We start from the raw sequence: 54,793 nt of genomic DNA, 5'->3' as shown, positions 1-54,793 counted from the left end.
AGGACGATCCGGTCGCGGCGGCCGGGCAGCAGCTCGGCGAGGAGGGTTTCGGTGACGCCCCCGACGTACGCGTTGGCGGTGTCCACGCCCGTCACCCCGGCGTCGAGCGCGGTGTCCAGCATCGCCGCGGCGCCCTCCCGGTCGACGGTGTCGCCGAAGGTCATGGTGCCCAGCACCAGCCGGGACAGCGGCACCGGGGCCCCGGGCACCGTCACCCCGCCGGGCGAGGCCTGGGAGGTGGTGTGGGTCTGCGCGTGCGGGTTCACTGCGTTCCTCCTGATTCCTGGTGAGGGTCCTGGCCATGACCATGGTCCCGGTCGGCCGCGATCGCGGACACCAGGGCCCGCGGCTTGCGTCCCCGCATCGTCGACGGGTCGAGCGCCGCGCGCCGCAGCGCCCTGGTGTACGGCTGGGTGGGCGCGGCGAGCACGTCCGCGGTCGGTCCCGATTCGACGATCCGCCCGCCGCGCATCACCACCACCTCGGAGCTGATCTCGCGGACCACTCCGAGGTTGTGGGAGATGACGAGGTAGGCGAGGTTCTGTTCGGCCTGGAGGTCGCGCAGCAGCTGGAGCACCTGGGCCTGTACGGAGACGTCCAGCGCGGACGTGGCCTCGTCGCAGACCAGCAGCTCGGGCCCGCCGGCCAGGGCGCGGGCGATGCCGATGCGCTGGCGCTGGCCACCGGAGAACTCGGCGGGGCGCCGCTGGAGGGCGCCGGCGGGCAGGCCCACCTGGTCGATCAGCTGGGCGGCCCGGCGGCCGCGTTCGGCGGCGGACCGCACCCCGGCCAGCCGCAGCGGCTCGGCCACGATCTCCTCGGCGGTCAGATGCGGGTCCAGTGAGCCGTACGGGTCCTGGAAGATCATCTGCACCCGGCGCCGCAGCGGCCGAAGCCGCCGCTCGGGCAGCGACGCGATGTCGGTGCCGTCGAGCAGGATGCGCCCCTCGGTGGGCCGCAGCAGCCGGACGAGGGAGCGGGCGACGGTGGACTTGCCGCAGCCGGACTCGCCGACGATGGCGAGCGCCCCGCCGGGCGCGACGGTGAAGCCGACGCCGTCCACCGCGCGGAACACGCCGCCCGGGACCGGGTATTCGACCACCAGGTCCTCGACGGCCAGCAGGGGTGTGGTCACAGCGCCTCCTCGGGGACAGCGGCGGATGTCTCGTCCCAGGGGCCCAGCGTGGGGACGGCCGCGAGCAGATCGCGGGTGTACGGCTCGGCGGGGTGCTCCACGATCTGTTCGACGGGGCCGGACTCCACGAAGCGGCCGCCGCGCATCACATGGATGCGGTCGGAGACCAGCCGGGCCACCCCCAGATCGTGGGTGATCATGAGGATGCCGATGCCGGTGCGTTCCTGGAGTTCCATCAGCAGGTCGAGGACGCCCGCCTGGATGGTGACATCGAGGGCGGAGGTCGGCTCGTCGGCGACCAGCAGCTCGGGTTCGGCGGCGAGTGCGATGGCGATGAGGACGCGCTGGAGCATGCCGCCGGAGAACTGGTGGGGGTAAGCGCCCCACCGGGTCTCGGGGCGGGGGATCCGTACCCGGCCGAGCAGTTCGATGCCCTTGGCGCGGGCGGCGGCGCGGGACAGCTCCGGGTGGCGGATGCGCAGCGCCTCGCCGAGCTGGCGGCCGACGGTGTGCACCGGGCTGAGCGCGGTCATCGGGTCCTGCGGGATGAGGGAGACGCCGCGGCCGCGGATCCGGCGGGCCGCCCCGGGGTCGGCGATGACGTCGACGCCCTGGATACGGGCGGTGCCGGACAGCACGGCCAGCCCCTCGGGCAGCAGCCGCAGCAGGCCCATCGCGGTGGTGGACTTGCCGGAGCCGGACTCGCCGATGAGGGTCACGGTCTCGCCCGCGGCGAGGGTGAAGCCGACGCCGTCGACCGCGCGGACCACGCCGCCGTCGGTGATCAGCTCGATCTGGAGGTCCTCGACCTCCAGCAGGGGGGTCGCGTCGCTCATCAGGAGCCCTCCGTCACACGTCGGCGGGTACGGTCGCGCAGCCCGTCGCCCAGCAGGTTGACCCCGACCACCAGCAGCGCGATGACGAGGCCGGGCAGGGTCACCAGCCACCAGGAGGTGGTGATGTAGTCCTGGCCGTCGGAGATGATGCGCCCCCAGGTGGCGAACGGCCGCTGGGGTCCGGCGCCGAGGTAGCTGAGCGCGCTCTCCAGCAGGACGGCCTGGGCGAGCAGCAGCAGGACGACGAGGGACGCCTGGCGGACGATGTTGGGGATGATGTGGCGGGCCAGGATGGCGATCTGGCGCAGCCCCAGCACCCGGGCGGCGGCCACGTACGGTTTCTCGCGTTCGACGAGCACCAGCGAGCGGGTCAGCCGGGCCACCTCGGGCCACTGGGCGATGGCGATCACGCAGGTGATGACGGTGACGGACGGGCCGAAGAGGGCGACGACGAGCAGCAGCATCATCAGCAGCGGCAGCGACATCTGCGCCTCCAGCAGCCGGGAGACGATCGCGTCCACCCAGCGGCCGAAGTATCCGGCGGCCGCGCCTGCGACGATGCCGATGAGGCCGGAGACGAGGACGGCGAGCACACCGACCGACAGGGACACCTGGCCGCCGTGCAGCACCCGGGAGAGCAGATCGCGGCCGAGCTGGTCGGTGCCGAAGAGATGGCCGTCGCTCAGCGGGGGAAGCCGGCGCAGGGAGAGGTCCTGGGCGTTCGCGCCGGGCAGCGGCAGCACCTGGGCGAGGGCGACGGGCACCACCACCAGCAGGGTGCACACCGCGCCCGCCCACAGCTTGAGGCTCGCGCCGCGGCGGCGCCGGGTGGCGGCCGCGCGGGCCAGGTCGCGGGCGGTGACCCGGCTGGGGCGCGCCGCGGGCGTGGCCTCGGCGGGGGCCGGGGGTTCGAGGGCGCCTTTCATGTCTCAGGCCGCCTTTCCCAGGCGCACCCGCGGGTCGAGCAGCGGGTAGGCCAGGTCGATGAGGAGTTGGACGAGGACCGCCAGCGCGGCGGTGACCAGGACGGTCGCCTGGATCAGCGGGTAGTCGCGGGTCTCCAGGGCGCGGATGACCAGGGAGCCGACGCCGGGCCAGCCGAAGACCACCTCGACCACCACGACGCCGTTGAGCATCGCGGCGAACCGGGTGCCGAGCGCGGTGAGCACCGGGATGGCGGAGTTGCCCATGGCGTAACGCCAGGTCAGGGCGTGTTCGGAAACGCCCCGGGAGCGGGCGGTGGTGACGTACGGCGAACCGAGCGCCGCGACCATCTCGCGCCGCACCAGCCGGGAGATGAGCGCCATCTGCAGGGTTGCCACGGTGACCGTGGGCAGCACCAGGCCGCTCCAGGTGGCGAAGCCGGAGGCGGGCAGCACCGGCGTCAGCACGGCGAAGACGGTCAGCAGCATGACGCCGATCCAGAAGTCCGGCATGGACTGTCCGGCGATGGTCAGCACATTGGCGCCGAGTTCGCGCTTGGTGTCGGCGCGGCGGGCCATCCACACCCCCAGCGGCACGGCGACCACCGTGGTGAGCACGATCGCGGAGAGGGCGAGGGTGATGGTGTAGGGGACCCGGTCGAACACCACGTCGAAGGCGGGGGCATGGAAGGAGTAGCTGGTCCCGAGGTCACCGGTGAACAGATCGCGCAGGAAGACGCCGTACTGGGTCAGCAGGCTCTGATCCAGCCCGAACTGTTCACGGATCCGGGCGAGGTCCGCGGTGCTGGGGTTGGGTCCGGCCAGGGCGGCGGCCGGGTCGCCGGGTGCCATGCGCACCAGGACGAAGACGGTGGACAGGGTCAGGAAGATGGTCAGGACGCTCTGGCCAAGGCGGCGTATCAGATAGCGCGGCACGGCTCAGCCCTCCAGGCGCACGGCGGCGAGGTCGTAGGAGTTGAGCTGGAGGAGCCGCACGTCCCGGACCCGGGAGCGGCGGGCCAGCACCACATCGGGGACGAAGGCCCACAGGCAGGGGCGGGTGTTCCAGATGTCCTTCTGGACGGCGGCGAGCTTGGCGTCACGGGTCTTCTCGTCCGTCTCGGCGGAGGCGTCGGCCAGCCGGTCGGCGATCTTCGGGAAGACGTAACCCTGATAGGTGTCGCGGGTCTTCTCCTTCTCCGGGGTGCCGCCGTACATGCCCTGGAGGCTAGTGCCGGCGTGCCCGGTGGGGACGGAGAAGCCGTTGCCGAGGACGTCCCAGTCGCCGCGGCGGCCCTGCCGCCACTGCTGGATGTCGCCGCCGGGCTCGAACTGCTGGAGTGTCGGACGGACTCCGACGGCGCGCAGCATCTCCAGGACGGCTTCCATCACCGAGGTGTCGCCGGGGAACTCCCCGGACTCCCAGATGATCTTCACCTTGAGGTCGCGGTGGCCGAGCGCGGCGAGCTGCTTGCGCGCCTTGCCGGGGTCGTGGACGTAGCCGCCGGTGCGTATCGCGCCCTTGAGGGCGAGCGGGACCACGCCCTCGGCCTGCTGGGCGGAGCCGGTGAGCACATCGTCGACGAGGGACTTGCCGTCGATGGCGTAGCTCAGCGCCTCGCGCACCCGCGGATCGGCGAGCGGATGGCCGCGGGGCTTGCGGAAGTTGAAGAACAGCTGGTTGACGCGGGTGCCGGTGGTGCGGTCCAGGCGCACCCCGGGCAGTCCGCGCAACTGCTCGGCCGAGTCGGGGGTGATGGTGTCGATGACGTCCAGCTCGCCGCTGCGGATGGCGACCACGCGGCTGGACTCCTCGGGGACGAAGCGGACCCGCACCCGTGGGGTGGCGGGGCGCCGCCCCCAGTAGTGCTCGTTGGCGGCGAGCGCGTATTCACCGGTGCCGGAGTTGGCCGAGGTGACCACATAAGGGCCGGAGCCGACGCCGCCGGACAGCTCCTCGGGCCGGTTCTTGGCGGCCGGGCTGATGAGGATGTTGGCCATCAGCTGGTCGAGGATGGGGACCGGGCGCTTGGTGTGCAGATGGAAGGTGCGCTCGTCCACCGGTTCGAGGGCGGGCCGCTCGGGGAAGAGCCCGACGATGAACGAGCCGTTGACGCCCCAGTACATCTTCAGCGCGGTCGCCACGTCCTTGACGGTGACCGGGCTGCCGTCGGAGTAGCGCACCCCGTCCCGCAGCCGCACCGTCCAGCGGGTGGGCTCGGTCATCTCGAAGCGGTCGGCGAGCACCAGCTCCGGCAGGAGCCCCTTGCCCATCCGGGTCAGGCCCTGCCGGACCGCGCGCTGCACCGTGACGGCGGCGTCGAACTGGTTGAGCTTGTTGTCGAGACTGACCAGGGAACGGTTCAGCCCCAGGCTGACGGCACCGGGGCCGGGGCCACCGGTCGGGCCCGCGCACCCGGCGAGGGGGGCGAGGGCGATACCTGCGGAGGCGCCCGCTCCGAGGCGGAGCACGGCCCGGCGGCTGATGTCCGGGCCACGGACGTCCGGACCACTGCTGGCCGGGTCTTGGGGGATAAGGGTCATCGGTGACCTCTCGGCGGTTCTGAGGCGAGCGACCGGCTCGCTCGACCCGCTCGGTCCGAGGGCCGTACGGGTCAAGGTGTCGCGGCGGTCACCGTGACATGACTGCGCGCTTTACGCAATACCTCTCGCGCGGTTCGCGCAACGTGTGTCATCATCGAGACCACGGAGACAGCGTGTCCGCCGTGTGATCACGTCCGACCACGTCTGATCACTCCCCCTGTCATGGCCATTCAAGGAGGTACCGGTGGAGATGCCGCCCTTCCGGAGCGTGCTGGCCATCGCGGACGACCTGTCCGGTGCCGCCGAGACGGCCGCCGGGCTGAGTTCGCGCACAACGCGCAGTCGTGTGCTGCTCCTCGGGCCTTCCGGGTGCAGCCCGGAGGAAATACCGCAGGAGATGTCCGCGGCGGACGCGCAAGCCGTGACCGTGCTGGACCTCGACTCGCGCTACAGCCCTGCCGGGGACGCGGCCGACGCGGTCCGCGACGCCCTGCGGCTGGCGCCCCCGGGCGACACCCTGGTCCTGAAGAAGATCGATTCACTGCTCCGGGGCAATGTCGCCGCCGAGGTCGCCGCGCTGGCCGCGGACGGGGCGGGCGTGGTTCTCGCCCCCGCCCTGCCCGTCGCCGGGCGCGTGGTGCGCGGGGGCGTGGTGCACATCGGCGGGGTGCCGCTGCACGACGCCGACGCCTGGCGCGCCGAGGCCACGGCCCCGCCGTCCTCGGTGGCCGACGCGCTGGGCGGGCTGCCCACCGCGCTCGTCCCCCTCGCGACCGTACGCGGCCCGCGGCACACCCTGCTGTCCGCCCTGCGGGCGGCGGTGGCGGCGGGCCGGGTGGCGGTCTGCGACGCGGAGACGGACGCCGACCTGGACGCGATCGTCGCGGCCTCGCTCGCCGAGGGCCCGCGTCCGCACCTGGTAGGCACCGGCGGGCTGGCCGTGGCCCTCGGCCGCCACCTGGCCGCGGACGCCGCGCCCGCCGCAGTGCGCGCCGGCGCGCGCCCGGACGCGGCAGCGCGTCCGTACGCCGCAGCGCGTCCGTACGCCGCAGCGCGTCCGTACGCCGCAGCGCGGGCGGAGGCGACGGCGCGGGCCCATACCGCGGTGTCCGCGGATACCGCGGCACCCACCGAGACCACCGCGCGGCGGGAGACCCCCGCGCGGGCGGACACGGAGACGCGGCCCGAGTCGGTTGAGACGGCGGCGCGGGCGGAGGCCGTGGAGACGGCCCACCGGCCGGTGCTGGTCGTCGTCGGTACGGCCGAGCCGGGCGCCGTCGAACAGGTGCGCCGGCTGGTGGCCGATGGCGCCGTACACGTCCGGCTCGACCTCGACGGCCTGCTGTCCGAGCCGCCCGCGACCGCCCTGCCTGCGCTGACGGCCCCGGTCACGGTCATCACCATCGCCCCGGCGACCGGTGCGCCGCGCAGTGCGGCACATCCCGCAACTGCCGCCGCCCCGGAGGCCGGTGGCACGGCCACCACCGCGCCCGGTGGCCCGACCACGGCCACGGCACCCGGTCCCGTGCCGGCCCGGCTGCTGGTGCACGGGCTGGCCCGTACCGTCGCCACCGCGCTCGCAGAGCGCACCGGCGCCGCCGACCTCGTCCTGACCGGCGGGGAGACGGCGCGCCGGGTCCTGGACGCGCTCGCGATCACCCGGCTCGCCCCTGTCGGGCAGGTGCACCACGGCGCCGTACATCTCCGCACTCCCGACGGGCGATCCGTCGTGACCCGCCCGGGCAGCTTCGGCGATCCCGATTCCCTGCGTCACATCGTCCGGGCGCTGCGCCCCCACACCCGAACGGAAGGTCCGTCCATGCCGCCCATGAATCCCTCCACGAACCAGGCGCCCACCGGGACCGCGGCCGACGCCGCCGGTCCGCTCCCGCTCATCGCGGTCACCATGGGCGACGGCGCGGGCATCGGTCCCGAGGTGATCACCCCCGCCCTGCTCGCCCCGGAGACCCTGCGGCGCTGCCGGCCGGTGGTCATCGGGGACGCGGAGCGGCTGCGGCAGGCGGCCCGGCTGCGCGGCACCGTGTGCGAGATCGTCCCGGTCGGAGCGCCCGCCGACGCCGAGTTCACCCCGGGCCGGATCAACGTCATCGACCTCGGGCTGCTCCCCGCCGAGCTGCCCTGGGGCGAGCTGTCCGCGGTCGCCGGGGACGCCGCGTACCAGTACGTACGGGCGGCCGCCCGGCTCGCCATGGACGGTGAGGTGCAGGGCATCTGCACCGCGCCGCTGAACAAGGAGGCCCTCCACGCGGGCGGCCACGTCTTCCCCGGCCACACCGAACTGCTGGCCCATCTCACCGGTGTCGAGGAGGTGTCGATGATGCTGGCCACCCCGACGGTCAAGGTCATCCACGTCACCACCCACATCGGGCTCATCGACGCCGTCAACAAGATCGAGCCCGGCCTGGTCGAGCGCACCGTGCGCCGCGGCCACGAGGCGATGGTCCGTGCCGGTACGCCGCAGCCGGTGATCGGGGTGTGCGGCATCAATCCGCACGCCGGGGAGAACGGGCTGTTCGGCTACGGCGAGGAGGAGGAGAAGATCGTGCCCGCGCTGGAGGTGCTGCGCGCGGACGGCATCGACGCCCGCGGACCGCTCCCCGCCGACACCGCCTTCTTCCTGGCCGGGCGCGGCGACTACGACCTGATCGTGGCCATGTACCACGACCAGGGGCACGGCCCGGTCAAGGTGCTGGGCCTGGAGGCCGGGGTCAACCTCACCGTCGGCCTCCCCGTCATCCGCACCTCCGTCGACCACGGCACCGCGTTCGACATCGCCGGTACCGGCAAGGCCGACGCCGGTAGCATGATCGAGGCGCTGCGGCAGGCCGCCGACATGTCGCCCTCGCCCGCCCGCTGAAGCCCACGATCGACGGACCGGGAAGGACGGGTGACATTGCCGGTACAGGGAGCACGAGCCCGCCGCGACCAGATCGTCCACCTCGCGACGACCACGGGCCTCGCCAGCGTGGAGGAGCTGTCCCGCACCTTCGGGGTCACCGCCTCCACGATTCGCCGCGACCTCGCCCAGCTGACCGCCGACGGTCGGCTGGCGCGGACCTACGGCGGGGCGATGGCCCTGGTCGCCCACCCCGAGGCGTCGCTGCGCCAGCGCACCGGCGAGGCGTTCGAGGCGAAGCGGGCCATCGCCCGCTGGGCGGCGTCGACCGTCCGTACCGGCGAGACCGTGCTGCTGGACGCGGGCTCGACCGTCGGCGCCCTCGCCCATGAGCTGCGCACGGCCGAGGGGCTGACGGTGGCCACGACCGGGCTCACCGCGCTCCAGGAGCTGGCCGACGTGGAGTCCGTGCGCGTCGAGTGCCTGGGCGGCACGCTCCGGCCGCTGAGCCAGAGCTTCCTGGGCCCGCTCGCCGAGGCGGCGCTGGAGCGCATGACGTTCGACCGGGTCTTCCTGGGCGCCGACGGGGTCACGGCCGAACACGGCATCTGCGAGGCGGATCTGCGCCAGACCCGGCTCAAGGAGCTGATGGCCCGGCGCGCCGAGAAGGTGTACGTGCTGGCGCACGCGGCCAAGGTCGGCCGGCGCCCGTTCCACACCTGGATACGGCTGCCGCCCGGCTGGACCCTGGTGACCGACAGCGGCGCCGACGAGGAGGAGATCCGGTCGCTGCGCGCCGTGGGCGTCGAGGTCACCATCGCGGACGCGGACTGACGGCGCGTATGGCGTCTCCCGGCGTACGGTGGGAGACGCCCGGGGATGCGTGGCCCCGGGGATATCGGGCACCCGCTACACCGGGCACCCGCTCCGCAGGCAGGACGTTGCCACCGTCTCACGAGCTTTTGGAGGACACCGTGGCACGGCATACCGACCCGCTTTCCACCGCCGACCCGACGCGGCCCGACGACCCCGTGCCGCCGAACCCGACCCCGTCGCCCGGGCCGGGCGGCCCCGAGCCGGGGCCCGCGCCGGGGCCCGTGCCCGGACCGCCGCCGGGGCCGCCACCGGATCCGGTGCCGTCGCCTCCGCCGGAGCCGCCGGGGCCCACCCCGGGGCCGCCTCCCGGCCCGTCCCCGGACCCCGTCCCGAATCCCCCGGGCCCCGATCCGGTGCCCGACCCCTCCCCGGCGCCGGGCCCCCTGACCTGATCCCCGGTGAGCGCTCCCCGCCGGGGCCAGACCTTGTCCGGCGGATCTTCGCGGGGCCACGACGCCGCTGGACCGCGCGGCCTGATCCACGAAGATCCGCCGGACAGGACCTCACCCTGGTGGCGTAAGCGGACGGGTGCGGGCGCGGTCGCGGTGAGAGGGTCGTAAATCCCCGGCCCCCTCGGAATCCCGGACCGCCAAGGAGCCGCAGATGCCGCGCACCGCACCGCCCCGCCCCGTTCTGGAGCCCGCAGCAGCCGCGTTCGCCGAGGCCACCGCGAAGCCGCCGTATCTGTATCAGATGTCGCCCTCGGAAGGGCGCAGGACGGTCGACGAGCTGCAGTCCGGGGAGGTCCCCAAGCCCGAGGTGGACGAGGAGTGGATCAGCGTCACCGGGATTCCGGTCGGTGGGGTGAAGGCGCGGATCGTCCGCCCGCCGAATGTCTCCGGGACCCTTCCGGTGATTCTCTACGTCCACGGCGCGGGCTGGGTGTTCGGCAATGCGCACACCCATGACCGGCTGGTCCGGGAGCTGGCGGTCGGGGTCGGCGCGGCCGTGGTGTTCCCCGAGTACGACCTCTCCCCCGAGGCCCGCTACCCGGTGGCGCTGGAGCAGTGTTACGCGGTCGGGCAGTGGATCGTGGCGCACGGCGAGGCCGCCGGGCTCGACCCGAACCGGCTCGCGGTGGCCGGGGACTCGGTGGGCGGCAACATGACCGCGGCGCTGACGCTGCTGGCCAAGGAGCGCGGCGACGTCTCCCCCATCCAGCAGGTGCTGTTCTACCCGGTGACCGACGCGACCTTCGACACCGGCTCGTACGAGCAGTTCGCCGATGGCTACTACCTGACCCGCGAGGGCATGAGGTGGTTCTGGGACCAGTACACCACCGACCCCGCGCAGCGGGCCGAGATCACCGCCTCCCCGCTGCGCGCGGACGCCGACCAGCTCAAGGGGCTGCCGCCCGCGCTGGTCATCACCGGTGAGGCCGATGTGCTGCGGGACGAGGGCGAGGCGTACGCGAACAAGCTCCGTGACGCCGGTGTACCGGTGACCGCGCTACGGATGCAGGGCATCATCCACGACTTCCTGATGCTCGACGCGCTGCGCGACACCCATGCGGCACGGGCCGCGCTCACCCTGGCCGTGAACACTCTGCGCGACGCGCTGGGCACGGCCTGACCCGGCCGCGCCCTCTCAGCCCGCGGCGCCGCCCGCCTTGGCCTGCTTCTTCATCCGCTGCTTGTAGGCGCGCACCTTGTCCAGCGACTCGGGTCCGGTGATGTCGGCCACCGAGCGGTACGAGCCCTCCTCGCCGTACGACCCCGCCGCCTCGCGCCAGCCCTCGGGCCGCACCCCGAACCGCTTGCCGAGCAGGGCGACGAAGATCTGGGACTTCTGCTTGCCGTAGCCCGGCAGGGCGTTCAGCCGCCGGAGGAGTTCGGCGCCGGTGGGGACATCGCGCCACAGGGCGGCCGCGTCGCCGTCGTACGTCTCGACCAGGTACTGGCACAGCTGCTGCACCCGCTTGGCCATCGATCCGGGGTAGCGGTGCACGGCCGGTTTCTCCGACAGCAGCGCCGGGAACCGCTCGGGGTCGTACGCGGCGATCTCATGGGCGTCCAGGTCGTCGGCGCCCATCCGCCGCGCGATGGTGTACGGGCCGGTGAACGCCCATTCCATGGGCACCTGCTGGTCGAGCAGCATGCCGGTCAGAAGTGCCAGGGGACTGCGCGCGAGCAGGGCATCGGCCTCGGGTTGCTGGGCGAGACGAAGGGTGGCGTCCATCCCCGGCGGATACCCACCGCTCCGACAGCGAATCACTCAGCCCCACAATTCCCCCCAAAGACGCAGGAAAGGGAGGGCGATTTGGTCGAATTGCACGACCTTGGGGGGCGTGCGAGCCTGGTGGCGACCGCAGAACCGACCGTGAAACCGATCTCCCCTCAGAGCCTCGAGAGAGCGGGACCTCACCGCATCACCGCTGTGCCGCGGGCAGGCCGTGACATCGGACCACGGAGGCGAGTGACCATGCCAGCAACCGCGACTCGCCGCCGACGCCATGACGACACCCCCGACACCGGCGGCGCCTTTCTGCGACTGTCCCGGCTGCCCTCCGGACCCGAGCGCGACGCGCTGCGCGAGGCGATCATCTGCGAGTGGCTGCCGGTCGCCAAACGTCTGGCGCTGCGCTTCCGCAACAAGGGCGAGAACATGGAGGACCTGACCCAGGTCGCCTCGCTCGCCCTGGTGAAGGCCGTCGACCGCTACAACCCGGACCTCGGCCACGCATTCCCCTCGTATGCGATCCCGGTCATCACCGGCGAGCTGAAGCGGCACTTCCGCGACTATCTGTGGACGCTGCACATCCCGCGCAACATCCAGGAGGTCCGCTCCCGCACCCGCTCGGCGCGCGACGCGCTGGAGCAGGAGCTGGGCGGCCGTACCCCGACCGTCGGGGAGATCAGCACCCGCACCGGCATGCCGCAGGAGGACGTTCGCGCCGGTCTGGAGGCCAGCGCCTCCTGCACGCCGCTGTCCCTCAACGCCGCGGTGCAGGGCGCCGAGGAACGGCTGCTCGCCGAGACGGTCGGCGCGGACGACGCCGCGATCGAACGGGTCGTCAACCGCGAATCGCTGCGGGTGCTCATCGCGGACCTCTCCGAACAGGACCGCTACGTGCTCTACCTGCGGTTCTTCGCCGGGCTTTCGCAGAGCCAGATCGGCGAGATCCTCGGCTTCTCGCAGATGCACATCTCCCGCCGGCTGTCCCGGCTCTACAGTGAGCTGCGTCAGGGGCTGCTGGCCCACGCGTAGCCCCACCCGTTACGCCGCTCCCCGGCAGGAGGTGCACCGATGCGCTCCGAGACCGCCCGTATCGCCGCGGACGATGCCCTGCTCGTGGGCGACCTGACCCTTCCCGACAACCCCTCCGGCGTGGTGGCCTTCGCCCACGGCAGCGGCAGCTCCCGGCACAGTCCGCGCAACCGGGCGGTGGCCCGGGTGCTGCAGGAGGCAGGGCTGGCGACGCTGCTGTTCGACCTGCTCACCGAGGCCGAGGAGCGGGTCGACGCGATCACCACGGAGCACCGCTTCGACATCCCGCTGCTGGGGCGGCGGCTGATGGCGGCGGTCGAATGGCTCGGCCACCACCCCGGCACCGCCGGGCTGCCGATCGGCCTGTTCGGCGCCAGTACGGGCGCGGCGGCCGCCCTGACCGCCGCCGCGGAGCGGCCGGAGCAGGTGCGGGCCGTGGTCTCCCGGGGCGGCCGCCCGGACCTCGCGGGCGGGGTGCTGAACCGGGTGAATCCGCCGGTCCTGCTGATCGTGGGTGGTGACGACCACGAGGTGCTGCGGCTGAACGAGCAGGCCGCCGCGATGCTGGCCGCCCCGCACGAGGTCCATGTGGTGCCCGGGGCGACCCATCTCTTCGAGGAGCCGGGGGCGCTGGAGCAGGCCGCCGGGGCGGCGCGGGACTGGTTCCTGCGCATGACGCAGAAGCGCAGCGCGGGGCGGTAGCGCTACGGGCCGCCCAGCACCTCGCGCAGGTCGTACGAGACCGGCTCCTCCAGCTGCGCGTAGGTGCAGCTCTCCGGCTCGCGGTCGGGCCGCCAGCGCCGAAAGCGGGCGGTGTGGCGGAAGCGGTCGCCCTGCATGTGGTCGTACGCCACCTCGCACACCCGCTCCGGGCGCAGCGGTAGCCAGGACAGGTCCTTGACGCCGGTCCAGCGGCTGGGCGCGCCCGGCATCCGGCTCTGTGCGTGCGCCTCCTCCCGCGCCCAGTCGGCCCAGGGGTGGCCCTCGACGGACTCCATGCGCAGCGGCTCCAGTTCGGTCATCAGCTCCTGGCGGCGGCGCATCGGGAAGGCGGCGCAGACGCCGACGTGCTGGAGGCGGCCGGTGGCGTCGTGCAGGCCGAGCAGCAGGGAGCCGACGACCGGCCCGGACTTGTGCAGCCGCAAGCCCGCCACCACGCAGTCGGCGGTCCGCTCGTGCTTGACCTTGACCATGACGCGTTCGCCGGGCCGGTAGCCGAGGTCGGGGCGCTTGGCGACGACGCCGTCGAGCCCGGCGCCCTCGTAATGCTCGAACCACTGCCGCGCCACGTCGAGGTCGTCGGTCCAGGGGGCGGTGAACACGGGGTCGGCGGCCTCGCTCAGCGCCTCGGTCAGGGCGTCGCGGCGCTCGCCGAGGGGCGCGTCCATGAGCGAGGTGTCGCCGAGGGCCAGGAGGTCGAACGCGACGAAGCCCGCCGGGGTGGTACGGGCCAGCATCCGCACCCGGGAGTCGGCGGGGTGGATGCGTTCCAGGAGGGCGTCGAAGTCCAGGCGCCCGCCGCGTGCGATGACGATCTCGCCGTCCAGGACGCACCGCGGCGGCAGATGGGTGCGGAAGGCGTCGACGAGTTCGGGGAAGTAGCGGGTGAGCGGCTTGCCCGTCCGGCTGCCGATCTCGATCTCGTCCCCGTCGCGGAACACGATGGCCCGGAAGCCGTCCCACTTCGCCTCGTACCGCATCCCGGGCGGGATCGTGGCCACCGACTTGGCCAGCATCGGTGCCACCGGGGGCATCACCGGAAGGTCCATGATGTCTTCGATTGTGCGGCCGCCGGGACCCGCGCGCCCGCCGGGAGGTGGAGCGGGCGGAGTGGCCCTAGTTTTGGAACATGGCAGAGACGGTGGAGCTCGACGTCGGTGGGCGCACGGTGCGGCTGTCCAGCCCGGGGAAGGTGTACTTCCCGGAGCGGGGCTTCACCAAGCTCGACCTCGCCCGCTACTACCTCGCCGTCGGCGACGGAGTGCTGCGGGCCCTGCGGGACCGGCCGACGACGCTGGAGCGCTACCCGGAGGGGGTGGCGGGGGAATCGTTCTTCCAGAAGCGGGCGCCGAAGAACCTGCCCGACTGGATCCCGACCGGCCGCATCTCCTTCCCCAGCGGGCGGTACGCGGACGAGATGTGCCCCACCGAGGCGGCGGCCGTGGTGTGGGCCGCGAACCTCGGCTGTCTGACCTTCCACCCGTGGCCGGTGCGGCGCCCGGACACCGAACACCCCGATGAGCTGCGCATCGACCTCGACCCGCAGCCGGGCACGGACTACCGGGACGCGGTCCGGGCCGCGGGCGAGCTGCGCGAGGTACTGGACGAGCTGGGGCTGCGGGGCTGGCCCAAGACCTCCGGCGGGCGGGGGCTGCACGTCTTCGTGCCCATCGCGCCGGAGTGGACCTTCACCCAGGTGCGGCGCTCGGCGATCGCGGTCGCGCGGGAGCTGGAGCGGCGGGCGCCGGAGCGGATCACCACGGCGTGGTGGAAGGAGGAGCGCGGCGAAAAGATCTTCGTGGACTACAACCAGACCGCGCGGGACCGCACCATCGCCAGCGCCTATTCCGTACGGCCCCAGCCGCACGCCCCGGTCTCCGCGCCACTGCGTTGGGACGAGGTGCCGGACGCCCGGCCGCGCGACTTCGACCTGGCGACCATGCCGGTGCGCTACCGGGAGCTGGGCGATGTGCACGCGGACATGGACGAGCACGCGTTCCGGCTGGAGGCCGCGCTGGAACTGGCCGACCGGGACGAGCGGGAGCACGGTCTCGGCGACCTTCCGTATCCGCCGGAGCACCCCAAGGTGAAGGGCGAGCCGAAGCGGGTCCAGCCGAGCCGCGCCAAGGACTGAGGGTTGCCGAGGTGCGAGAATCGCGGGCATGGCCGCTGTCTTCGCGCATCCGGAGCGGCACCGGGTGGCCGTCCTCGTCCGGCACGGAATGCTGCCCTTCGAGCTGGGCATGGTGCACCGCCTGTTCGGGAGGGCCGTCTCCGCGTCCGGCGAGCCGCTGTACGAGGTGGTGACGTGTGCGCTGGTGCCCGGTGAGGTACGTACGGACTCCGACGTCAGCGTGAACGTCGCCCACGGCCCGGAGGCGCTGGCCGAGGCCGACACGGTGATCGTCCCGGCCGCCAACGAGAAGGACGAGCCGCAGACCGAGGGCCGTCTCGGCCCCGCGCTGGCCGATGCCCTCGCCCGCGTCCGGCGGCCCGGCACCCGCATCGCCTCCATCTGCACCGGCGCCTTCGTCCTGGCGGCGGCCGGGCTGCTGGACGGCCGCCGGGCGACGACGCACTGGCAGGCCGCCGACCAGTTCCGGGCGCTGTTCCCGGCGGTCGCGCTGGACCCCGGGGTCCTCTACACCGACGAGGGCGACGTCCTCACCTCTGCCGGGGACGCCTCCGGCATCGATCTGCTGCTGCATCTGATCCGGCTCGACCACGGCTCCGCGGTGGCCGGTGAGGTCGCGCGGGGCGCCGTGGTGGCGCCGCACCGCGACGGCGGCCAGGCCCAGTTCATCCGCCGCCCCGTCCCCGCGCCGCGCGGCTCCACGACGCGGGAGGCGCGGGCCTGGGCCCTGACCCGCCTCGACCGCCCGCTGACCCTCGCGGAGCTGGCCGCGCGCGAGTCGATGAGCGTACGGACGTTCTCGCGCCGGTTCCGGGAGGAGGTCGGGATGACACCCGTGCGGTGGCTGACCCAACGCCGAGTGGAGCGGGCGTGCCAGCTCCTGGAGGAGACGGACCTGCCGGTGGACCAGGTGGCCGCGGAGGCGGGCTTCGGCACGGCGGCGTCGCTGCGGATGCACCTGCGCGACGCGCTGGGCATCTCCCCCACCGCGTACCGCCACACGTTCCGCGGGGCGTAGCCGGGGGCTACGGCGGCTCCGGTCGGGGTGGGGGAATCTACCGCCGGGGCGACACCAACGGCTCGGCGCCCAGCGTGGCGAACCAGTGCTGGATCCGGTCCTCGTTGTGGGTCCTCGCCAGCGACAGGGTCAGCAGCAGCCGGGCCTTCTGCGGGGTCAGGTCCTGGGCGCCGACCACGCCGCGTACGTGCGGGTCGTACACCGCCCCCGACCCGGTGCGGGAGGCGGACGCGAAGAGCACGCCGTTCTTCACCGCGTCCGCGCGGGCCTCCGTCATGGCCGGGGAGAGGCCGCCCGCGCCGGTGCCCGCGGTGACGACACCGGCCGCGCCCGCGTCGGCGAACGCCTTGATGGCCTCGGGTCCGGCGCCCTGGTAACTGTAGGCGATCTCGACCTTCGGCAGCGGCCGCCGGGCGATACGGTCCAGGTCGAAGGGGGTCTTCCAGCCCGGCTTGCCGCATTGCCGGACGCGCGGCGGCGCCCGGTCGATGCGGATGTGGTTCTGGTCGATGACGCCCAGCTCACCGCTGCTGCCGCTGGTGAAGGCGTTGAGCCGCAGCGCGTCGGCCTTGCGGACCTCGCGGGCGGCCTGGATCTGGTCGTTCATCATGACGACGGTGCCGAAGCAGGTGGTGCGGCCGCTCGCGGCGAGCCGGATCGCGTTGTAGAGGTTGGCGGGGCCGTCGGAGCTGATGACCGTCCAGGGGCGCAGCGCGCCGGTGATCACCACGGGCTTGGCGCTGCGGACGGTGAGGTCCAGCCAGTACGCGAACTCCTCCATGGTGTCCGTGCCGGTGGTGACGACGACCGCGTCGTATCTCCGCAGCGCGTCGTCCACCGCGGCGGTGAGCTTGCGGTACTCGGGGATGGAGTAGTCGTTGGAGTCCTTGTTGCCGAACTGCCGTGTCGTGACGTCGGCGACCCGGTTCACCTCGGGTCTGAGGTCCTCGACCAGCCGGGACACCGGGAGCTGCCCGGACTTGTAGTTCTGGAAGGACACCCGGCTCTTGGACACGCCCGCGATGCTGCCGCCGGTGCCGATGACGGCGACCTGCGGCTTGGGTCCGCCCTCGGGCTCCGGCGACCGCTCGGCGAAGGCGAGGGCCGCGGCGGGGCTGCCGAGGCCGACGGCGAACAGGGTGACCAGGACGGCGGAACCGCGCGCGATCCGGTGCATGGAAAACCACCCAACGCGGCATTTATGGCATATACGGACTATCCACCGTAACCACGTTCCCCGGCGGAGGGCGAACGCCCGCACAGCCGGGCCAGCAGCAGTGCCACATCGTCGTCCGGCGCCCCGTGCAGCGCCGCCAGCACCTGGTCGCAGATCCGGTCCAGCGGGCCGTGGTGGTGGCGGCTCAGCAGCTGGACCAGGGTGTGCAGTCCGACGTCCAGCGACTCGTGCCGCTTCTCCACCAGACCGTCGGTGAACAGGGCCAGGACCGCGCCCTCGGCCAGTTCGCACTCCACGGCGGCGAACGGAACGCCGCCGACGCCCAGCGGTGCGCCGCTGGGGGTGTCGACCAGGTCGGCGTCGCCGCCCGGGTGGACCAGGACCGGCGGCAGATGGCCCGCGGTGGACAGCTCGCAGTGGCCGGTGCGGGGGTCGCAGACCGCGTACAGGCAGGTGGCGATGGAATCCCCCAGGGTCCGGGTGATCTCGTCGAGGTGGCGCAGCAGCTCGACGGGCGACAGGCCGAGCTGGGAGAAGGCACGGGTCGCGGTGCGCAGCTGCCCCATGATCGCGGCGGCGTGGATGCCCTTGCCCATGACGTCCCCGACGACCAGGCCGACGCGCCCGTCCTCCAGCGGCAGCACATCGAACCAGTCCCCGCCCGCGGCGCTGACCGCGGGCAGATAGCGGGAGGCGGTCTCCAGGCCGTCGAGATCGCGCGGCGGCAGGGACAGCAGGCTGCGCTGGAGGGTGAGGGCGGCGTCGCGTTCCCGCCCGTACAGCCGGGCGTTGTCGATGGCCAGGGCGGCGCGGATGGCCAGCTCACAGGCGAGGGTGAGGTCGTCCTCGTCGAACGGCCTGGGGTTGACCGTGCGGTGCAGGCTGAGGGTGCCGAGCACGCTGCCGCGGGCGATGAGCGGGGCCGCGATGTAGGAGTGGACGCCCTCGCGCCGCAGCATCCCGGCGGCGGCCTCGTCGCGCGCGATACGGCGTATGTCCTGCTCGGACGTGTGCGGCACCAGGATCGGCGCGCCGTCGCGCACGCACCGGGCGATCAGGCGGTTCGGTCCGTAGCGGGCGATCTTGCCGACCGGATCGGCGGCGTGGACGGCCTCGGTGGGGTAGCCGGCGGCGACGGCGAGCGCCCGGAAGCGGGCCGAGCCGTCGCTGCGTACCCGGGCCACGGGCTCGCGGTGCACCACCGCGTCGAGGACGTCGACGGCCGCGAGGTCGGCGAGCCGGGGCACCGCCACGTCGGCGAGTTCCTGGGCGGTCTGCCGCAGGTCCAGGGTGGTGCCGATGCGCACGCCCGCGTCGGCGACGACGGCCAGCCGCTCGCGTGCCTCGGCGACCTCGCTGGCCGCCCGGTGGCGCTCGGACACGTCGATGATGGAAACGGCGATGCCCAGGACCCGGCCGCCGGGGTCCTCCAGCCGGTAGTACGACTCCGACCAGGCATGGTCATGGTCGGGGTCGGCGGGGGTGCGGCCGATGGTCTGCTGGTCCAGGATCGGCTCGCCGGTGGCCAGGACGCGCCGCATGGCGGTCTCGATGGCGTCGGTGTCGAGCCCGGGCAGCATCTCGCTGATCCGGCGCCCGCGTACCAGGGGTTCGGTCATGCCGTTCATGCTCTGGAGCGACGGGTTGGCGCGCAGCCACCGCAGCTCGGTGTCGAAGACCGCGAGGCCCACCGGCGACTGCTTGATCAGCAGGCCCGATACGGCCAGGTCGGTCTCGACCCGCCGTACGGTCTCCTCCTCGGCGGCCAGCCCGAGGGCGTACGCGTCGCCGCGCGCGTCGTGGAGGCCCATGGTGTGGAACTCGACGCGCACGGTGGTGCCGTCCCGGCGCCGCACGGGGAAGACGCCCGCCCAGGTGTCGCCCGCCCGGACCCGGGCGAACAGCTCCACGGCCGCCCGCCGGTCCTCCGGGCGGACGAGCAGATGGTCCGCCCGACGCCCCAGGGCCTCGGCCGCGCCGTGGCCGAACAGCAGCTCCGCCTCGGGGCTCCACAGGGTGATACGGCCGTCGGCGTCCAGCACCACGGCGGCGACCCGCAAGTGGTCGAGCACCCCGCCCGCGACGGTGGTCAGGCCCTCCCCGCCCCTCCGGTCCGCCTCGCTGTCCTGGTCAAGACGGTCATGCGTCGTCATACCGGCACCTCACCGGCTCGCCGTGCCCTCCCTCTGTCATACCTCGCCCCGCGCGCCACCGCACTACCGATGGGGGACGCGGCCACGGTCAGATGGTGAACGGCCGCTGGCGGGCGAAGGCGGGGCGCGGGGCTCCGGCCAGGAACAGACGGGGGGTCTGGTCCGGGGGCATCTTCTTGACGATCTCCCGGTGCAGTGCGCGGTAGCTGCCCGGGAACGCGCCGCCCCGCCAGACCTCCAGCAAGGTGCCGGTGAACAGCCCGTTGACGAGGCCGTCGGCGGAGGTCTGGTTGTCCTGGCAGCCGGAGATCTGCAGCACGCTGGCATCGATCTTCGCGAGGTCCTTGGCGGTGTGGGTGTGCTGGATGCGGTCGTAGAGGTCGCGGTCGCGTGCGTAGACGGCGGACTGGACGGGCTGGGGCATGGCCCGCAGCCGCCGGCCGACCTCGTGGGGGTCCTCGGTGGCGAAGCGCCGGCCGAGTTCGTCCGCGCTGAGCATCTCGGGCAGCCGCCGGGCGACCGTACCGCTGTGGCAGCTGTCGGACAGCATCCAGATCCGCACGCCCTTGGCGAACTTGCCGAACATCCCGAACAGCTCGTCGTCGACCAGCTGACGGTCGTAGAGCACCCAGGTCTCGTCCAGCCGGTCGCCGGTCTCGTCGTGGTTGAGGTCGGGCACCTGGCCGCCGTGGCCGGAGTAGGTGAGGAAGAGGATGTCGCCCTCGGCCAGCCGTCCGGCCGCGGTCTCCAGCGCGGAGGTGACCGCCTCGGCGGTGGCGGCGCCGCTCAGCAGCGGGTCGGTGACCTCGAAGCCCGCGGCATTGGCGAGCCGGGCCATATCGCCCGCGTCCTTTTCGCAGGCGTTCAGTTCCCCGCTCCAGCCGTCGTACGCCGCGGGGTCGACCTGGTTGAGTCCGATGTGGACGGAGAGACCGGTGGGCATGGGGGCTCCTCGGGTGACGGTGGGCCGGCGTGCGCGGCGCGGTCGCCCCGCGGGCGACGGATCGCCCTCCCCAGGATGATGCGGCGGCCGGTCCCCCACCGCCCTGCTCGCCGGGCCCATCCGGGTGACGGCGTCCCGGTGCCGATCGATGACCACCGAGTCACCCTCATATGTGGTTACCCGTCCGTGTCATTTTTTGCCTGTCTGTCATCTATCAACAGAGTGACGGACCAGCTGGAAGCCGGTGATACAGGCCAGGCCGGATCTCGCAGACTTCGGGTGCCGTAGTCGGGCCACGCGATCGACACGGTAAGGGTCACCTGTCAATATGGGTACGTGGATGAGTTTGTTTTTGTGAGCGGTCGGCTGTGCCTCGATCTCGCGGGCACGCAGCTGTGGCGGCGCAGCCTCCACACGGAACTGCTGGTCACACCGGACGATCTACGGCGCTGGACCGTCTTGGCGGAGATCGTGGACGATCCCGGCTCGGTGGATTCCCGAGGGCTGGAGCGGGTCCGCCATGTGCGTGAGGCGGTCTACACGCTCGTGCGTCGCTGGCCTTTGGGTGATCCGGATGCTGCCGCCGAGGAGGCTCTCGCGGAGGTGAATGAAGCGGCTCGGCTCCCGCTGCCGAAAATTCAGCTCACCAAGTCGGGACAGCTGATGCGGGTCGGCAGCATCGACGAGGTGCTCGGCGCTGTTGGCCGTGATGCCGTGGACTTGCTCGGTTCGGCCCAGTTCTCTCGGATGAGAGAGTGTGCCAACCAAGACTGCACGCGTCTATTTGTCGACTTGTCCCGCTCCAGGGCTCGGCGATGGTGCGGGATGGCGGAGTGCGGAAACAGGCATAAGGCCGCCACCTACCGGAAGCGGAAGAAGCAGCAGTCGGTTGCCTGATACGGCGCCCCGGGCCGTGTCCTACGGGTGAGGTGCACCCCACCTGGCCCGCTCGCCGTCGTCGCGGAACTCGACGGTGATCCTGGGGACGCCGTTGATGGTTGAGCGTGTTCCTTCCCGGGTGCTGCGAGGAGTGCGAGACGGACGGTCGCCACCGGCCGTTTGGTTGGCGGGTTACGGATCGGCAGCGAGCGCTCCGATGAGGCCGGCCAGGATGTCTTCCAGAACGGCGTGGGAGGTTGCAAAGTTCAGCCGCAGGAACCCGTCGGCGCCGGGCCCGAAGGGGCTACCGCCGTCCAGCAGAACACCGCCGGCTTCCAGGGCCCAGTCCACCAGCGGTTTATCGAGCACGAGTTGGCGGGCGTCGATCCAGGCCAGGTAGGTGGCTTGCGGCGTGTGATGGCGCAGGTGCGGCAGTTGCGTGCGCAGCACCTGCTGAACGCGGCGGCGGTTGCGGTCCAGGACAGTGAGCAGTTGACGTTGCCATGCATCGCCGTCTCGCCATGCGGCTTCGGTGGCGACCGCGCCGAGCGGGGATATGGTGCCGTACAGATCCGGTGGCTGTGCGTCACGCAGCGCAAGAAGCCGGTCCGGGCCGTAATGCGTGACGGCACAGCGGATGGCGGCAAGGTTGAAAGCCTTGGTGGCGGACGTCAGCGTCACGGTCCGGCGGGCCGCGTCAAGGGAAAGGCTCGCGAACGGGATGTGCCGGTGCGGGGCGTAGACGAGTTCGGCATGGATCTCGTCACTGATGACCAGCAGGTCATGCCGATGAGCGATGACGGCGATCTCTTCCAGTTCCGCCCGGGTCAGGACGCGGCCCGTCGGATTGTGGGGGTTGACCAACACCAGGACCTTGCAAGCGGACTGTGCCACCGCGGCGTCCAAGGCCGCGAAGTCCATGCGCCACCCCTCGTCCGTGTCCTCCATCGGGATGGGCACGGCGCGTCGTCCCATGGTCGACAACGTTGCGAGAAACGGGGGGTAGTTGGGTGTCTGGATGGCGATCGCATCGCCCGGGCCGGTCGCCAGTTGCAGGATGAGCTGAAGGCATTGGATCAGGTCGGTCTGCTCGCGCACCCGTTCCGCTTCTGCCGTCCATCCGTAGCGGTCGGTCATCCGCCGCGCGAAAGCGGCTCGCAACGGGCTGCCCTCCGGCCAGTCCGGGTAGCCGAGGTCGCCTCGCTCAACGGCGTCATGCAATGCCTCAGCGACGGCCGGAGGGATGGGGAAGTCCATGTCCGCCACCCAGGCGGGCAGCACCTCCGGTCCTGGGCGGTGCCACTTGACACTGCTGCGGCCGCGCAGCCAGTCGCGGTCGAGATCATCGAAACCGGGTACCAGCCAAGACGTCTCGGAGGTCATGAGGAGGCTCCCTGCTTCAGCAGATCCCGGGTGATCTCAATCTGACCGTGGTGCTGAGCGAGTTCTTCGAGCACGTGCAGTTGGACGCCCTCCACACTCAGCGGGCGATCCGGTCCCTCGAAATCGGCGGGCGGGGTGTTGCGCGGCAACGAGGCCGGCGTGATGGACGCGAGGTCGGCCTCGAGTTGCTTGAACAGCCCTTCGACCTGCCGGCGTAGATCTTGTGCGTGCCCTGTGGCGGTGAACTCCGAGGCACGGTGGCGGTCGATCTCGCGCCCGGCGATGACGTGGCCGGTCCAGTAGTCGGCAACCGCCACGCAGTGGTATGCGATCGCGTAGACGGAGTTCGCGCCAGGAAGGGGCGGAGGCGTGTTCCCCAGCGCGTCACCCAGATCCTCCAACGCGCTGAGCATTCCGTCGAAGGCGCGACGCAAGAAGTACAGGTATTCATCGTGATCTTGCAAAACAGGTTTCCTCGTGTCCGGGGAGACGGCGCCAGCCGCGCCCGCTGCCGAAGTCGCCACAGGTTCGGCGACTAGATAACCACCATATGCGGTGACGCATAGAGAGTGGCGCACCGAATCGTCACCTGTCAATGGGGTGACACTCTGAGGTCTGCGCGGCCGCCTACCTCAGCATCGCCGACCCTTTCATGCGCGACAGGTGGCATGACCAGGCAAGTTTCGATACCTGCGGCGGAAGCACCGCAGGCTAGCGCGTGCTCACCTTCAGACGATTCGGCCAGGCATGCACCGCCGCCGGTCAACAAGAGCACCCCATTGACAGGTGACTCCTGGGGTGCGACGGTGAGCCATCGCCGATGAGTGGCAACGCACGACACTCATCCAACGGGCGTCAATAGCGACACCGAGCGGGGACGCCCCGCATACGTGACAACGCCGCGCGTCCACCGAGGTCCACAACTCCTCAAAGCGTCGAACCACCACACAAGGGTCACCGCCGAGCGGCGTCATGCAGCCAGTTCTGCTCCACCACAGCCCGAAGGACGACGCCATGAACAAAAACCGTGCTCCGGCAGGCCGGACGATGAGATCACTCACCGAGCATCACGGAATCAGCCGGATCGACGACAGCCAACGGCACGGCCGTGAGCGGGACCAGTTCTCCATGCGGTTCGCGCCCGTGGTCTACCTCGCGCCGGTGATGCTCGGCGGGGTCGGCATTCCTCTGGGCCTGGGACTGATCGGCAGTATCACCGCAATCGTGGTCGGCAACCTTCTCGGCTCACTGGCCACCGCTGCCTGCGCGGTAATGGGCCCGCGTCTGGGCATACCGCAGGTCACGATGAGCAGGGCCGCCTTCGGCCATCGAGGAAACTACATCCCCGCGTTCCTCGGCATCCTGTTGTTCATCGGCTACTTCAGCCTCGGTACCGCCCTCGGCGCACGCTCGTTGGCGAACCTGACCGGACTGCCGTTCACGCCCATGGTCGTGGTGGTCGCCGCCCTGAGCGTTCTCATTGCCGTCTTCGGCTACGACGCCCTGCAAGCCGTAGGCCGGTGGCTGACCTGGGTCAGCCTCGTGGTTTTCGGCATCGTCTCCCTCGCGGTGATGGTGTCCACAACGGAACCCGCCGCCTCACCCGCCGCCTCCGGCCACTATGCGACGACATGGCTGCTGGTCTGCAGCGTTATCTTCTCCTACACCGTCAGCTGGACCATCTACGCCTCCGACTACTCCCGCTACCTCCCCGCAAACGGCCGCGCACGGAGCATGTTCCTCTGGGCCTTCGGCGGAATCTTCAGTTCTGCTACGTGGATGATGGTGCTGGGCGCCGCGCTGACGTTGCTGGCCAACGGGGATCCGCTCGTCGGTCTCGGCCTCGTACTGCCGGACCCCCTGCTGAAGTTGGTGTTGGTGGTGTTCGTGATCGGTGCGCTCTCGCACAATGCCGTCAACCTGTACAGCGGCGCCATGGCCGGCCTGACGTGCGACCTCCCACTGAGCCGCTCCACTGTCTGCCTAGCGGGAGGAGCAGTTGGCGGTGCGCTGGCAATCCTTCTGGGCGGTGCGAACTTCCAGTCGCACTTCAATACCTTCCTGCTGATGGTTTCGTACTTCGTCATGCCCTGGCTGGCCATTCTGCTCATCGACTTCTACCGCACGCACCGAGGCGGCCGCGACTATCCGCAGCCCACGGCGTTCCACGACAGGCTTGGTCCCTTCCGGGGCACACGCCCACGCGCACTGCTCGCGTTCTTCCTCGGTATCGGAGCGTCGGTGCCCTTCATGGCCACCGATGTCTACACCGGCCCGGCCGGCCGCATGCTGGGCGGTGTCGACGTCAGCTACGCCGCTTCGTTCGTCGTGGCCGCTGTCGTCTACGAGCTGCTCAGAAAGTCGCACGCCGGCTCAGCGTCTCCGGCAAAGGGACCGGCCACCACGGCCGTGTGATCACGGCCGGACAGCGCCAAGAGGCGACCGTGCTGGTCGCGGCCCCGACGAGTGGCTGTGACCAGCACTCGCGAGACACCCCCTACGCCTGCTCAGCGGGCGCGGGGCGGGCCGACAGGGCGTGCACGACGAGGTCGGCGGTGCGCTCCAGATAGCCGGGCTCCGGCGGCACGCCGCGCACCGCGATGCGCCAGTAGACGGGCGCGGCGAGCAGGTCGAGGGCCAGTTCGCGGTCCGTGTCCGGCGGCAGCTCACCGCGCGCCACCGCACGGTCGAGCAGGGCGACGGCGCGGGCGCGGCGCGGCCCGCCGATGCTGTCGGCGAGCGCCCGGGCCAGCGCCTCGTCCCGGCGTGCCTCGACGACCAGATCCGGGATGATCCGGCCGAGCTGCGGATGGGTCAGCCAGTCGGCGACTGCCCGCAGCGCGGCGAGCACATCGCCGCGCAGCGACCCGGAGTCGGGCAGATCGACCATGGCGACGCTCGGCTCGGAGGCGACGGCGATGACCATCTGCTGCTTGGAGGACCACCGCCGGTACAGCGCGCTCTTGCCGACCCCGGCCCGCTTGGCGACCGCTTCCATGGACAGCCGCCCGTAGCCGTGTTCGGCCAGTTCGTCGAGCACGGCCGCGCGGATGGCCTCGGTCTTGTCCGGGCGCAGCGTGGCGGCGCCACTCGGGGCGCGCCGGGCGGGCGTGGCGGGGCGAGAGGGTTCCGACATGGGCCGACCCTAGCAGATGGACGAGACGGTACCGTTCTGTTTAGAGTAACGGACGGGACGGTACCGTCCCGTCCATTCACCTAGGGAGAGAACCGTCATGGACGAACGCGTCACGCTCTACGAGCGGGCCAAAAAACTCCTGCTCGCCCACGACATGCGGGGATTCGCGGATCTGTGGGCCGAGGACGGCACCATGGAGTTCCCCTTCGCCCCGCCCGGATGGCCGCGCAGGCTGATGGGGCGCGAGGCGGTGCGGGAGTACGTGCGCGACTACACCGACCACATCGATCTGCGGGCCGTCGCCCATGAGGTCGTCCACCGGACCGCGGACCCGGGCGTCCTGATCGTGGAGTTCTCGATGGACGCCGTCGCCGTCCCCACCGGCCGCGCGCTCCGGATCGACTACGTGGCCGTCATCACCGTCCGGGACGGCGAGATCGCCTCCTACCGCGACTACTGGAATCCGCTGATGCTGGACGACGGGCTGACCTTCACCACCGCGGGAGGGCGGACCGATGCCTGAACCCACCGTTCTGGTCCTCGGCGCGACCGGAAACACCGGCTCGCGCGTCGTACGGCGCTTGCGGGAGCGCGGCGCGTCGGTGCGGGCGGCCGCCCGGCGGCCCGGACCGGAGGCGGGCGCGGAGGGGGTGCGCTTCGACTGGTACGACCCGGCCACCCACACCGCCGCGCTGACCGGGGTGGAGCGGGTCTATCTGGTCGCCCCCGTCGGCGAGGCCGACCCGGTTCCCGTGGTCGAACCGTTCCTGACCGCCGCGCTCGACCGGGGCGTGCGGCGGGTGGTGCTGCTCAGCTCCTCCGCGATCCCCGCCGACGCCCCGGGCCTGGGCGCGCTGCACCGGCTCGTACGGGACACGGTGCCCGAGTGGGCGGTGCTGCGGCCGTCGTGGTTCATGCAGAACTTCACCGGGGACCACGCCGTGGCCCATGCCATCCGCGGCGACGGCCGGATCGTCACCGCCACCGGGGCCGGCCGGGTCGGCTTCGTCGACGCGGACGACATCGCCGCCGTCGCCGTCCGCGCCCTGCTGGACGACCGCCCGCACAACACGGACCACGTCATCACCGGCCCGGAGGCGCTCGGCTACGCGGACGCGGCGCGCATCGTCGCGGAGGTCTCCGGGCGCCGGGTCGACCACGTCCCGGTGACGGCCGCGGCGTTGCGGGAGAGGCTGGCGGACGCGGGGATACCGCGGGAGTTCGCGGCGGTGCTGGCGGGCCTGGACGAGGACATCCGGGGTGGCGCGGAGGACCGTACGACGGACACGGTCCTCCGGATCACCGGCCGCGAGCCGCGGTCGTTCCGGGACTTCGCGAAGGCCCACCGGGCGGCGTGGGACCAGTGACGCGTCAGCGCAGCAGCAGTTGCAGTCCGCCCACCACGGTCGCCGCGATCACCAGCCGCTCGAAGAGCAGCTGGTCGATGCGGTCGACGCACAGCTTGCCGAGGACGGCGCCTGGTATCACGAAGAGGGCGAGGCCCGCGTCCAGCAGCAGGGAGTGGCCGTCGATCAGGCCGAGGCCGACGCTGAAGGGCACCTTGCACACGTTCACGATGAAGAAGAACCAGGCCGAGGTGCCCAGGAAGCCGAGCTTCCGGAAGCCGGAGGAGATCAGATAGAGGGACATCACCGGGCCGCCCGCGTTGGCGACCATGGTGGTGAACCCGCCGAGCGCACCGTACGAACCAGCCTTGGCCCGGCCCCCGGCGCCGCCGGCCGGCTGGTCGGCCGCCGCCGCGTCCGCCCCCGTACGCCGTCGCCACACGGTGACGGCGGCCATGAACAGCAGGATCGCGCCGATCGACACGCGCACCGCCCCGTCGTCGGCCCACAGCATGAACGCCCAGCCCGCCACCACCCCGACGGCGACCGCGGGAAGCAGCCGCCACAGGGTGGCCCAGTGGGCGTGCCGCCGGTAGGTGAGGACGGCGAGCACATCGCCGACGATGAGCAGCGGCAGCAACACCCCCGTCGACTCACGGGCGGGCAGGACGGCCGCGAAGATGGCGAGGCTGACCGTATTGGCCCCGCTGACGGCTGTCTTGGAGAAACCGACGAGCAGGGCCGCACCGGCCAGCGCGGCCAGTTCCCAGGTGGCGATGGTGTCCATGCCACGACACGATGCTACGTCCCCACCTGCACGGATACGGCGGGGTGGGCTTAGCCCGTACACCCCCTAGCGTTCCGCCTCCTCCAGGGCGGCCCGTAGCGTACGGCTGTCGGTGAGGCCGTCCCCGGGCCGGGTCAGCCAGACGTGGCCGCGCCGCACGCACCCGGGGCGGGGGCACCGCAGCACCCGGCCCGCCCCGGCCGCCGCGACCGTGCGGCGGCGGGCGTACGGGGTCCCGGCCAGCCAGCGCTTCCACTCGGCCGCGGAGCCGGGCGGGACGAGGAAGGTCAGCACATGGCTGGAGGTCGCCAGCATCACGGGCCCCGTCGCGGCGTCGCGCCGCTGGAGGGCCTGGATCACGGCCGTACCGATGTCGTCGGCCATCCGGACCAGGTCGAAGACGGTGCCCACCGGCAGGTCGGCGAGTCCGTCGCCGCTGGCCCACTGGAGCCGTACCCGACCGGGGTCGTCGCTGGCGGACAGCAGCCAGTCGGCCGCGTCGGTCTGCACGGTGCCGCCCACAGGGCTCATGAGGCGCGCTCGAGCGGCAGGGTGAACCACACCTTCTTCCCCTCGCCTCCCGGGTCCGGCGGCTCGGTGCCCCAGTCGCTGGCCAGGCAGTCGACGATGGCGAGACCGCGGCCGGACTCCTCGGTCGGTGAGGCGCTGCGGAAGATGGGGATGACGGGCGAGCGGTCGGCCACCTCGACGCGCAGCTCATGACCGAAGCATCCGGCGGACAGCCCCAGGGAGACGGTGATGGTCACGGTGTCGGCGGGGCCGGAGCTGCCGTGCTCGACCGCGTTGGCGAACAGTTCGTTGGTGGCGAGGACGGCGCCGTCCACGAGCGCGCCGAGCCGCCAGTCGTTCAGATGGCCGGTGACCATGCGCCGTACCGCGGCGGCACGGTCGGGAAGGGCGGGGAATTCGGCCCGGAAGAGCCGGCGGGTGACGAGGGCGCTCATAGGCCCCTCCCCGCACGGTTCGGGCTTGGTGATCCGGATGCAGTGGCGGTTGACGGACACCGCGAGGGCAGGGCGGTCGCGCCCCAGGTCCTCGTCATCGGCCGGTGCCGGCCGCTGCGGCAGTCCTGGGCGGGATCGGCTCACGGTGTCCGTCCTCGTCGGTCTGTGGACTCTCATGACATACAGGCACATGGGGTGGTTGATGTTCGGTGACCCGGGTAGGCGCTTGCCGGCGACTGACAGCGCTGCATCTGAGCCGGTGGCGGTAGGTGCGCGACCCCCGTCCGACCCGCCTGGACCGGCTGCCACGGACGGGGTCGGCGCGGTCGCGGTTGGTGCCGGATACCGGCATGGTTCCTCCTTCGAAGGCAGCTCGAAGCGTCATCGGTCACCGTCATGTAGAAAAACGGTTGAACCGACCGGGGGGCGAGAGGGCATGGGGGTTGTCCGGTTGTACGGGCGTAGTGGTTCGGGCTGTACGGCCCTGGCGGTGCAGGCGTGAGCGGGGACCGCGGCGGGGAATCCGCCCCGGCCGCAGGGTCCGGTCCGCCCGACGCGTTCCGCATGGACGGCAAGCGTGTGCTGGTCACCGGGGGGACCCGGGGGCTCGGCGAACAGATCGTCAGACTGCTGACCGCGGCCGGCGCGCGGGTGGCCACCTGCGCGCGGACGGCCGAGGGCCTGCGGGCCCTTGAGGCGTCGTTGGATACGGAGGTGCCGGGCGCGCTGTTCACCGAGGCCCTCGACCTCACCGCACCGGATCGGCTGGAGGCATTCGTCCAGGCAGCGGTGGAATGCTTCGGCGGGTTGGACGGCGTGGTGGCGTGTGCCGGCGGCGCACGGGGCCGCGGGCTGGAGGAGGCCGACACCCGGGACTGGTCCGTGACCTGGGAGCTGAACGTCGGTCATGCGGCGCGGCTGGTCAAGGCCGCGGTGCCGCATCTGCGGCGGAGCGGCGGCGGCTCGGTGGTGGTGATCGCCTCCATCTCCGGATGGAAACCGGGACCGCAGGCCCAGTACGGAGCGGCCAAGGCCGCCCAGATCCATCTGGCGGCCTCACTCGCCCGCGAGCTGGGCCCGGACCACATCCGAGTGAACGCCGTGTCGCCCGGCTCGATGCTCATCCCCGGCAAGCGCTGGGACCGGATGCGCGCCGAGGAGCCCGAGCGGTACGCCCGCTTCACGGCCGAGGTCCCGTGCGGCGACCTGGTCACACCGCTGGAGGTCGCCCGGGTCGTGGCGTTTCTGCTCTCCGACGCGTCGAGCGGGGTCTCGGGCGCACATCTCCCCGTGGACCGCGCCCAGAACGCCCCCACCCCGAACGGCTACTGACGGCGCCGACGACAACAGGGCGCCGGGGGTCACACCCCCGGCGCCCGTCGCGCCCGCTTCACACGGCAGCCCCCCGGTCCCCCGCTCCGGGGGCCCGCCGCGCGCCGGTCGTCAGGGGGTGGCTTGCCGATCATGCCGGGCTCCCGACGCCTGGCACGGCACCTCGCGGCCCCGCGCTCGTCGCACGCAGCGCCGCTGCGCTCTCCTCACGCGGGTTGCGAGCCTCCCCCAGCTACCGCTGGGAGGTGCCCCCTGCACCAGACGCCGCTCGCTGATCCGGCTTGATCGACAAGCCACCCCCTAGGCCGCGGACCCGAGCACCGCCCGGGAGCGATGCTCGAATTCCCGCACCATGGGCTCGCCCCGCCGGGGCCGCAGCCGGCTGCGGAAGTCGCGCAGTGCCTGGATCGAGCGCTCGCTGTGCACCCCGCTGAGGGTGTCCAACGCCTCGCCCGCGGTGCCGATGGCCTCGTCCAGCCGGTTCTGCTGGAGGTAGGCCGTGGCGAGGACGGAGCGGCTGATGGCCTGGCGGCGGCGCCGGTCGGCGTTGGCGCGCACCGACTCGGCGGCCGAGTTCTCGGCGTCCGCCGCGTTTCCCAGGTCCCGGAAGCACAGGGCTGCCTCGGCCGCCAGATAGTGGTGGTCCAGGAAGCGCACCCAGGGCGACTCCTGCTGGGCGCCCCGGCTCGCCTCAAGCTGGGCGTCGGCGGCGCGCAGCGACTTGGACGCCTCCCGGGGCTGGTCGAGCGCGGCATGACCGCGGGCGGCCATGGCGTGCAGCCGCATCAGGCCGAGCGGGCTGCCCGCGTGCTTCGCGGTGGCGACGCCGACCCGGGCCAGCTCGACCCCCGCCTCCGGCTGGCCGAGGTTGGTGGACAGGTGGGACAGACCGGCCAGGATCTGACCGCCCAGCACCCGGTCGCCGCCCTCGGCACACAGCCGCAGCGCCTGGGTCATATAGCGCTGGGCCAGGCCGTATTCGGCGTTGTCGTAGGAACTCCAGCCGGCCATCGCGGCCAGCTTGGCGGCCGCGGTGAACAGCTGGCGCCGCTCGTGCGGCGGCGCGCCGCGCTGCTGGAGCATGGGCACGACCTCGGTCGACAGATAGAGCACGATGCTGGCGCGGACCTGGCCGCCGCCGAAGCGGTTGTCCATCTCGTCGAACATGCTGATGGCCGCGTGGACCTGCTCGACACGGCCGCCATCGGCCGCGGAGGAGAGCCGGGGGGTGTCCTGGTTCTCGACCAGCCACAGCAGCCATTCGCGCTGCGGGGTCACCAGGGCTCCGGCGACGAAGGGCACCGCGCCCAGCAGGCTGCGGCGGGAGATATCGGTGGAGCCGAGTTCGGCGAGCGTGTGCAAGGTCTCTGCTACATCCTCCCGGTAGGCCAGCGCTCTGGCGACGACGGGGCGCTGACGGTCGGCGATGAAGCCGAGCTCGGCGGGCGCCAGCGGCCGGCCGAGCCGGTGGGAGAGCACGGCGGCGATCAGCTCCGGCGTATTGCCGCGCGGCTGTCCGCCCTGCAACCAGCGGGTGACGGACGCCTTGTCGTAATTCGACTCGTGTCCTTGTCGGCGGCCCAGTTCGTTGACGCGGTGCGCCAACGAGGCGTAGGAGCAACCGGATTCCTTGAGGGCCGCGGCCAACGCGGCGTTGGCGGGGGCGCCCTGGCGCCCGCTTCCCGGCTGTGCGCCCGGCATCACCGTAACCCTCCCCGGCATGCGCCACGGAAGGTTTCGGGATCCCCGCCGCGCGGCGCCGTATTCATCGGCTGCGTCAACGACGTTGTGGACAAAGGAGGTTGGGAGCCCCCGCCGTGGAGGGTGAGATGGGTCACCCGCTCACTATGCGTGGTGGCCCGCTCACCTCGCAACCATCGTTCTGATAATTTCAGAACGATCCGCATACCTCTGTCTGTGTCGTCGGGCTCGTGGCACACTGTCCAGGCACACTGTGCAGGCATATGACACCCCTTCCGGGAGGCGGGACGTGAGCGAGGCACGGCCGAGCGGCGCCGCCCCCACCGTCTTACGCAGGGTCCTCGGCAAGCGATTGCGGCACTTACGGGAGCGGGCCCAGGTTTCCTTCGAAGAGGCAGCTCAGGCCATCGAGGTGACCCCGCTGACGGTGCGCCGGATGGAGAAGGCGGAAGTCGGCCTCAAGATCCCGTACGTCAAGGAACTGCTGCGGAATTACGGGGTCCGGGGACCGGAGGTCGAAAGCTTCCTGGCCCTCGCCCGGGAGGCCAACCAGCCCGGCTGGTGGCATCAGTTCCGCGACGTACTGCCCGACTGGTTCAGTGCGTATGTCAGCCTGGAGAGCGAGGCCACCCTCATCCGTGCGTACGAGCCGCACTACGTCCCCGGGCTGCTGCAGACGGAGGACTACGCCCGGGCGGTGCTCCGCATCGGCTTCCCCAACGACACCGAGGAGGAGCTGGAGCGCCGGATCGCCCTGCGCCTCCAGCGGCAGAGCCTGCTCGCCAAGGCGGACGCGCCGATCATGTGGGCCATCCTCGACGAGACGGTGCTGCGCCGCCCCGTCGGCCCCAGCGCGGTGATGCGGGACCAGATCGACCACATCATCGACACCCTGTCGATGCCCAAGGTCCGGCTGCAGATCATGCGCTTCGCGTCCGGGCCGCACCCGGGGGCCTTCGGCCCCTTCCACTACTTCCGCTTCGGGTTCTCCGAACTGCCCGACGTCGTCTACACCGAGAACCTCACCGGCGCGGTCTACGTGGACCGGCCGAAGGAGGTCGGGGCCTATCTGGAGGTCCTGGACCGGATGGCCGTCCAGGCGGACCCGATCGGCGACACCAGCACCATCCTGGCCGAACTGCGTAAGGAGCTGTGATGACAGACCCCGTCTACACCGGGATGCCGGCCACGGACCTCGGCACCGAGGGCTGGGAAAAGCCCTGGAGCGGGTCCAACGGAGGCACCTGCATCGAGGCCAAGCGGCTGCCGGACGGCCGGGTGGCCCTCCGTCAGTCCACCGATCCGGGCGGCCCCGCCCTGATCTACACCCGCTCCGAGGTCGCCATGTTCCTGGAGGCCGCCAAGGCGGGCGGGGCCGACTTCCTCATCGCGTGAGGCCCCGCCCCCGGCGGCTGCCTCCGGCTGTGACTCCCCACGAGTGCGCCGGGCGCACCCCCTGACGGGCCACGATGCGAAAACCACTACGGTCGCACAACCGCACAACCCCGTAGCGCACTCCCGCCCCCGCCGCCCCGCCACGCACACTGAGGGCGCCGTGGCGGGCGGCGGTGTCGTCCCTCCATCCAATCCGGGTCGCTCCGGAACGACGGGAAGACGGGATGAAGCTCCAGCATGCGTATCCACAGCGGCGCACACTGATCGTCGAGGGCTGTGACGGCGTCCGCCGGGACGGGCTGCTGGCCGGGCTCGCGGAGCGGCACGGCTTCGCCGTCACCCGCGCCTCCCGCGACCTCCCGCACCTCGACCCGGTCCGCCCCTACCGCGAGCTGCTCCAGCACGACGGGACGCTCGCGGTGGACGCGGGGCTGGTCGGCGAGCTGGTCTACGGGCCGCTGCGGCGCGGGCACTCCCGGGTCACCTGGATCCAGGCGTTCGACTTCGCGGAGGCGGTGGCCGAGAACGACGGGGCGTTCGTCCACGTCACCGCGCCCGTGGCCGTGCTGGAGGACCGGCTGGCCGCGCGCGGCGCCGGCGCCGCGGACCTCGCGGAGATCGATGCCGCGCTGACCGGTTTCGACCACGCCTTCCGGACCCTCGCCCAGCACGCCCCGGTGGTCACGGTCGATGAGGATCCGCCGATGGACCCCGGTTCCGGCCCCAGCGCGGAGCCGGGCCCCGGCGAGACTCCGGTGACCCTTGAGACGGCCTCCTTCGCCCGCCGCCTGCCACGGATTCGCTCACCCGTCCGCCGCTACGCCGGGAATCGATGAACTCCCGGGCGCAGTAGGTAGGTTGGAGCCGCCCACAGGCATGACGCACGGCAGGAGAAGTCCCGATGACCAACGGTTCGTCCGCCCCCCGCGCCGACCAGCAGGCGTGGTCGAAGATCGACACCGCCGTGCCGCACTCGGCCCGGATCTGGAACTACTGGATGGGCGGCAAGGACAACTACGAGGTCGACCGCATCGCCGGCGACCAGTACCGGGAGGTCGCCCCGAACATCGAGGTGATGGCCCGCGCCTCGCGCGCGTACCTCATCCGCACGGTCACCCATGTGGCGGGCGAGTGCGGGATCCGCCAGTTCCTGGACATCGGCACCGGGCTGCCCACCTACGACAACACCCACCAGGTCGCCCAGCGGGTGGCGCCCGGGGCCCGGATCGTCTACGTCGACAACGACCCCCTGGTGCTCCGGCACGCGCAGGCGCTGCTCACCAGCACCCCGGAGGGCGTGACCGACTACATCGACGCCGATCTGCACGAGCCGGAGCGGATCCTGGAGATGGCGGCCAAGACGCTGGACTTCGACCGGCCGATCGCCCTGATGCTGATGGGCATCCTCGGGCACATCCAGGACTACGACGAGGCGGTGTCCATCGTCCGCCGGCTACAGGAGGCCCTGCCCTCCGGAAGCTACTTCGTGCACTACGACAGCACCGACACCGACCAGGCGCTCAAGGAGGCCCAGCAGGGCTACGACGACACCGGCGCCGTCCCGTACGTCCTGCGGAGCCTCCCGGAGATCAGCCGCTTCTACGACGGCCTGGAGCTGATCGAACCCGGTATCGTCTCGTGTCCGCTGTGGCGGCCCGGGCCGTCCGAGACGCCCATCGAGACGACGGACGTGCACGGGGGTGTCGCGCGGAAACCATGACGAGGGCTGTGCGACTGCCCGGCCGGCCGTACCGACCAAACGAATGGTTCGGCCACCGGGTAGGTAACCCGCGGCCCCGCCCCGTCGTCAGACACGGCACCGGGGAAGCCGAGGCGGAGGGACGCGCGGGTGTTCGAGGTCGGAGCCTGGAGAGTGCCCTCGGTCAAGCGGCTGCTGCGGGCGTCCGTCACCGACGGGCCCGTCGTCGTACGGCAGCGCCGCGGCCCCCGGGAGGAGGCCCCGGGGACGCCCCGGCACCTGGCCATCATCATGGACGGCAACGGCCGCTGGGCCTCCGCACGCGGCCTCTCCCGCACCCGGGGCCATGAGGCCGGGGTGCTGGCGCTGCCGCGCGTGGTGGACACGGCCCTGGAGGAGGGCGTCGAGCATCTGTCGCTGTTCTTCTTCTCCACCGAGAACTGGAACCGGCCGCGCGCCGAGGTGGCCGCCCTCATGCGGCTCACCGCCCAGCTGGCCGACGTCTTCCGCGCGTACGGCGAGCGCGGCGTACGGCTGCGCTGGCTCGGCTCCGAGGCCCGCCTCCCCCGCGCCACCCTGGCCGCCCTGCGCCGGGCCGAGGCGGAGACGGCCGGAAACCGCGCGATGACGCTGGCCTTCTGCTTCAACCACGGCGGGCGGGAGGAGATCGCCCGCGCGGCGACCTCGCTGGCGCGGGCCTCGGCGGACGGGGCGCTGGACCCGGGCCTGATCGACGAGGCGCTGTTCACCCGGCACCTGCCGCACGGCGACCTCCCGGACATCGACATGCTGGTGCGGACGTCCGGGGAGCAGCGGATCTCGAACTTCATGCTGTGGCGCGCGGCCTACGCGGAGCTGTTCTTCGTGGACACCCTGTGGCCGGATTTCACCGCGGAGGAACTGCGCGGCCTGCTGGCGGCGTTCGCGGGACGCCAACGCCGCTTCGGCGCGAGGTGATGCGGGGGCCCTAGCGGATCGGGACGCCGGAGAGGGTGCGGGCGATGACCAGGCGCTGGATCTCGCTGGTGCCTTCGAAGATGGTGTAGATCGCGGCGTCGCGGTGCATGCGCTCGACCGGGTACTCGCGGGTGAAGCCGTTGCCGCCGAGGATCTGGACCGCCTGGGCGGTGACCGTCTTGGCGGTTTCGCTGGCGAACAGCTTGGACATGGAGCCCTCGGCCGCGTCGAAGGGCCTGCCGTTCACGGCCATCCACGAGGCCCGCCACACCAGCAGGCGCGAGGCGTCGATCCGGGTGCGCATGTCGGCGAGCTGGAAGGCGACGCCCTGGTTGTCGATCACGGGGCGGCCGAACTGCTGCCGGGTCTTGGCGTAGTCCAGCGCGACCTCGTACGCGGCGCGGGCGGTGCCGACGGCCATGGCGCCGACGGCCGGGCGGGACGCCTCGAAGGTGGCCATCGCTGCGTTCTTCAGCCGCTCCCCGCCCGCCGCCTTCTCGCGGGCGCGGGCGAGGCGTTCGTCCAGCTTCTCCTTGCCGCCGAGCAGGCAGCTGCCGGGCACCCGTACGTCGTCGAGGACCACCTCGGCGGTGTGCGAGGCGCGGATACCGTGCTTCTTGAACTTCTGGCCCTGGGACAGGCCGGGGGTGTCCGGTGGGATGATGAACGACGCGTGGCCCTTGGAGCCGAGGTCGAGGTCGACGGCCGCGACCACGACGTGGACGCCCGCGATGCCGCCGTTGGTGGCCCAGGTCTTGGTGCCGTTGATGACCCACTCGTCCTTGGCCTCGTCGTAGACGGCCCGGGTGCGCATGGCGGAGACGTCGGAGCCCGCGTCGGGTTCGGAGGAGCAGAAGGCGGCGACCTTCACGTCATTGGCGTCGCCGTACATCTGCGGGATCCAGGTGCCGATCTGCTCCTCGGTGCCGTTGGCGAGCACGCCGACGGCGGCCAGTCCGGTGCCGACGATGGACAGGGCGATCCCCGCGTCGCCCCAGAACAGCTCCTCCATGGTCATGGGGATGCCGAGGCCGGTGGAGTCGAAATACTGCTGGGCGTAGAAGTCCAGCGAATAGAGACCGATCTTGGCGGCTTCCTGGATAATCGGCCAGGGCGTTTCCTCGCGCTCGTCCCATTCCGCGGCGGCGGGGCGCATCACGTCGGCGGCGAAGCCGTGGATCCACTCCCGTACTGCCTTCTGATCTTCGTTGAGTTCGAACGAGAACTCCGCCATGGCCCCTCCACCTGCTGCGCCTGCCGTTACCTGCGGTAACAGCAGTCTGTTACCGGCGAGTAGGCGATGTCAACTCCACGGCCGCGCGAACCCCTTTCCCCGGGCGGGTGTTACGTTGCGCAGATACGCGGAGCCCACCCATGCGACGCGTGCACACGTCAGGGGGCGGGGAGGCCACGACATGGAGACCGGGACCAGCCAGCGCGAGGACCACCAGCAGCAGGCCGCGGCACGGCGCCGCAAGGAGCTGCTGGAGGCCGCCGACCGGGTGGTGCTGCGCGACGGCCCCGAGGCCTCGATGAACGCGATCGCCGCCGAGGCGGGCATCACCAAACCCATTCTGTACCGCCACTTCGGCGACAAGGGAGGGCTCTACCGGGCCCTCGGGGTACGCCACACCGACGCCCTGCTCGCCTCGCTGCGCAACGCCCTGGACGCCCCCGCGCCCGACCGCCGCGGACGGGTGGCGGCCACGCTGGACACCTATCTGGCGGCGATAGAGGCCCGGCCCCAGGTCTACCGCTTCCTGATGCATCCGGCCGACCGGAACCAACAGCAGGAGCAGGAGCAGGGCTTCGACGTGGGCCACCACTCCGCCCCGCTGCTGCGCCGCATGGGCGACGAGCTGGCCAAGGTGATCGCCGACCGGGTCGAACTCGGCCCCGGCGGCGAGGAGGTGGCCCGGATCTGGGGCCACGGGATCGTCGGCATGATGCACGCCGCGGGCGACTGGTGGCTGCGGGAACGGCCCTGCTCACGCGACCGGTTGGTGCAGCACCTCACCGACCTGCTGTGGGGGCGGCTGGCCCTGGTGGACGACCGGATCGGCGCCCCGGGGTTCTGAAGCCCGCCGCGCTTACGGATCTACGCCCGCTCGCCCGCCCACGGCGCGCGGCGGGCCGCCCACAGCACCCGGCGCCGGCGCAAACCCTTCAGCCGGTCCAGGAACAGCCCGCCCTCCAGGTGATCGCATTCGTGCTGGAGGCATCGCGCGAAGAAGCCGCTGCCCTCGACCCGCACCGGCTCCCCGGTCATCGTCACGCCCTCCACCACGGTGCGGTCGAAGCGCGGGGTGCCCGCCTCGATGCCCGGCAGCGACAGACAGCCCTCCGCGCCCCGTACGGTCACCCCGTCGGTCTCGACCGGCCGCGGGTTGACCACGTGCCCCAGATGACGCCGGTCCTCGTCGTCCGGGCAGTCGTACACGAAGACCCGCAGCCCCACGCCGATCTGGTTGGCGGCGAGACCGACCCCGCCCGCCGCGTACATCGTGGCGAACAGGTCCTCGACCAGCCGGGCGAGCGCGGCGTCGAACGCGGTGACCTCCTCGCAGGGCGCGCGCAGCGCCTGATCACCGAGCAGCCGCAGGGGCCGCACCACCCCCTGGCTCCCCGGGATCGCGCCGTTTCGCATGAGAGCCAAGCGTACGGTCCCCCGGAAGGGCCGACGGAATTCGGGACACCGCCCGGATCTCGATAGGCTGATCCCCGACCGTGGCCTCCCGGCTGGCGATTCGGCACGGAGGGGGCGTACCACCGGTGCCTCGGGGGGCAGGTGCGGCGCCGGTATGCGAGGAGGATCGAGAGACGATGGCAGGCAACTCAGAGCCGCTGTCGCCACGTGCCAAGCTGGCCGTGACGGCGGGCAGGGCCGCGGCGGCGGTGTCGAAGGCCGCGGGCCGCGGCAGCGGGTCGGTGATCGGCGGCAAGGTGGCCCTGCGCCTCGACCCCGATCTGCTCGGCAGGCTGGCGCACCACCTGGACGTGATCCTGGTGTCGGCGACGAACGGCAAGACCACGACCACCCGGCTGATCGCCGAGGCGCTGCGGGCCGCGGGCCCGGTGGTCTCCAACGCGCTCGGGGCCAACATGCCCGCGGGTATCACCTCGGCCCTGGCGGGCGGCTCCGACGCCCGCTTCGGCGTGATCGAGGTCGACGAGAAGTACCTCGCCGGTGTCGCCCGCGACACCGAGCCCAAGGCCATCGCGCTGCTCAACCTCTCGCGCGACCAACTCGACCGGGCCGCCGAGACCCGGATGCTCGCCGAGAAGTGGCGCGAGGGCCTGGCCGGTACGAAGGCCACGGTGATCGCGAACGCGGACGATCCGCTCATCGTCTGGGCCGCCTCCTCCAGCCCCAATGTGGTGTGGGTCGCCGCGGGCCAGGAGTGGAAGGACGACGCCTGGTCCTGCCCGTCGTGCGGCGGGGTGCTCCAGCGCCCCGGCGACGACTGGGTGTGCGGCGAGTGCGGCTTCCGCCGCCCGGTGCCCAGCTGGGCGCTGAACGGCGACTACGTGCTGGACCCGCACGGCGCGGCCTGGCCGATCCACCTCCAGCTGCCCGGCCGCGCGAACAAGGCGAACGCGGCCACCTCGGCGGCCGTCGCCGCGACCTTCGGCGTGCCCCCGCAGGTGGCGCTGGAGCGGATGTACCAGGTGCAGGCGGTCGCCGGCCGCTATGACGTGGTCACCTTCCAGGAGCGCCAGCTGCGGCTGCTGCTCGCGAAGAACCCGGCCGGCTGGCTGGAGACGTTCTCGCTGATCGACCCGCCGCCCACCCCGGTGATCCTCTCGGTGAACGCGCGCGGCGCGGACGGCACCGACACCTCCTGGCTGTGGGACGTGGACTACACCCGGCTGGCCGGGCACCCGATCTGCGTGATCGGCGACCGCAAGCTGGACCTCGCGGTGCGCCTGGAGGTCGCCGGGCTCGACTTCCGGGTCTGCGCGGACGCGGACGAGGCGGTACGGATCTCCCCGCCCGGCCGCATCGAGGTGATCGCCAACTACACCGCGTTCCAGGACCTGCGCCGCCGAGTCGGCAACTGACCCCCGTACGAGGAGACACGACGATGCGTAGCACGAGCCAGAACGGCCTGCGTCTGGTGTGGGTCTACCCCGACCTGCTGAGCACGTACGGCGACCAGGGCAACGTCCTGGTGGTGGAGCGCCGGGCGCGCCAGCGGGGGCTGGACGTCTCCCGCCTGGACGTCCGCTCCGACCAGCAGATCCCCACCTCCGGGGACATCTACCTGATCGGCGGCGGTGAGGACCGCCCGCAGCGGCTGGCCGCCGAGCGGCTGATGCGGGACGGCGGGCTGAACCGCGCGGTCGCCAACGGGGCGATCGTGTTCTCGGTGTGCGCCGGGTACCAGATCATCGGCCACGAGTTCGTCAACGACCTCGGGCAGCGCCAGCAGGGTCTGGGGCTGCTGGACGTGATCAGCACCCGCGGCGAGGGGGACCGCTGCGTCGGCGACGTCCTGGCCGACATCGACGACCCGCTGGGGCTGCCGCCGCTGACCGGGTTCGAGAACCATCAGGGCGTCACCCACGTGGGCCCGACCGCGCGCCCCTTCGCGCGCGTCCGGTTCGGCAACGGCAACGGGACGGGCGACGGCTACGAGGGCGCGTACAAGGACACCGTCTTCGGCACGTACATGCACGGCCCGGTGATGGCCCGCAACCCGCACATCGCGGACCATCTGCTGAAGCTGGCGCTCGATGTGAACGGGCTGCCGCCGGTCGACGACCAGTGGTACGAGGCGCTGCGCAACGAGCGGATCACGGCGGCCACCCAGCCCGCCTGAGCACCCTCCTGAGCGCCCTCGCACACGGCTGAGCCGCCGGGATCCCGCATCGCGGACACCCGGCGGCGAAGCGCCGCGTGCGGCGTACGCCACTTGTAGGGTGTCGTCGTCCAGCCGGACAGCGCGGTCCGGATGTCGCTCCCATCACTCATGGGCCGTACGCAGACAGAGGAATCATGCGCATCGGTGTGCTCACATCCGGCGGCGACTGCCCCGGGCTGAACGCGGTCATCAGGTCCGTCGTCCACCGCGCCGTCGTCGACCACGGCGACGAGGTGATCGGCTTCCAGGACGGCTGGAAGGGCCTGCTGGAGTGCGACTACCGCAAGCTCGACCTGGACGCCGTGAGCGGCATCCTGGCCCTCGGCGGCACCATCCTCGGCTCCACCCGGGTACAGCCCGCGCATCTGCGCGACGGGGTGGAGCGCGCCAGGGGCCACGTCGAGGAGCTGGGCCTGGACGCGGTCGTCCCGATCGGCGGGGAGGGCACCCTGAAGGCGGCCCGGATGCTGTCGGACGCCGGACTGCCGATCGTCGGAGTGCCGAAGACGATCGACAACGACATCGCGTCGACCGATGTGACCTTCGGCTTCGACACCGCGGTCGGCGTGGCGACCGAGGCCCTGGACCGGCTCAAGACCACCGCGGAGTCGCACCAGCGGGTGCTGATCGTCGAGGTCATGGGGCGGAACACCGGCTGGATCGCCCTGCACTCGGGCATGGCCGCCGGCGCCCACGCGATCGTCGTACCGGAGCGCCCGTTCGACATCGAGGATCTGGCCGCGACCGTCGGGGCACGGTTCGAGGCGGGCAAGAAGTTCGCGATCGTGGTGGCAGCGGAGGGCGCCAAGCCGCGCGAGGGCACGATGGAGTACGCGTCCGGGGAACGGGACGTCTACGGCCACGAGCGGTTCGCCGGTATCGCCCGCCAGCTCTCCGTCGAGCTGGAGCGGCGGCTGGGGAAGGAGGCCCGGCCGGTGATCCTGGGCCACGTGCAGCGCGGCGGCACGCCGACGGCGTACGACCGGGTGCTGGCCACCCGCTTCGGCTGGCATGCCGTCGAGGCGGCGCACCGCGGCGAGTTCGGCAAGATCACGGCCCTGCACGGGACGGACATCGTGATGGTGCCGCTCGCGGACGCGGTGGAGCGGCTGAAGACGGTACCCGCCGAGCGGTACACCGAGGCCGAGTGCGTACTGTAAGTACGACACGAGCCGGATACAGCCGATTCGCACCGCGACCGTCAATTGCGCAACCCCTACGGCGAGCAACCAGGTCCGCGAGAGCGGCGCCGGTTGAGAGCGCACAAAGGGGAAGGCCGGGGATACTCGATGGATCACGGCGGACACGGCATGGTGATGGATCTGCCGCCGTTCACCCTCGCACGCGGATTGGCGTTCGGTGGTGATCCCTTCTTCCTCGTCGGCTGTGTGCTGGCCCTCGCCCTGTACGGCTGGGGCGCGGTGCGGCTGTGGCGGCGCGGTGACGGCTGGGCGGTGGGGCGGGTGCTGGCGTTCGTGGCGGGTGTGCTGACCATCGTGGTCGCGATGTGCACCGGGCTGAACGACTACGGCATGGTCATGTTCAGCGTGCACATGGTCCAGCACATGATCATCAGCATGGTCTCCCCCATCCTCCTGCTGCTGGGCGCGCCGGTGACGCTGGCCCTGCGCGCCCTGCCGACGGCCGGGCGCGGCCGCAAGGGGCCGCGGGAGCTGCTGGTGGCGCTGCTGCACAGCCGCTACATGCGGGTCATCACCCACCCCGTGTTCACGATCCCGCTGTTCATCGCGAGCCTGTACGGGCTCTACTTCACCCCGCTCTTCGACTTCCTGATGGGTTCCAAGGCCGGGCACATCGCGATGATGGTCCACTTCCTCGCGGTGGGCCTGGTCTTCTTCTGGCCGATCATGGGCGTGGACCCGGGTCCGCACCGGCCGGGTTATGTGATGCGGATGCTGGAGCTGTTCGCGGGAATGCCCTTCCACGCGTTCTTCGGGATCGCGCTGATGATGGCGAGCGCGCCCATGGTCGGCACCTTCGAGCATCCGCCCGGCTCGCTGGGGATCGACGCGCTGGCCGACCAGAACGCGGCGGGGGGCATCGCCTGGGCGTTCAGCGAGGTCCCGTCGGTGATCGTGCTGGTGGCGCTGGTGTACCAGTGGTACCGGTCCGACCAGCGCCAGGCGCGGCGCGACGACCGTACGGCGGACCGCGACGGCGATCAGGAACTCGCCGCGTACAACGCCTATCTGGCGTCGCTCCAGGCCCGCGGGCGCTAGCGAAGGCCCCACGACCGAGAGACCATGGAGTCTCGGCCGTGGGGCCGGGTTCCGGCAGTGGGGCGCCGGGACCACCGTGAGGAGGTCGGGGATGACCGGATCGGCCAAGGGGATGACGACGTGCGCGGTGGGTGGCCTGGTGGCGGTGACGGCCTACACCGTGGCGCTGGGGAGCAACGGCTGGCTGTGGTTCGCCTGGGTGGTGCTCGCGCTGCTGACGGTGGGGATGCTGGTCGCCCGCTGAGCGGGACCTGACGTCATCCGCGCAGCCACCGCCACAGGGACGTCCACCACGGCACGCGGGCGGGCGGCGCCGCGGTGTCGGCGGTGGCGGCCTCGCCCGCGGGTAAGGCCTCGTCCGCGGGCGCCCGGCGCGTGGGGCGCGGCTTGGGTGCGAGCAGCATGCCGGAGGTGTCCACCGGATCGGTCTCGGCCCTGCGCGGCATGAACGCGACCGGCAGCGCGACCAGATGGCGGGAGATCCACGACGCCACCCAGTTCAGCTCTGCCTCCGGCACGTCCAGCCGCAGATCGGGCAGGCGCAGCAGCAGGGTGTCGATCGCGGTGTCCGCGATGGCGCGGCCGATGTCCTGGCCGGGGCATTCGTGCGGGCCGCCGCTGAACGACAGGTGCGAGCGGTTGCCGTACATGGGCGCGCCGATGTCGGGGCGGATGGCGGGGTCGACGTTCCCGGCGGCGAGGCCGAGCAGCAGCATGTCCCCGGCCTTGATCTGCCGTCCGCCCAGTTCGGTGTCGCCGGTGGCCCAGCGGCCGGGGATCACGGTGAGCGGCGGTTCGTTCCACAGCACGTGCTCGATGGCGTCCGGCAGGGTCATGTGGCCGCCGGCCAGCGAGGCGCGGAAGCGCGGGTCGGTGAGGACCATGCGCAGCGTGTTGGCCATGAGGTTGGTGGTGGTCTCGTTGCCGGTGAGCAGCACGAGCCGCAGATGCTGGACGACCTCCTCCTCGGTCAGCTCGGAGGGGTGGCTCAGCAGCCAGGAGGCGAGGTCCTCGCCGGGCTGGGCGCGCTTGCGCTCGACGAGCTGGCGCAGGGTGTCGGTGACGTAACTGTCGCTGCGCAGGGCCGTGTCGGAGCCCTTCATCAGGTCGCGGGTGGCCTCGACCAGCCGTGGTCCGTACTCGTCGGGCATGCCGAGCAGCTGGGTGAGGACGAGCATGGGCAGCCGCTGGGCGAAGCCGGTGACCAGTTCGGCCTGGCCTTCGGCGCAGAAGTCGTTGACCAGCTGATGGGTGAAGCGGGTGATGTGGCGGCGGATCCCGCGGCGGTCGACGCGGTTCATGCTGTCGGTGAGTGCGGCGCGCAGCCGCTCGTGCTCGTCGCCGTCGGCGAAGGTGCACATGGGCTGCCAGCCGACCACGGGGAGCAGCGGCGAGTCGTCCGGGATGCGGCCCTCCGCCCAGGCGCTCCAGTACCGGGAGTCGCGGGAGAAGCGGGAGGGGGTGCGGGCGACCTCCAGGTTCTCGCGGTAGCCCAGCAGCAGCCAGGCCGGTACGTCGTCACCGAGCCGCACCGGGGCCACCGGTCCGTGTTCGGTGCGCAGCCGCTCGTACAGGCCCATCGGGTCCTTCTCGTTCTCGGATCCGAAGAGGTCCACCACTCCGGCGAGGGGGCTCCGGGCGTGGGCGGGGCACTGATCGGGAGGAGGGGTCACGGTGTCTCCGGGGTCACGGTGGTGAGGTGCTGCAGATGGCTGACGAGGGTGAGGAGGGTGTCGCGGCTGGAGGCGCGGTCGCGGGCGTCGCAGTCGACGATGGGCACGGCGTCGGGCAGGTCCAGGGCCGCACGCAGCTCGCCGACGGGGTGGACGGGCGCCCCGGGGAAGGCGTTGATGGCGACGACGAAGGGGACGCCCCGCTCCTCCAGCCGGCCCAGGACGTCGAAACTGACCTCCAGGCGGCGGGTGTCGACGAGGACCACGGCCCCCAGCGCGCCCTCGAAGAGGCCGTTCCACAGGAACCAGAAGCGCTCCTGGCCGGGGGTGCCGAAGAGGTAGAGCACCAGCCGTTCGTTGAGGCTGATCCGGCCGAAGTCCATGGCCACGGTGGTCTCGGTCTTGCGTTCCACCCCGGCGATGTCGTCGACGCCGACCCCGGCCTGGGTCATCGTCTCCTCGGTGGTCAGCGGGCGGATCTCGCTCACCGAGCCGACCATGGTGGTCTTGCCGACCCCGAAGCCGCCGACGATCACGATCTTGACGGCGGCGGCGACGGAGACCGGGAGGGTGTCCTCGCTGCGGGGGCCGACGACCGTGTCAGAGGTTCTGTAGTCCATGCATCACCGCCTGGAGGAGTTCGGTGTCGGGCAGCACGGCGGCCGGGACCGGTGCCCGGGCCTCCACCTGGTGGTGGGCGAGTAGATCGGCGAGCAGGACGGTCACGGTGCTGACGGGCAGGGTCAGGTACGCGGAGATCTCGGCGACGGAGAGCGGGAAGTGGCACATCGTCAGCACGGCGGCGGCCTCGGGCAGCATGCCCGGCTCGGGTTCGGCCCGGGCCACGATCAGGCTGACCAGTTCGATGGTGTCCGCCCGCGCGGACCGGCCGGGGCCGCCGCCGTCGACCATGTACAGCCGTTCGGGGCCGCCTTGGCCGGCGCCCTTTCCGGTCCGGCTCATGTCACGCGCCCGGTGGCCCGTGGCGGGCTGCTGAGGTGTTCGCCGAGCCGGGCGACCAGGTCTCTCATGCTGTGGCCCATCAGCCCGGCGTCCACGCCGTCCTCGGCGAGCACCGCGAGGTAGGAGCTGGTGCCCGCCGCCATCAGGTAGAAGAAGCCGCCGTCGACCTCGATGACCACGAGCCGCATCCGCCCGTCGCCGGTGGGGAATTCGGCGGCGATCGCCGTCGACAGGCTCTGGAGCCCCGCGCAGGCGGCGGCCAGGCGGTCGGCGGTGTCCCCGTCCGTACCGACCTGGGCCATGCACAGGCCGTCCGAGGACAGCAGGACCACGTGGCGGGTCTGCGGAACGCTCTTGGCGAGGTCCCGGAGCATCCAGTCCATGTTGAACCGCGTTTGCGTCACTTGCTACTCACCCTTGTCCGAGGCATCCGAGGCGTTGTCCCAGGCGTTCGACGTATCCGACGGCGCGTCTCCGTACGGGGGGCCGGAGGTGTCCACCGGGTCCGCCTCACCGGACACGGCCTTGGTGAACGCGGCCAGCCACATCCCCGGCTGAACGGGCGGCTCGGCCGGTGCCGGGGGCCCCGCCGGGGCGGGCTCCGGGTCGGCCTGGATCCGGATGGGCGGGGTCACGGTCGGCATCCGGCGGCGGCGCTGGGGCAGTCCGGCGGTGTTGTGGCGGATCCCGTTGTGGTCGTGGGCGACCGGGCCGGTGGCGTTCGTCGGCAGCGGCGGATAGGGCTCGGCGCGCTTGATGGGCTTGGGCGGGGGCAGCTTCTCGGCCCGGACGATGTCGCCGCCGGGGACGGGGGTGGGGCAGATGACCTCCTGCGGGACGACGAGCACCGCGCGGACGCCGCCGTACGCGGAGGGCCGCAGCGAGACCTGGAACCGGTACTTCACGGCGAGCCGGCCGACCACGGCCAGGCCCAGCCGGGGCGTCTCGCCGAGGTCGTCGAGGTCGAAGCCGGTGCCCGCCTGCTCCAGGACGTACTCGGCGCGTCTGCGGCTCTCCTCCGACAGGCCCACCCCGGCGTCCTCGATCTCGACCGCCACCCCGGACTGCACCTCGACAGCCGTCAGATGCACCCGGGTCTTGGGCGGGGAGTAGCGCGTGGCGTTGTCCAGCAGTTCGGCCAGGGCGTGGATCAGCGGCTCCACGAACGGGCCGACGATGCCGACGTCGGCCACCGAGTGCAGATCCACCCGCCGGTATTCGAGAATGCGCGACATGGCGCCACGCAGAACGTTGTAGAGCGGTACCGGGTCGCGCCACTGGCGGCCCGGGCGGGAGCCGCCCAGCACGGAGATGCTGTCGGCGAGCCGGCCGATCAGCGCGTTGCCGTGGTCGAGGTGGAGCAGATCGTGGAAGACCTCGGGGGCGGCCCCGTGCTTGTCCTCCATGTCCCGCATGTCCATGGCCTGTTGATGGGTGATGGCCTGCACCCGGCGGGCGATGTTGACGAACGCCCGGCCCGCCGCGTCGCGCAGGTCCCCCTCGGCCCGCACGGTCTCCAGCACCGATCGCAGGACGGCGCGGTGGGCGGACTCGAAGTCCGGGTCGAGGACGGGCGAGGGCTCGATGGTCTTCATCACGGCGTCGACCTCGGCCCCGCGCTGCAGCCGCCCCACACCCGCGGGAATCACCTCCTGGGCGAGCCGCCGGGTCTCCGTCTCCTGGTCCACCAGGCGCTGCCGGTACGCGGCGTCCTGTTCGGCGGCCCGGGCGCGCAGCCTGGCGATCAGCCGTCCGCGGCGGGCCGACTCGGCCGCCGCCAGGGCCACCGCCAGCGTCGCCGCCGCGCCGCACCAGGCGACCGTCGCCCGCGCCCCGGCGGACACCATGGTCACGGCGAGTGCCGCGCAGGCCGCGATCGCGGCGGGAGGGATGAGCCATACGAGCGCGGAGGCGGGCCGTCGGCCTCCAGGTGACGCGCCGGCGAAAACCATCGGCTTCCTTAAAAGCAGCGGGAGAAAATGCGTGCGAAGAACTCGCTATGGGCCCTGGAGCATAGCGGTTGCGGCACATCCCGAAATGACGATGATTTTTTCTTGGTAACGAATTCGGCGGGTGAATTCAATGGGCGTAAAAAAGCGATCGCATTCGCTCACACCCTCGGGGGATCCGAAACCCCACACCGTCAACATGTGGTGCATTTACCGCCATTACGGACATCATGCGGCGACTCGCCGGAGGCGGCAGTGAGTTGTACAGTCGGCAGTTTTCCCCGGTCGCAGCGGCGGGGGCCGCCCGGATGGGCGACCCCCGCCGGACCCCGCTCCCGTACGCGCCGACTCGCACGGAAGCGGGCTCGGCCGACCGTTACTCGACGGCCCCGGCGGCCTTCGCGGCCTTGCCGGTCTTCGCGGGCTTCGGCGTGGCGTGCGGACCGCACGTCACGTCCTTGGCGTCCACCGTGCCCTTGAGCAGGTAGGCGTCCACCCGGTCGTTGATGCAGGTGTTGACCAGATTGGTGACACCGTGCGAACCGGCGTCCTTCTCCGTGATCAGACGCGAGCCCTTCAGGCGCTTGTGCAGCTCGACGGCACCCTCGTACGGGGTGGCGGCGTCACGGGTGCTCTGCACGATGAGCGTCTTCGGCAGCCCCTTGCCCGCACCGACCTCCAGCGGGGTGTGCTGCTTCGACGGCCAGGTGGCGCACGGCAGGTTCATCCAGGCGTTCGACCAGGTCAGGAACGGGTAGTCGCGGTGCAGCCGGGTGTTGTCCCGGTCCCACTTCGGCCAGCTGGTCGGCCACTTGGTGTCGGCGCACTCCACGGCGGTGTAGACCGCGTTGCTGTTCTCCGAGGCGATGTTGCCCGCGGTGTCGGACATGTCCGGGCCCGCGGCCTCGACGAGCGCCTTCTCGTCACCGGCCAGGTAGTCGCTCCACACCTGGGCGACCGTGGCCCACGACGAGTCGTAGTACGGGGCGCTCTGGAAGAACCCGAGCAGCTCGGCCGGGCCGACGACCCCGCCGATCGGGCTCTTCTTGGCGGTCGCGCGCAGCTTCTCCCACTGCGCCTGGACCGCCCCCGGGGTGTTGCCGATGTGGTAGGCCGCGTCGTTCTTGGCCACCCACGCCTTCCAGTCGTCCCAGCGCATTTCGAACGCGACGTCCTGGTCCAGGTTGGCCTGGTACCAGATCTTCTCCCGCGAGGGGTTCACCACGGAGTCCACGATCAGGCGGCGCACGTGGTCCGGGAAGAGCGTCGCGTAGACGCCACCGATGTACGTCCCGTAGGACACGCCCAGGTAGTTGAGCTTCTTGTCGCCGAGCGCGGCCCGGAGGACGTCGATGTCGCGGGCGGTGTTGGGCGTCGTCAGGTGCGGCAGCATCGAGCCGCTGCGCTCCTTGCACCCGTCGGCGTACTCCTTGGCGAGCTTGCGCTGCCCCCGCTTGTCCGCCTCGCTGTCGGGCACCGGGTCCATCTTGGGCGCCTTGACGAACTCCTGCGGGTCGACACAGGAGATGGCGGCCGAGTGGCCGACCCCGCGCGGGTCGAAGCCCACGAAGTCGTACGCCTTCGAGGTCTTCGTCCACAGCGGGTTCTTGTTGGTGACCCGGGTCGGGAACTTCAGCCCGGAGCCGCCCGGCCCGCCCGGGTTGTAGACCAGCGAACCCTGCCGCTCGGAGGCGGTCCCGGTGTTGCCGACGCGGTCCACCGCGATCTTGATGGTGCGGCCGTTCGGCTTGGCGTAGTCGAGCGGAACGGTCACATAACCGCACTGGATGGGCTTGGCCAGGTTCCAGTCGGCCGGACAGTCCGTCCAGTCGATGCCCGCCTTCGCGGCCCGGGCCGCGGCGATCGCCGCCCCACGGGCCTCCGCGACGCCCCCCGGCGTCCGCGTGGGCTCCGATGCCCCCGCCGTGGGAGCGGCCAGCGCACCGGTTATCAGCGCACCGGTCATCACGCCGCCGGCCACGCCGAGTACTGCTGTGCGTCTCACGTAGTAATCCCCCTGTTTTGTTGCGCCGCCGGTGCGGCGATGATCACAGAGTGTCAGGAGGATCCTCGCGCCTCACTTACTCCTGAGTACAGGGCAAACCACCGTTTCTTTATCAACACGTCACCTTCACGGCCCGATCAGCCTTCGATCGCACCGGCGATGAGGGCCTGGAGTTGGGCGGCGGTGCGGTCGAGGGGTTCGATGCCGCGCTTGGCGCGGCACATGGCCACGGTCCCCTCGACGGCCGCGACGACGAGCGTCGCGAGCTGCTCCGCCTGCCCGGGCTCGGCGCCGTGCTCGCGCAGGGAGGCGGCGAGCAGGCTCTCCCAATCCTCGAAGACCTGCGCGGCGGCCGCCAGGGCGGGCGGGGTCTCACCGGGCGGGGGTTCCTCGATGGAGACGGCCAGGACGGGACAACCGGCCTGGAAGTCGGTGTCGATGACGATCCCTCGCCACAGGGCGAGGAACGCCCGGAGCCCCGCGGCCGGGCCCGCCTCCAGCTCCTTGCGGAGCATGCCGACGACGGTCTCGCCCGCGTACCGGACGGCCTCGGTGGCCAACTGCTGCTTGCCCTCGGGGAAGTAGTGGTACGTGGAGCCGAGCGGCGCCCGCGCGTGCTTGGCCATCTCACGGATGCTCGTGGCGTTCAGGCCGCGCCGACTGATCATGTCGGCGGCGCCGGACACGATCCGCTGCCGGGCCTGCGGGCTGTTCCTGGCCATGTGCGCGCTCCCGCTCTGGATATAACGATCGTCATAGTCTAGCGTGACCCCCGCTTATAACGACTGTCATAACGCGATGAAAGGCAAGGACCTGCCATGCCGATGATCCGGCTGACCGCCCCGACCGGTGCCCTGACCGAGGAGGGCCGCGCGGGCATTCAGCGCGATCTGGCCACGCTGCTGCTGCGCTGGGAGGGCGTGCCCGACACGGCCCAATTCCGCGCCCAGGCGTGGAGCTATCTGATCGAGCTGCCCGAGGGGGCCCAGACCACCGCGGAGGACGACGCGCCGCGTTTACTGGTCGACGTCACCGTGCCCCAGGGCGCTTTGTCCGAGCGCCGCAAGGCCGGTCTGGTCGAGGACGCGACCAAGGCCGTGCTGAAGGCCGCTGGGCTCTCCCAGGACGACGCGCTGCGGGTGTGGGTGCTGATCCACGAGCAGCCGGACGGCAGTTGGGGCGCCGGTGGATCGGTCATCCGATTCGCCGATCTGCTCGCGCTTGCCCGGAAGAGCGAAGGTGGGACCACCGATGCGTGAACTGACGTACGTCGCGCGGCACACCGTCGCATGGCGCGAGGCGTCCGACCCCCGGGTGAATTCGGACCAGGACGCGATCGTCGCACCGGTGGCCGCCACCCCCTGCGACGTGGACTCCGCGATCCTCGCCGGGCACGGCTTCGTTGATCCCCCGTTCCCCCTGGGCCACGAATGCGTGGCCCGGGTCGTCGACGTCGGCGACGCGGTGACCGGCGCTGCCCCCGGCGACCTCGTCGTCGTGCCCTGGTCCATCAACTGCGGCGACTGCGACCACTGCCGCGCCGGGCTGACCGCCCACTGCACGTCCGTGCCGCACATGGCGATGTACGGCGCGCCGATCGGCGGCAGTTGGGGCGGGCTCTTCTCCGACCTGGTCCGTGTGCCGTACGCGGACGCCATGCTGGTCCCGCTGCCGCCGGGTCTGGACCCCGTCGCCATGGCCTCGGCCAGCGACAACTGGTCCCTGGCGCGGCGCCTGGTCGCCCCGCATCTGGCGGCCCGCCCGGGGGCGCGGGTCCTGGTCGTCGCCCGGGGCAGCATCGGTCTGTACGTGTGCGACGTCGCCCGCGCGCTCGGCGCCTCCGACGTCCTGTACGTCGACCCCGACGCCGAGCACCGGAAGATCGCGGAAGGCTACGGCGCCCGTACCGCCGAGGCGATCGAGCCCATCCGGCACGGCTTCGACATCGCCGTCGAGGCCACCGGCCGCATCGACCAGCTCGCCCTGGCGCTCACGTCCCTCGCGCCCGAGGGCGTCTGCGAGAGCGCGGGAAACCACTTCCGGCCCGGCGAACTGCCCCTGCTCGACATGTACCTCACCGGCGTCACCCTGCGCGTCGCCCGGGACAACGTACGCAGCCATCTGCCCGACTCCCTCGAACTCGCCGGTTCGGGGAAGGTGGCGCCCGAGCGCGTCGTCTCGCATGTCCTGGACTGGGAGCAACTGCCCGAGGCGCTGCCCGAGAAGCGTCTCAAGCCGGTGTTCGTACGGGACATCGCTCCGGCCGCGGCCGGGCGCTGAGCCCTTCGTCCAGCATCCGGCGCAGCCGCAGACCGTCCGTGGCCACGGCGCTGACCAGGGCGGCGGGGCCGGTGAGCGGGGTGATGACGGCTGTGTCGGCCAGCAGGCGGGGCGGCACGGGCTCGCTGTCGAACGCCGGGTCGACCACGAGGAGCTGACCGGCGGCCCGGTGCCCGCCGAGCACCGCGCCGCCGTCCCAGCCGGGCGCGCCGGGGCCGTACGACAGCTCCTGGTCCAGCAGCGGGCGCCCGGCGCGGTGCACCGTGAGCCGGCTGGTCAGTCGGCCGGGCTGCTCGCCGGAGCGGCCGAGGATCTGTTCCTCGCGCAGCACCAGACGGGCGGTGGCGGCGAGTTCGACGGTGGTGGTCATGCGCAGATCGCTGCCGTGGGCCGAGATCAGGGGTTCGGGCAGCCAGTCCAGGGTGGCGCCGTCGGCGACGGTCAGCCGGATCGCGTAGTGGGCGGGCTCGGCGCAGCGGCCGGGCAGCGCGAGGGTCGCGGCCGCGGAGCCGACGCGGAGCCGGGCGCCGGGGCCGACGGTCGCGGTGAGCGCGATGCGGTCGCCGCCGAGCGGGGCGCTCATCGCCCCGACCACGGTGACGCACGCCTCGCCGCCGTCGCCGGTCGCCCGGGTCCGGCGCAGGGCGAGCGGCCCGTCCCCGGCCAGCACGGGCAGCGCGGTGCCGCCGCGTCCGTCCGCGGCGGCGACGAGGCGGGCGGTGGCGCGGACGCCGGTGCCGGTCGGGGCGGTGTCGCGTACGCCGGTGCCGGTCGTCGCTGTCGCGCCGAGGGTGCCGGTCACGCCGGGACCGCCGTCCAGGCGGCCAGGCGCTCCCGGACCCAGTCGGCGATCGGGCGGACGCCGTCCGCCGCGACCAGGGAGGTGAAGGCGACGGGCAGTTCGCCGCGCTGCTCCTTGGCGTCGCGCGCCATGCGCTCCAGGTCGGATCCGACGTACGGCGCGAGGTCGGTCTTGTTGACGACGAGGAGATCGGCCGTCGTCACGCCCGGGCCGCCCTTGCGCGGGATGTCGTCGCCGCCCGCGACGTCGATGACGAACACCTGCGCGTCGACCAGTCCCTTGGAGAAGGTCGCGGTGAGGTTGTCGCCGCCGGACTCGACCAGGACGAGGTCGAGCGGGCCGACGCTCTCCTCCAGGTCCTCGACCGCTTCGAGGTTGGCGGAGATGTCGTCGCGTATCGCGGTGTGCGGACAGGCGCCGGTCTCCACGGCGGTGATGCGCGTCGCGGGCAGCACCGCGTTGCGCAGCAGGAACTCGGCGTCCTCGCGGGTGTAGATGTCGTTGGTGACCACGGCGATCGACAACTCGTCGCGCAGTGCCCGGCACAGCGCGGCGACGGTCGCGGTCTTGCCGGAGCCGACCGGCCCGCCGAGGCCGATGCGCAGCGCCCGGCGGGTGCCGTCGGGGCGGCGGGGGTCGGCGGCGCCGTGGGTGTGGCGCTGCGGGTAGGTCTCGGGGTGATCGAGGTGCATGACGGCTCCGGGGTGGCGGTTACGAGGCGAAGAGGCGTACGGACCAGGTGGCGTGCTGCTCGGCGGCGATGTCGAGCAGCGGCGCCGCGGCGGCGGGCAGCGCGCCGGGGCCCTCGTCCAGGGCCCGGTGGGCCGCCTCGGCGGCCCGGGCGGCGATCCGGTCGATCTCGGGGGCGAGGCGGGCGAGGACGGTGGTGGCGTCGAACGGGTCGAGGCTGAGCAGCCGTACGGCGGCGGACGCCGGTCCCCCGGCCGACTCGTACGCGGCGGCATACGCGGCGGCCGCGGGGTCGAGCCCGGCGGCGCGCGCGGCCAGCCCCTGCACGACGGGCTGGTGGGCGCCACGCGGGCGGGCGGCGGCGAGGGCGTCCAGTTCGGGCGAGGGCCAAGTGGCGCGGGCGGCGCGCATCAGCTGACGGCCGAGCCGTCGCGCGGTGGTGCGCAGCGCGGGGACGGGGGTCCGGGCGTCGGCGGCCTCGTCGAGCACGAGCGGATCCACCCCGGCGGCGGCCGCGGCGGCGAGTGCGGCCGCGGTGAGCCCGGCGGTGTGCAGCCGCCCGCGGCAGAACGCCTCCAGCGTGGCCGCGTCCCGCACCCGCCCCGCCGCGACGGCGGCCTCGACCCCACCGGAGTGGGCGTGCCCCCCGGCGGGGAAACGCCCGTCGGCCAGGATCAGCAGCGCGGCGACGGCCCCGGGAGCCGCCGGCGTGGGCGCGGTGTGGTCCATGGTCATCGCGGTCAGAAGAGGAAGTACCGCTGGGCCATGGGGAGTTCCGCCGCCGGTGCGGGTTCGACGGGGTCGCCGTCGATGGTCACCGTGAAGGTGTCCGGGTCGACCTCCACCCTCGGCATGGCGTCGTTCTCCCGCATGTCCGCCTTGGTCACCCCGCGCGTCCCCCGGATCGGCACGAACCGCTTGCCCAGGCCGAGCCGGTCCGGCAGACCGTCGTCCAGGGCCGTCCGCGTGACGAAGTTGAAGGAGTTGGCGGCCGGGGCGCGCCCCACCGCGCCGAACATGGGCCGGGGCAGCACCGGCTGCGGCGTCGGGATGGACGCGTTGGCGTCGCCCATTTGCGCGTACGCGATCTGCCCGCCCTTGAGCACCAGGTGGGGCTTGACGCCGAAGAAGGCGGGCTCCCACAGCACCAGGTCGGCGAGCTTTCCGGACTCCACCGAGCCGATCTCGCCGTCGAGGCCCTGCGCCACCGCCGGGTTGATGGT

At 72.0% G+C, this 54,793-nt stretch carries 56 protein-coding genes (2 of these 56 only partly in view); 25 read left to right on the top strand and 31 right to left on the bottom strand.

Annotation, left to right across the window (positions count from 1 at the left end):
* The 6 genes in view from ACH4SI_RS17900 to ACH4SI_RS17875 are tightly spaced (at most 3 nt apart) and all read right to left on the bottom strand, a layout consistent with a single transcriptional unit that may run on beyond the window.
* On the bottom strand, positions 1 to 266 hold the beginning of the coding sequence (locus ACH4SI_RS17900) for an aldo/keto reductase (protein WP_398296700.1). Its footprint begins 754 nt before the window's first position; the window shows 266 of its 1,020 coding nt (coding positions 1-266); its start codon is at positions 264 to 266; its stop codon lies beyond the left edge, outside the window.
* Positions 263 to 1,135 (bottom strand): ATP-binding cassette domain-containing protein, encoded by an 873-nt coding sequence (locus ACH4SI_RS17895; protein ID WP_398296699.1) that lies wholly within the window; start codon positions 1,133 to 1,135, stop codon positions 263 to 265. The genes ACH4SI_RS17900 and ACH4SI_RS17895 overlap by 4 nt, the downstream gene beginning before the upstream one ends.
* The gene (locus ACH4SI_RS17890; RefSeq protein ID WP_398296698.1) at positions 1,132 to 1,971 is read right to left on the bottom strand and encodes an ABC transporter ATP-binding protein; all 840 of its coding nucleotides are present in this window, start codon (positions 1,969 to 1,971) and stop codon (positions 1,132 to 1,134) included. Before ACH4SI_RS17890 ends, ACH4SI_RS17895 begins: the two co-directional genes overlap by 4 nt.
* Positions 1,971 to 2,897, bottom strand: a complete 927-nt coding sequence (locus ACH4SI_RS17885) for an ABC transporter permease (RefSeq protein ID WP_398296697.1) — start codon at positions 2,895 to 2,897, stop codon at positions 1,971 to 1,973. The genes ACH4SI_RS17890 and ACH4SI_RS17885 overlap by 1 nt, the downstream gene beginning before the upstream one ends.
* A gap of 3 nt (positions 2,898 to 2,900) precedes the next feature.
* Entirely contained in the window at positions 2,901 to 3,830 is a 930-nt protein-coding gene (locus ACH4SI_RS17880) for an ABC transporter permease (protein WP_398296696.1), read from the bottom strand.
* A 3-nt stretch (positions 3,831 to 3,833) separates the two neighbouring features.
* A complete protein-coding gene (locus tag ACH4SI_RS17875) occupies positions 3,834 to 5,438 on the bottom strand; it encodes an ABC transporter substrate-binding protein (protein WP_398296695.1) in 1,605 nt (534 codons plus the stop codon).
* Positions 5,439 to 5,688: 250 nt separating this feature from the next.
* Between ACH4SI_RS17875 and pdxA the strand changes: the two genes are divergently transcribed.
* The 3 genes from pdxA to ACH4SI_RS17860 all read left to right on the top strand — a co-directional run bounded on the left by pdxA (position 5,689) and on the right by ACH4SI_RS17860 (position 10,743).
* Positions 5,689 to 8,316 carry a 4-hydroxythreonine-4-phosphate dehydrogenase PdxA gene (gene pdxA / locus ACH4SI_RS17870; RefSeq protein ID WP_398297112.1) on the top strand — a complete coding sequence of 876 codons (2,628 nt, stop codon included), beginning with the start codon at positions 5,689 to 5,691 and terminating at the stop codon, positions 8,314 to 8,316.
* Positions 8,317 to 8,352: 36 nt separating this feature from the next.
* Complete coding sequence (locus tag ACH4SI_RS17865; protein WP_398297110.1) at positions 8,353 to 9,129, top strand: DeoR/GlpR family DNA-binding transcription regulator; 777 nt, start codon at positions 8,353 to 8,355, stop codon at positions 9,127 to 9,129.
* A 645-nt stretch (positions 9,130 to 9,774) separates the two neighbouring features.
* Positions 9,775 to 10,743 (top strand): alpha/beta hydrolase, encoded by a 969-nt coding sequence (locus ACH4SI_RS17860; protein ID WP_398296694.1) that lies wholly within the window; start codon positions 9,775 to 9,777, stop codon positions 10,741 to 10,743.
* A 15-nt stretch (positions 10,744 to 10,758) separates the two neighbouring features.
* On the opposite strand, the gene ACH4SI_RS17855 is transcribed toward ACH4SI_RS17860, so the two are convergent.
* Complete coding sequence (locus ACH4SI_RS17855) at positions 10,759 to 11,349, bottom strand: HhH-GPD-type base excision DNA repair protein (RefSeq protein WP_398296693.1); 591 nt, start codon at positions 11,347 to 11,349, stop codon at positions 10,759 to 10,761.
* Positions 11,350 to 11,592: 243 nt separating this feature from the next.
* Here ACH4SI_RS17855 and ACH4SI_RS17850 point away from each other — a divergent pair, with 243 nt between their 5' ends.
* Positions 11,593 to 12,378, top strand: a complete 786-nt coding sequence (locus ACH4SI_RS17850) for a SigB/SigF/SigG family RNA polymerase sigma factor (RefSeq protein WP_398296692.1) — start codon at positions 11,593 to 11,595, stop codon at positions 12,376 to 12,378.
* A gap of 39 nt (positions 12,379 to 12,417) precedes the next feature.
* Positions 12,418 to 13,080, top strand: a complete 663-nt coding sequence (locus ACH4SI_RS17845; protein ID WP_398296691.1) for a dienelactone hydrolase family protein — start codon at positions 12,418 to 12,420, stop codon at positions 13,078 to 13,080.
* A 2-nt stretch (positions 13,081 to 13,082) separates the two neighbouring features.
* Here the strand turns inward: ACH4SI_RS17845 and ACH4SI_RS17840 are convergent, their stop codons facing one another.
* Positions 13,083 to 14,147, bottom strand: coding sequence for an ATP-dependent DNA ligase (locus ACH4SI_RS17840; RefSeq protein WP_398296690.1), 1,065 nt, complete (start codon positions 14,145 to 14,147; stop codon positions 13,083 to 13,085).
* A gap of 80 nt (positions 14,148 to 14,227) precedes the next feature.
* Between ACH4SI_RS17840 and ligD the strand changes: the two genes are divergently transcribed.
* Together ligD and ACH4SI_RS17830 are read left to right on the top strand one after the other, a co-directional pair.
* Positions 14,228 to 15,232 carry a non-homologous end-joining DNA ligase gene (ligD, locus tag ACH4SI_RS17835; RefSeq protein WP_398296689.1) on the top strand — a complete coding sequence of 335 codons (1,005 nt, stop codon included), beginning with the start codon at positions 14,228 to 14,230 and terminating at the stop codon, positions 15,230 to 15,232.
* A gap of 28 nt (positions 15,233 to 15,260) precedes the next feature.
* The gene (locus tag ACH4SI_RS17830) at positions 15,261 to 16,250 is read left to right on the top strand and encodes a GlxA family transcriptional regulator (protein WP_398296688.1); all 990 of its coding nucleotides are present in this window, start codon (positions 15,261 to 15,263) and stop codon (positions 16,248 to 16,250) included.
* A gap of 37 nt (positions 16,251 to 16,287) precedes the next feature.
* Here the strand turns inward: ACH4SI_RS17830 and ACH4SI_RS17825 are convergent, their stop codons facing one another.
* The 3 genes from ACH4SI_RS17825 to ACH4SI_RS17815 all read right to left on the bottom strand — a co-directional run bounded on the left by ACH4SI_RS17825 (position 16,288) and on the right by ACH4SI_RS17815 (position 20,523).
* Complete coding sequence (locus ACH4SI_RS17825; protein WP_398296687.1) at positions 16,288 to 17,427, bottom strand: asparaginase; 1,140 nt, start codon at positions 17,425 to 17,427, stop codon at positions 16,288 to 16,290.
* A gap of 38 nt (positions 17,428 to 17,465) precedes the next feature.
* A complete protein-coding gene (locus ACH4SI_RS17820) occupies positions 17,466 to 19,580 on the bottom strand; it encodes a SpoIIE family protein phosphatase (RefSeq protein WP_398296686.1) in 2,115 nt (704 codons plus the stop codon).
* An 88-nt stretch (positions 19,581 to 19,668) separates the two neighbouring features.
* Complete coding sequence (locus ACH4SI_RS17815) at positions 19,669 to 20,523, bottom strand: caspase family protein (protein ID WP_398296685.1); 855 nt, start codon at positions 20,521 to 20,523, stop codon at positions 19,669 to 19,671.
* Between the two features lie 336 nt (positions 20,524 to 20,859).
* Here ACH4SI_RS17815 and ACH4SI_RS17810 point away from each other — a divergent pair, with 336 nt between their 5' ends.
* Entirely contained in the window at positions 20,860 to 21,420 is a 561-nt protein-coding gene (locus ACH4SI_RS17810) for a CGNR zinc finger domain-containing protein (protein ID WP_398296684.1), read from the top strand.
* Between the two features lie 174 nt (positions 21,421 to 21,594).
* Here the strand turns inward: ACH4SI_RS17810 and ACH4SI_RS17805 are convergent, their stop codons facing one another.
* Both ACH4SI_RS17805 and ACH4SI_RS17800 read right to left on the bottom strand, forming a co-directional pair.
* A complete protein-coding gene (locus ACH4SI_RS17805; protein WP_398296683.1) occupies positions 21,595 to 22,785 on the bottom strand; it encodes a MalY/PatB family protein in 1,191 nt (396 codons plus the stop codon).
* A complete protein-coding gene (locus tag ACH4SI_RS17800) occupies positions 22,782 to 23,249 on the bottom strand; it encodes a DinB family protein (protein WP_398296682.1) in 468 nt (155 codons plus the stop codon). Before ACH4SI_RS17800 ends, ACH4SI_RS17805 begins: the two co-directional genes overlap by 4 nt.
* Positions 23,250 to 23,799: 550 nt before the next feature.
* Here ACH4SI_RS17800 and ACH4SI_RS17795 point away from each other — a divergent pair.
* Positions 23,800 to 25,200, top strand: a complete 1,401-nt coding sequence (locus tag ACH4SI_RS17795; protein WP_398296681.1) for a purine-cytosine permease family protein — start codon at positions 23,800 to 23,802, stop codon at positions 25,198 to 25,200.
* 82 nt (positions 25,201 to 25,282) lie between these two features.
* Here the strand turns inward: ACH4SI_RS17795 and ACH4SI_RS17790 are convergent, their stop codons facing one another.
* Positions 25,283 to 25,921, bottom strand: a complete 639-nt coding sequence (locus tag ACH4SI_RS17790) for a TetR/AcrR family transcriptional regulator (protein ID WP_398296680.1) — start codon at positions 25,919 to 25,921, stop codon at positions 25,283 to 25,285.
* Between the two features lie 97 nt (positions 25,922 to 26,018).
* On the opposite strand from ACH4SI_RS17790, the gene ACH4SI_RS17785 reads away from it, so the two are divergent.
* Positions 26,019 to 26,444, top strand: coding sequence for a nuclear transport factor 2 family protein (locus ACH4SI_RS17785; protein ID WP_398296679.1), 426 nt, complete (start codon positions 26,019 to 26,021; stop codon positions 26,442 to 26,444).
* Positions 26,437 to 27,288, top strand: coding sequence for an NAD(P)H-binding protein (locus ACH4SI_RS17780; RefSeq protein ID WP_398296678.1), 852 nt, complete (start codon positions 26,437 to 26,439; stop codon positions 27,286 to 27,288). Before ACH4SI_RS17785 ends, ACH4SI_RS17780 begins: the two co-directional genes overlap by 8 nt.
* Before the next feature lie 4 nt (positions 27,289 to 27,292).
* On the opposite strand, the gene ACH4SI_RS17775 is transcribed toward ACH4SI_RS17780, so the two are convergent.
* The 3 genes from ACH4SI_RS17775 to ACH4SI_RS17765 form a co-directional block, all read right to left on the bottom strand.
* A complete protein-coding gene (locus tag ACH4SI_RS17775; RefSeq protein ID WP_398296677.1) occupies positions 27,293 to 28,054 on the bottom strand; it encodes a sulfite exporter TauE/SafE family protein in 762 nt (253 codons plus the stop codon).
* 66 nt (positions 28,055 to 28,120) lie between these two features.
* Positions 28,121 to 28,585 carry a hypothetical protein gene (locus tag ACH4SI_RS17770; protein ID WP_398296676.1) on the bottom strand — a complete coding sequence of 155 codons (465 nt, stop codon included), beginning with the start codon at positions 28,583 to 28,585 and terminating at the stop codon, positions 28,121 to 28,123.
* Positions 28,582 to 29,163 carry an ATP-binding protein gene (locus tag ACH4SI_RS17765; protein WP_398296675.1) on the bottom strand — a complete coding sequence of 194 codons (582 nt, stop codon included), beginning with the start codon at positions 29,161 to 29,163 and terminating at the stop codon, positions 28,582 to 28,584. The genes ACH4SI_RS17770 and ACH4SI_RS17765 overlap by 4 nt, the downstream gene beginning before the upstream one ends.
* A gap of 354 nt (positions 29,164 to 29,517) precedes the next feature.
* On the opposite strand from ACH4SI_RS17765, the gene ACH4SI_RS17760 reads away from it, so the two are divergent.
* On the top strand, positions 29,518 to 30,351 hold the full coding sequence (locus ACH4SI_RS17760; protein WP_398296674.1) for an SDR family NAD(P)-dependent oxidoreductase: 834 nt from the start codon (positions 29,518 to 29,520) through the stop codon (positions 30,349 to 30,351).
* A gap of 300 nt (positions 30,352 to 30,651) precedes the next feature.
* Here ACH4SI_RS17760 and ACH4SI_RS17755 read toward each other — a convergent pair whose 3' ends face one another.
* On the bottom strand, positions 30,652 to 32,052 hold the full coding sequence (locus ACH4SI_RS17755) for a hypothetical protein (protein WP_398296673.1): 1,401 nt from the start codon (positions 32,050 to 32,052) through the stop codon (positions 30,652 to 30,654).
* Between the two features lie 289 nt (positions 32,053 to 32,341).
* On the opposite strand from ACH4SI_RS17755, the gene ACH4SI_RS17750 reads away from it, so the two are divergent.
* From ACH4SI_RS17750 to uppS, 5 genes are all read left to right on the top strand, one after another.
* Positions 32,342 to 33,208, top strand: a complete 867-nt coding sequence (locus tag ACH4SI_RS17750; RefSeq protein WP_398296672.1) for a helix-turn-helix domain-containing protein — start codon at positions 32,342 to 32,344, stop codon at positions 33,206 to 33,208.
* A complete protein-coding gene (locus tag ACH4SI_RS17745; RefSeq protein WP_398296671.1) occupies positions 33,208 to 33,447 on the top strand; it encodes a DUF397 domain-containing protein in 240 nt (79 codons plus the stop codon). The genes ACH4SI_RS17750 and ACH4SI_RS17745 overlap by 1 nt, the downstream gene beginning before the upstream one ends.
* Before the next feature lie 224 nt (positions 33,448 to 33,671).
* Entirely contained in the window at positions 33,672 to 34,283 is a 612-nt protein-coding gene (locus tag ACH4SI_RS17740) for a hypothetical protein (protein ID WP_398296670.1), read from the top strand.
* Between the two features lie 65 nt (positions 34,284 to 34,348).
* Positions 34,349 to 35,167, top strand: a complete 819-nt coding sequence (locus tag ACH4SI_RS17735; protein ID WP_398296669.1) for an SAM-dependent methyltransferase — start codon at positions 34,349 to 34,351, stop codon at positions 35,165 to 35,167.
* Between the two features lie 129 nt (positions 35,168 to 35,296).
* Positions 35,297 to 36,103: a polyprenyl diphosphate synthase gene (gene uppS, locus ACH4SI_RS17730; RefSeq protein ID WP_398296668.1), complete on the top strand. Its 807-nt coding sequence runs from the start codon at positions 35,297 to 35,299 to the stop codon at positions 36,101 to 36,103.
* 10 nt (positions 36,104 to 36,113) lie between these two features.
* On the opposite strand, the gene ACH4SI_RS17725 is transcribed toward uppS, so the two are convergent.
* Complete coding sequence (locus ACH4SI_RS17725) at positions 36,114 to 37,337, bottom strand: acyl-CoA dehydrogenase family protein (protein ID WP_398296667.1); 1,224 nt, start codon at positions 37,335 to 37,337, stop codon at positions 36,114 to 36,116.
* A gap of 181 nt (positions 37,338 to 37,518) precedes the next feature.
* Here ACH4SI_RS17725 and ACH4SI_RS17720 point away from each other — a divergent pair, with 181 nt between their 5' ends.
* Positions 37,519 to 38,181, top strand: coding sequence for a TetR family transcriptional regulator (locus tag ACH4SI_RS17720; protein WP_398296666.1), 663 nt, complete (start codon positions 37,519 to 37,521; stop codon positions 38,179 to 38,181).
* 20 nt (positions 38,182 to 38,201) lie between these two features.
* Here ACH4SI_RS17720 and def read toward each other — a convergent pair whose 3' ends face one another.
* Positions 38,202 to 38,750 (bottom strand): peptide deformylase, encoded by a 549-nt coding sequence (def, locus tag ACH4SI_RS17715; RefSeq protein WP_398296665.1) that lies wholly within the window; start codon positions 38,748 to 38,750, stop codon positions 38,202 to 38,204.
* 176 nt (positions 38,751 to 38,926) lie between these two features.
* Here def and ACH4SI_RS17710 point away from each other — a divergent pair, with 176 nt between their 5' ends.
* From ACH4SI_RS17710 to ACH4SI_RS17690, 5 genes are all read left to right on the top strand, one after another.
* A complete protein-coding gene (locus ACH4SI_RS17710; protein WP_398296664.1) occupies positions 38,927 to 40,165 on the top strand; it encodes a MurT ligase domain-containing protein in 1,239 nt (412 codons plus the stop codon).
* Positions 40,166 to 40,188: 23 nt separating this feature from the next.
* Positions 40,189 to 40,926, top strand: a complete 738-nt coding sequence (locus ACH4SI_RS17705) for a type 1 glutamine amidotransferase (RefSeq protein WP_398296663.1) — start codon at positions 40,189 to 40,191, stop codon at positions 40,924 to 40,926.
* Between the two features lie 176 nt (positions 40,927 to 41,102).
* Positions 41,103 to 42,128: a 6-phosphofructokinase gene (locus ACH4SI_RS17700; RefSeq protein ID WP_398296662.1), complete on the top strand. Its 1,026-nt coding sequence runs from the start codon at positions 41,103 to 41,105 to the stop codon at positions 42,126 to 42,128.
* 129 nt (positions 42,129 to 42,257) lie between these two features.
* Positions 42,258 to 43,208, top strand: a complete 951-nt coding sequence (locus tag ACH4SI_RS17695; RefSeq protein WP_398296661.1) for a cytochrome c oxidase assembly protein — start codon at positions 42,258 to 42,260, stop codon at positions 43,206 to 43,208.
* 91 nt (positions 43,209 to 43,299) lie between these two features.
* Positions 43,300 to 43,452, top strand: coding sequence for a hypothetical protein (locus ACH4SI_RS17690; protein ID WP_398296660.1), 153 nt, complete (start codon positions 43,300 to 43,302; stop codon positions 43,450 to 43,452).
* Positions 43,453 to 43,465: 13 nt separating this feature from the next.
* Here ACH4SI_RS17690 and ACH4SI_RS17685 read toward each other — a convergent pair whose 3' ends face one another.
* The 7 genes from ACH4SI_RS17685 to ACH4SI_RS17655 form a co-directional block, all read right to left on the bottom strand.
* Positions 43,466 to 44,881: a cytochrome P450 gene (locus ACH4SI_RS17685; protein ID WP_398296659.1), complete on the bottom strand. Its 1,416-nt coding sequence runs from the start codon at positions 44,879 to 44,881 to the stop codon at positions 43,466 to 43,468.
* Positions 44,878 to 45,501 (bottom strand): GTP-binding protein, encoded by a 624-nt coding sequence (locus tag ACH4SI_RS17680; RefSeq protein WP_398296658.1) that lies wholly within the window; start codon positions 45,499 to 45,501, stop codon positions 44,878 to 44,880. The genes ACH4SI_RS17685 and ACH4SI_RS17680 overlap by 4 nt, the downstream gene beginning before the upstream one ends.
* The gene (locus tag ACH4SI_RS17675; RefSeq protein ID WP_398296657.1) at positions 45,482 to 45,844 is read right to left on the bottom strand and encodes a DUF742 domain-containing protein; all 363 of its coding nucleotides are present in this window, start codon (positions 45,842 to 45,844) and stop codon (positions 45,482 to 45,484) included. Before ACH4SI_RS17675 ends, ACH4SI_RS17680 begins: the two co-directional genes overlap by 20 nt.
* The gene (locus ACH4SI_RS17670) at positions 45,841 to 46,227 is read right to left on the bottom strand and encodes a roadblock/LC7 domain-containing protein (RefSeq protein ID WP_398297108.1); all 387 of its coding nucleotides are present in this window, start codon (positions 46,225 to 46,227) and stop codon (positions 45,841 to 45,843) included. The genes ACH4SI_RS17675 and ACH4SI_RS17670 overlap by 4 nt, the downstream gene beginning before the upstream one ends.
* A 24-nt stretch (positions 46,228 to 46,251) precedes the next feature.
* On the bottom strand, positions 46,252 to 47,796 hold the full coding sequence (locus ACH4SI_RS17665) for a sensor histidine kinase (protein WP_398296656.1): 1,545 nt from the start codon (positions 47,794 to 47,796) through the stop codon (positions 46,252 to 46,254).
* Between the two features lie 373 nt (positions 47,797 to 48,169).
* On the bottom strand, positions 48,170 to 49,759 hold the full coding sequence (locus ACH4SI_RS17660; protein WP_398297106.1) for an alpha/beta hydrolase: 1,590 nt from the start codon (positions 49,757 to 49,759) through the stop codon (positions 48,170 to 48,172).
* Positions 49,760 to 49,935: 176 nt separating this feature from the next.
* Entirely contained in the window at positions 49,936 to 50,520 is a 585-nt protein-coding gene (locus tag ACH4SI_RS17655; protein ID WP_398296655.1) for a TetR/AcrR family transcriptional regulator, read from the bottom strand.
* A 96-nt stretch (positions 50,521 to 50,616) separates the two neighbouring features.
* On the opposite strand from ACH4SI_RS17655, the gene ACH4SI_RS17650 reads away from it, so the two are divergent.
* Positions 50,617 to 51,057, top strand: coding sequence for a 4-oxalocrotonate tautomerase family protein (locus tag ACH4SI_RS17650; protein ID WP_398296654.1), 441 nt, complete (start codon positions 50,617 to 50,619; stop codon positions 51,055 to 51,057).
* Positions 51,050 to 52,078 carry a zinc-binding dehydrogenase gene (locus ACH4SI_RS17645; protein ID WP_398296653.1) on the top strand — a complete coding sequence of 343 codons (1,029 nt, stop codon included), beginning with the start codon at positions 51,050 to 51,052 and terminating at the stop codon, positions 52,076 to 52,078. Before ACH4SI_RS17650 ends, ACH4SI_RS17645 begins: the two co-directional genes overlap by 8 nt.
* Here the strand turns inward: ACH4SI_RS17645 and ACH4SI_RS17640 are convergent.
* The 4 genes in view from ACH4SI_RS17640 to ACH4SI_RS17625 are tightly spaced (at most 19 nt apart) and all read right to left on the bottom strand, a layout consistent with a single transcriptional unit that may run on beyond the window.
* On the bottom strand, positions 52,029 to 52,880 hold the full coding sequence (locus ACH4SI_RS17640; RefSeq protein WP_398296652.1) for an urease accessory protein UreD: 852 nt from the start codon (positions 52,878 to 52,880) through the stop codon (positions 52,029 to 52,031). The genes ACH4SI_RS17645 and ACH4SI_RS17640 overlap by 50 nt on opposite strands.
* On the bottom strand, positions 52,877 to 53,572 hold the full coding sequence (gene ureG, locus ACH4SI_RS17635; RefSeq protein ID WP_398296651.1) for an urease accessory protein UreG: 696 nt from the start codon (positions 53,570 to 53,572) through the stop codon (positions 52,877 to 52,879). The genes ACH4SI_RS17640 and ureG overlap by 4 nt, the downstream gene beginning before the upstream one ends.
* A gap of 19 nt (positions 53,573 to 53,591) precedes the next feature.
* Entirely contained in the window at positions 53,592 to 54,305 is a 714-nt protein-coding gene (locus ACH4SI_RS17630) for an urease accessory protein UreF (RefSeq protein ID WP_398296650.1), read from the bottom strand.
* Between the two features lie 5 nt (positions 54,306 to 54,310).
* Positions 54,311 to 54,793, bottom strand: the 3' end of a protein-coding gene (locus ACH4SI_RS17625) for an urease subunit alpha (protein WP_398296649.1). 1,239 nt of this gene lie beyond the right edge of the window; only the last 483 of its 1,722 coding nucleotides appear in the window; its start codon lies off the right edge, out of view; it ends in the stop codon at positions 54,311 to 54,313.

The organism is Streptomyces sp. NPDC021212 (assembly GCF_044332925.1).
GTDB lineage: Bacteria > Actinomycetota > Actinomycetes > Streptomycetales > Streptomycetaceae > Streptomyces.
Note: the sequence above shows the minus strand (reverse complement) of the source record. Positions and strands in the feature narration are given on the sequence as shown.

Coding starts and splice junctions, on each gene's coding strand:
- ACH4SI_RS17890 (WP_398296698.1), bottom strand. CDS start 1,971: ATGAGCGACGCGACCCCCCTGCTGGAGGTCGAGGACCTCCAGATCGAG.
- ACH4SI_RS17885 (WP_398296697.1), bottom strand. CDS start 2,897: ATGAAAGGCGCCCTCGAACCCCCGGCCCCCGCCGAGGCCACGCCCGCG.
- ACH4SI_RS17875 (WP_398296695.1), bottom strand. CDS start 5,438: ATGACCCTTATCCCCCAAGACCCGGCCAGCAGTGGTCCGGACGTCCGT.
- pdxA (WP_398297112.1), top strand. CDS start 5,689: ATGCCGCCCTTCCGGAGCGTGCTGGCCATCGCGGACGACCTGTCCGGT.
- ACH4SI_RS17860 (WP_398296694.1), top strand. CDS start 9,775: ATGCCGCGCACCGCACCGCCCCGCCCCGTTCTGGAGCCCGCAGCAGCC.
- ACH4SI_RS17855 (WP_398296693.1), bottom strand. CDS start 11,349: ATGGACGCCACCCTTCGTCTCGCCCAGCAACCCGAGGCCGATGCCCTG.
- ACH4SI_RS17850 (WP_398296692.1), top strand. CDS start 11,593: ATGCCAGCAACCGCGACTCGCCGCCGACGCCATGACGACACCCCCGAC.
- ACH4SI_RS17845 (WP_398296691.1), top strand. CDS start 12,418: ATGCGCTCCGAGACCGCCCGTATCGCCGCGGACGATGCCCTGCTCGTG.
- ACH4SI_RS17840 (WP_398296690.1), bottom strand. CDS start 14,147: ATGGACCTTCCGGTGATGCCCCCGGTGGCACCGATGCTGGCCAAGTCG.
- ligD (WP_398296689.1), top strand. CDS start 14,228: ATGGCAGAGACGGTGGAGCTCGACGTCGGTGGGCGCACGGTGCGGCTG.
- ACH4SI_RS17830 (WP_398296688.1), top strand. CDS start 15,261: ATGGCCGCTGTCTTCGCGCATCCGGAGCGGCACCGGGTGGCCGTCCTC.
- ACH4SI_RS17825 (WP_398296687.1), bottom strand. CDS start 17,427: ATGCACCGGATCGCGCGCGGTTCCGCCGTCCTGGTCACCCTGTTCGCC.
- ACH4SI_RS17820 (WP_398296686.1), bottom strand. CDS start 19,580: ATGACGACGCATGACCGTCTTGACCAGGACAGCGAGGCGGACCGGAGG.
- ACH4SI_RS17815 (WP_398296685.1), bottom strand. CDS start 20,523: ATGCCCACCGGTCTCTCCGTCCACATCGGACTCAACCAGGTCGACCCC.
- ACH4SI_RS17805 (WP_398296683.1), bottom strand. CDS start 22,785: ATGACCTCCGAGACGTCTTGGCTGGTACCCGGTTTCGATGATCTCGAC.
- ACH4SI_RS17795 (WP_398296681.1), top strand. CDS start 23,800: ATGAACAAAAACCGTGCTCCGGCAGGCCGGACGATGAGATCACTCACC.
- ACH4SI_RS17790 (WP_398296680.1), bottom strand. CDS start 25,921: ATGTCGGAACCCTCTCGCCCCGCCACGCCCGCCCGGCGCGCCCCGAGT.
- ACH4SI_RS17785 (WP_398296679.1), top strand. CDS start 26,019: ATGGACGAACGCGTCACGCTCTACGAGCGGGCCAAAAAACTCCTGCTC.
- ACH4SI_RS17780 (WP_398296678.1), top strand. CDS start 26,437: ATGCCTGAACCCACCGTTCTGGTCCTCGGCGCGACCGGAAACACCGGC.
- ACH4SI_RS17775 (WP_398296677.1), bottom strand. CDS start 28,054: ATGGACACCATCGCCACCTGGGAACTGGCCGCGCTGGCCGGTGCGGCC.
- ACH4SI_RS17770 (WP_398296676.1), bottom strand. CDS start 28,585: ATGAGCCCTGTGGGCGGCACCGTGCAGACCGACGCGGCCGACTGGCTG.
- ACH4SI_RS17755 (WP_398296673.1), bottom strand. CDS start 32,052: ATGCCGGGCGCACAGCCGGGAAGCGGGCGCCAGGGCGCCCCCGCCAAC.
- ACH4SI_RS17745 (WP_398296671.1), top strand. CDS start 33,208: ATGACAGACCCCGTCTACACCGGGATGCCGGCCACGGACCTCGGCACC.
- ACH4SI_RS17740 (WP_398296670.1), top strand. CDS start 33,672: ATGAAGCTCCAGCATGCGTATCCACAGCGGCGCACACTGATCGTCGAG.
- ACH4SI_RS17735 (WP_398296669.1), top strand. CDS start 34,349: ATGACCAACGGTTCGTCCGCCCCCCGCGCCGACCAGCAGGCGTGGTCG.
- ACH4SI_RS17725 (WP_398296667.1), bottom strand. CDS start 37,337: ATGGCGGAGTTCTCGTTCGAACTCAACGAAGATCAGAAGGCAGTACGG.
- ACH4SI_RS17720 (WP_398296666.1), top strand. CDS start 37,519: ATGGAGACCGGGACCAGCCAGCGCGAGGACCACCAGCAGCAGGCCGCG.
- def (WP_398296665.1), bottom strand. CDS start 38,750: ATGCGAAACGGCGCGATCCCGGGGAGCCAGGGGGTGGTGCGGCCCCTG.
- ACH4SI_RS17710 (WP_398296664.1), top strand. CDS start 38,927: ATGGCAGGCAACTCAGAGCCGCTGTCGCCACGTGCCAAGCTGGCCGTG.
- ACH4SI_RS17705 (WP_398296663.1), top strand. CDS start 40,189: ATGCGTAGCACGAGCCAGAACGGCCTGCGTCTGGTGTGGGTCTACCCC.
- ACH4SI_RS17700 (WP_398296662.1), top strand. CDS start 41,103: ATGCGCATCGGTGTGCTCACATCCGGCGGCGACTGCCCCGGGCTGAAC.
- ACH4SI_RS17695 (WP_398296661.1), top strand. CDS start 42,258: ATGGATCACGGCGGACACGGCATGGTGATGGATCTGCCGCCGTTCACC.
- ACH4SI_RS17690 (WP_398296660.1), top strand. CDS start 43,300: ATGACCGGATCGGCCAAGGGGATGACGACGTGCGCGGTGGGTGGCCTG.
- ACH4SI_RS17680 (WP_398296658.1), bottom strand. CDS start 45,501: ATGGACTACAGAACCTCTGACACGGTCGTCGGCCCCCGCAGCGAGGAC.
- ACH4SI_RS17675 (WP_398296657.1), bottom strand. CDS start 45,844: ATGAGCCGGACCGGAAAGGGCGCCGGCCAAGGCGGCCCCGAACGGCTG.
- ACH4SI_RS17670 (WP_398297108.1), bottom strand. CDS start 46,227: ATGGACTGGATGCTCCGGGACCTCGCCAAGAGCGTTCCGCAGACCCGC.
- ACH4SI_RS17665 (WP_398296656.1), bottom strand. CDS start 47,796: ATGGTTTTCGCCGGCGCGTCACCTGGAGGCCGACGGCCCGCCTCCGCG.
- ACH4SI_RS17660 (WP_398297106.1), bottom strand. CDS start 49,759: ATGACCGGTGCGCTGATAACCGGTGCGCTGGCCGCTCCCACGGCGGGG.
- ACH4SI_RS17655 (WP_398296655.1), bottom strand. CDS start 50,520: ATGGCCAGGAACAGCCCGCAGGCCCGGCAGCGGATCGTGTCCGGCGCC.
- ACH4SI_RS17650 (WP_398296654.1), top strand. CDS start 50,617: ATGCCGATGATCCGGCTGACCGCCCCGACCGGTGCCCTGACCGAGGAG.
- ACH4SI_RS17645 (WP_398296653.1), top strand. CDS start 51,050: ATGCGTGAACTGACGTACGTCGCGCGGCACACCGTCGCATGGCGCGAG.
- ureG (WP_398296651.1), bottom strand. CDS start 53,572: ATGCACCTCGATCACCCCGAGACCTACCCGCAGCGCCACACCCACGGC.
- ACH4SI_RS17630 (WP_398296650.1), bottom strand. CDS start 54,305: ATGACCATGGACCACACCGCGCCCACGCCGGCGGCTCCCGGGGCCGTC.